Origin of the sequence: Algoriphagus sp. A40 (assembly GCF_002002735.1) — a bacterium.
Lineage (GTDB): Bacteria > Bacteroidota > Bacteroidia > Cytophagales > Cyclobacteriaceae > Algoriphagus.
Genome location: NZ_MUNY01000050.1, coordinates 1 through 57,671, shown reverse-complemented (window position 1 = coordinate 57,671; position 57,671 = coordinate 1). Strand labels below are relative to the sequence as shown.

Below are 57,671 nucleotides of genomic sequence, written 5' to 3'. Positions count from 1 at the left end.
GTGCCGAGCCCTGAAAAGGAAAAAATTCAAATCATTCATCACGGAATCGCCAACCGAAGTAGAAAAATTGAAAAAATGATTAACCTGATTGATCATTTGGATTTCCGTTTTGAATTAAAATTGATGCTGGTACCTTCAGATCCGGCTTATTTAAAGCAACTGAAGGAAATGGCCAAAGGCAAAAAGATTGAGTTTTTGGATCCAGTACCCACCCAGGAGATTTCGGCATTTATCAATCGATTCGATATCGGCTTATTCATTTTGGAGCCAGTCAATTTCAATTATGCAAATGCCCTGCCCAATAAATTTTTTGAGTTTATCCAAGCAAGACTGGCTATTGCCATTGGCCCATCTCCTGAAATGAAAAAAATTGTGGAAGCCGAAAAAAATGGAATCGTCACCCAATCCTTTGATGAGTTGGAAATGGCTCGAAATTTAAATGCGCTTTCTATAGAGGAAATTCAGGAAATGAAAGAAGTTTCACATCGAATAGCATGGAAATATTCCAACCATAGAAACGAAAAGGTCATGGAAAGCATGCTTCATGACTTAGGTCTTTTGCAAATCCAGGCTGCTGCTGAGTCAGTCAATTAATCGGTCTTGAAAAAGATCATTCTGGTATCTTTTTATTTTTCCCCCTGTACCCTTACGCCGGCACAGCGGATTACTTATTGGGCCCAAAACTTTCACCGATTTGGATTCTATCCTATCGTCGTCACCCGGGCTTGGAATAAGGACCTCAAGACTCATTTAGACACCAAAGTGCCATTTGGAAAGGAGATAGAAGTTCAAAAATTTCCCAATTTCGAGGTCCATTACCTGCCATTTCAGCCCGGAATCCTGGACTGGACTTACAGAAGATTTGGTGAAGGCAAACTTCGCCCCATTTTTTTGTTGACCAAGTTACTGGATGTATTGATGGCGCAATTCACCCTTGCTTTCACTTCCTATTCCAATTTTTTACCCCATCTCCATAAACTTACTCAAGAAGAAAATCCCGAGAAGATGTTGATTTCAGGGGAGCCTTTTTACCTGTTTCGATTAGGATATAAACTCCGTCGAAAATTTGGGATTTCTTGGATTGCGGATTACCGCGATGATTGGAGTACCAATGAACTTCAGATGGAAAAGGGTGGAAGCAGAATTCGGAAATGGGTGGCAAAATTAGAGTCCAACTATGAAAAAAAGTGGGTTGGAACAGCGGATTCGGTTATTTCCGTATCTCAAGCATACACTCGAAGAATTTGTGATTTTCTAAAGAAACCGGGAATCACGATTCAAAATGGATTTGAAGAATCGCTCCTTGACTTGCCAGAAGTGGGTTTGTATGACCAATTCACTGTCATGTACAGCGGAGTGCTTTACCCATCACAGGAAATCCGATTGATTTTGGAGATCTTGGAGATTTGTACCAAACAAAATCGTCCTTTTAATTTAATTTTCCTGGGTGCTGGATTTGATTTTAAAGAGAAAAAAAGGATTGAGGCCTTGGTTCCCAAACATCTTAGGTCTTTTGTGGAAGTAACAGACCGATTTCCACGCCAAGATGCAATTCAACTGCTCCAGAAAGCCCATGTTCTTTTGGGAATTGCATATGGAAATATGAAAGGAATCCCTTCATCCAAACTATACGAATATTTGGCTATTGGAAAGCCTGTTTTCCTCTGTCCAACTGACAATGACGTAATGGAGGGGATTTTAAAGGAGACAGAGTTAGGATTTTTTGCTAGGAATGCTGAGGAAGGAGTTGAGGTGATTTTGGCGTTGCAGGAACTTTATACGAAAAATGAAAAAGTACTTCAATTCAAGGAAAGTTCTCGTGGGAAAGTCAGAAAGTATTCAAGAATTCATCAGTTGGAAAAATTAGCCGATTATCTTGGAAAATAGTTCGCCACTGGCCGTTTGGGCACTACAGAAATTTTCAAAAGTAGGATTAACCCTTGTCCTGTTTTTGACAACATGTACCCAGCTGGTTAGTTTTCAATTGGACAAAGCCTTAATGACCCTTATGGTTGGGGTATTGTTGTTTCATTTTTTCTTTTTGGATAAGAAGGTTCCTGCAAATTCATTTTTCGTCCTGATAATGAGTTTTGGGTTGATTTTAATTTCCTATTTGCTAAATCTGCCCATGTCGTCCCTGATTGTTTTTTTTCCGATTATAGGATTGGCATTTGTGACCTTAGTCGGAGAGGAGGAAGGTTTTATTGATTTTATTTACTGGGCTTTATTTATTCATATTTTGCTGGGGATCATTTTTGTGATATCCAGTTATACCCTTGGGATGAATTCTTTTGTGCATCCCATGTACGACAAGGGCCTTCCTTTTCTTCATGCGGCGAAGGGTCTGACCACCACGGTGCAAGCTTTTGGAACCCTTATTATTGCTTGGTTTTTGATTTTTTATTGGAAAAAAGACGAGGCTAAATCCAAGTTTGTGGACAGGGTAGCCTATGTATTTGTCCTTTTTGGGTTATTGCTGACATTTAACAGAAATAGCTTTTTGATCTATTATGTAATTTTATTTTTCAAGCATAAAAGAATCTTTTGGCTAAGTGTATTGGCGGGCTTGGCGTTATTTATTTATTTCTTCGAGTTTATCAATAAGCTGATTTTCAACCTTACCACACTTACATCGAGAGCAGATTTACTTCAGGCATTTAGAATAGCATTTTTTGAACAGACAGATTGGTTGGGCTATTTGATTGGCCATGGCAATAATATTGTGGATGAAAGTATTTCTAAGGGGACTTACTATAGCACCGGTTATATTGAAAACGGGACCTCGGTTTTGCTGTTTACCTATGGGTTCTTAGGATACTTTGCCTATTTGGTTTCGGTCTTTGTCTTTGCTGTTTTGTTTTGGACAAAGGGAAAAGTCTTTTATGCGGCCATGTTTTTTTACATTTTCATCATTGCCCAACAGTTCACTCACGAGTTTTATTCGACCACAATTTATATTTTGTTGGCAGTTTTTCTGCTGATTTTCAACCAATACCCAAAATTTGAAGGAAAAGCTTATATTTTTCCACCTGTTAAATAATTACACAGGAAGCCCTCAGGTTTTGAGAAATACAATTCTCGCTGCCAAAGAAATGGGGAAAGAAGTACACCTTTATACCAGTTCCGGTGAAGGTTTTCTATCTGGTATATCCGGAATCCATTACCATTCTAACTATTACTTCAGATCCCGGTTTAGGATTCTGACTTTGTTCACTTTTTTTATAAGCCAATTGGTGTTGGCTTTCCGGCTTCTGAAGTATTGGAGAAATTCTAACGTATTCTATATCAATACTATTCTCCCATTTTCGGCAATTTGGATGGGTAAATTACTTGGGAAAAAGGTTTTTGTCCATGTGCATGAATTTGAAATCAGTCCAAAGTTGCTCAGTGATTTTCTTTTCTTGACAGTAAGACTTTGTGCCGATGAAATAATTGTAGTCTCAAAATTTCTTGCACAAAACCCCGCACTTGTCCCTAGAAAATCCAGAGTAATTTATAACTGTGTCAAAAAGGAAATCGAAGATCAGGCATTCACCAAAGAAGAGGTTCATGATGATTTTAGAGTCCTGATGTTGGCTTCCCTTCGCCCCTATAAAGGCATTTATGAGTTTTTGCAATTGGCCAGCGAATTACCGGGGATTGGATTTGACCTCATCTTAAGTGATTCGGAGGAGGAAGTTGACCGATGGAAATCCAGCCAAAAGGTGCCGGAAAATCTAACCATATATCCAGTGCAGCAGGATGTCATCCCTTTCTTTAAAAATTCCTCATTGGTATTGAATCTTGCCCACAAGGATAAATGGCTTGAAACATTTGGAATGACGATTTTGGAAGGTATGAATTTTGGACTTCCTGCCATAGTACCTACCGTTGGTGGCGTGACCGAACTTGTTAAAGATGGGGTAAATGGTTTTCTTGTTGATTATTCCGATATTTCGACCATCAAAGTTTTGATTGAAAAATTGCAATCAGATATTCCTTTTTGGAGGAAATTGAGCCTTAATGCATTGGAGCGATCAGCACTTTTTTCCACAAAGATTTTTTCTCAGGAAATTCAAATCCTTTTGAAATGAAGCTTTTTTTTAAAATTTTACTTCTGATTTTATTTTTTCCCCACTGCAATATTGCTCAGCAAGCAAAGATTTACAGCTTGCATAAGCTATTCGATCCCCAGCCCGCATCCGGAGATTTCATTGCCTGGAAAAACGAAGGGATATTAATTCCCATCCGTTTCGAATCCAATTCCATGAATCGAATCAAAGTCAGCTATTCGGGACCAAATGCGGATTTCCAGATATTCCAATTGCATGATATTTGGGCTGACTTTTCAGCTGGAAACTGTGGTGAGACGAAGACTAACGGGACTTTTGAAAAGATTCAAGTGCCTGATAGAGCAGAAAGGAAGCCTGACTTGACAATTGTTCCTACAGAAGAAAATCAATGGATTCTTGTTTTTCTGAAGTTCCAAGCTAGCACAGATGCAGGAAGCTTTCCCTTTGTTTTATCGTTTGATCAACAGGGAAAAAAGACTGAAGTAGCGGGTAGTATCACCGTAAAAGACAGAATCCTTAGGGATCTCTCAGATTTGGACTTTTACTCCGACTTCTGGCAATTTCCAATTTCTATGGCTGATTATTATAAAATCAAGCCTTGGTCTGAAAAGCACTGGGAGCATGTTGGGGAAATGTTCGAATTGCTTCGACAGATAAATCAGCACTCCATTACCACTTCAGTTTTTTGGGATTTGTATAATACCCGAATACGATCATTGGATGAAATGATGATCCAGGTGAAAAAATCGACCAATGGTTCTTTTAGCTACGACTATTCGATTTTTGACAAATACGTTGAATTGGCCCATTCCAAGGGGATTACTGGACAGATTTCAGTACATAACTTATTTCCTTGGAATGGTTTTTTGTTTTATTTCGATGAGGCAACTTCGAAAGTTCAGTCAGTTCAGACACAGCCTGGTACTCCGGAATATCAATCATTTTGGAGGCCGTTTCTTCTCGATTTTTCTGAACATTTGAAGAAGAAAGGATGGCATGATAAAGCAGTTTTGTTTGTGGATGAAAGAGATCCAAACATGACTCTTGATCTGGCAAAATGGGTAAAAAATGAATCTCCAGGCTTTAAAATGGGATTTTCAGGTGATTTTTATCCCTTTCTATCCGAGTGGATGGAGGATTATTCCATGCCGATGAATGTGGTAGTGGATGCCGGTGAAATGAGAAAAAGAATACTTTCATCCAAAAAAACATCTTTGTATACTTCCTGTTTTGAAAAGTCAAACCAGCCAAATTTGTTGCTTACTTCCGATTATCGGGATATCTATTTTCTTACGCTGCTTTCTAAAGCAAAGGGATACGATGGTATGCTTAGATGGGCACTTAACCTCTGGTCAACTGACATTATGAACTCGGCAATTTATTCTGATTTGCCTTCCGGGGATGCTCATCTCATCTACCCCGATGGTCAGGTATCAGTTAGATATCTGGTTTTGAAGGATGCGTTGGAGGAAATAAGCAAACTTGAAATGCATTCCAAAGTTCAAAGCCCAATTGAAATGTTGGATGCAACTAACCGTTATTTTCTGATAAACATTGAGGCAGACAGGTATCAAATGCTTCAATCAATGAAAAACTATTTGAATGATTAAGAAAAAACTTGCCATTCTCGGTATCGTGGGCGTCCCTGCAAATTATGGAGGCTTTGAAACGCTTGTCGATAACTTACTTGATCTTTTGCCGAATTTTTTTGAAGTCACGGTTTTTTGTGAAAGTAAATCATATCCTGAAAAACAGGAATTTTATAAAAGAGCAAAACTGACCTATATTAATAAAAGGGCCAATGGAGCCAAAAGTATAATTTACGATTCAGTATCTCTTTTAAAATCTTACAAAGATCAAGATTATATCCTCTTGTTGGGGGTCTCGGGTGCTATTATGATTCCATTCCTCAGGCCATTTACGAATGCCAAAATTGTGACTCATATCGATGGCTTGGAATGGAAAAGAGATAAGTGGGGCTGGTTTGCAAAGAAATTTCTAAAATTTTCAGAAAGACTGGCAGTCAACTATTCCCATGGGGTAATCTCGGATAACAAGCACATCCAAGATTATGTGGAAGAAGAATACGGCAAATCATCCTTTCTCATCGCTTATGGAGCTAACCATGTAAGTTACGTGGAACCTCAGCCGTATTTGAAGAAGTTTTCATTTTTAGGTTCACCTTATGTATTTACGGTGTGTAGAATTGAACCTGAAAACAACGTGGAAATGCAACTCAGGGCATTTAAAGAATGTGAGATTGGTATGCCCTATGTAGTAGTTGGCAACTGGAATGCCAATGATTATGGTATGAAATTGTACCATGAATACTCCAAGGTCAAAAACATCATTCTCTACAATCCGATTTATGAGATGGAAGAATTGAATGTGCTCCGGTCCAATTGCTTCTTTTACCTTCATGGACATAGTGCAGGGGGCACAAATCCATCATTAGTGGAGGCAATGTATTTAGGGCTTCCAGTTATCGCCTATGGAGTCAATTATAACAGAGAGACAACTTTTGGTAGAGCTTTGTTCTTCAACGATTTCAAGGAATTGAAAACTTTGCTCTTTCAAATCAGGGATTTGGACCGGCAAGAAATAATAAAAGACCTTTCCAAGCTCGCCAAGAAAAATTATTCCTGGAAGGCGATTACTAAAAAATATGTAAGTATGTTCCAATCTCTTTGATTGGGAACCTGGCCCCATGCGGAAATTCTCTTTCTTATTTTCCCTTTTTTTTTCCTTTGCATTTTCCCTGCTAGCCCAGACATTGCCGGTAGGATTTCCCGTATGGGAGGAGGCGGCTCGTAGGGCACAGTTGCTTGGTAAAGGATTTGAAAACTATTCTTTTACATCCCGGCCTTTGATCAGTAACGAGCTTTTTTCGGACTCCCTGTTGCGAGGATCAGATTTTCTGCCCAATGATTCCGCCCAACTTAAAAAGTCAAAGGTATTCGCCAAAATACTTCCGATTCTCAATACCAGCATTTACAACTCCAACCGTCCTTGGGGATGGGGAAACTATGGCTTGCAGAACGGTGCAGGATTTCAAACTATGGTTTCGACGGGTGCATTCTTCAAGTTTCATTTTTTGGAAGTACAGTTGAGGCCTGAATTCGTTTGGAGCCAAAACAAAGCCTACCAGGGGTTTTCAGACCATTTTTCAGACAATTCAATATTTGCACGCTTTAGGTATTGGAATTTTGGAGACCACCCGGAACGATTCGGAGGCGAATTCAACCAAATTGCCACATGGGGGCAATCCTACATTTCTTTGTCTTTCGGAAAAGCAGAGTTAGGATTCAGCACTCAAAACATTTGGTGGGGTCCCGGACAGTTTTCGGCATTGATTTTCAGTGACAATGCAAGAGGAATGAAGCATTTTTACATTAAAACAAAGTCCCCTGCCAATATAGGTATCGGATTTCTGGAGGGACAGATGATTTTTGGAAGGGCAGAAGACTCTGGCTTGGATCCAACCCAAAACGAGCAGCTTAACGGGCAATATTTCAGGCCTTTCAATGGCGACTGGCGGTACGTTAATGGGATTTCCTTAAGCTATCAACCTTCATTTATAAAGGGTTTCACAGTCGGATTTAATCGGACATTCCAACAATACAATGAAGATGTGAGTGAAACTGTTTCAGGACGGATTCCAGTATTTGAGGCCTTCCAGAAAGAAAAATTATTTGAGAATGGAAATTCGGTTATTTATGATCAGGAAGCTCAGGATCAGCTCGTTTCTGTGTTTTTTAGGTTCAAAAGTGTCAAAGGGAAGTTTGAGTTATACTCGGAGTTCGGAAAGCATGACCATAATTTCAACTGGAGAGAATTCATATTAAATCCCGAGCATGCCCGGGCGTATCTATTTGGTTTTCAGAAACTAATTGAATTGCCAACACCGGGTAAATTAATTCAAATCCGTGGTGAAATCATTCATCAGCAAGAATCTGTTAATCGTTACATCAGATATCCTCAATTGGGTGTTTTAAATACCAGTTGGTTGACTCACTATCAAGTAAGAGGTTTTACCAATTATGGAGAATCTATGGGTACCGGAATAGGAGTAGGAGCCAATGCCCAAATCCTGGAAGCTTCAGTGGTAAAAGGGATTTCCAAAATCGGTCTTTTGCTTCAAAGGATTGAAAATCACCAAGATTTTTATTACCAAATTCAACCTGAAATCCCCGATCAAAATCCATGGATTGATTTTTCTGCAGGAGTTTTGTGGGATTTCCAATGGAAAAATTTGGTAGTAAGTACTTCGAATCAATGGATTGCAGCTACCAATTATCAATGGCAAGGTGATCCTACTGGAACTGTGGATTTTAAAGCAGGAAACCAAAAGACTTCCTTTTCATCCACTCTTAAATTAATTTATAGTTTCAGGTAGAAAATATGGTTTTAGTCCCAAAAAGCCTTCCTCTTGGATTAAAAATGAGTAACTTTGGTACTCATTATTATTGCGCTAAAGGTGTTCGTTATTTCCCTTTTTCGAGTCTTGTTTTTTTTCTAAAGAAAATAAGGAAAGGCAAGTTTAGGGAAATTCCTTCGCTAAGTCATTTTTGTGACCGAAAGGGCGAAGCTCTCTTAGTTTAATTGTTTTTGAAATCAATTATTTAAAAATTAGTCATGTTGACACCAATTCAGGATTCTAAAATTGCAATCATCGGACTCGGCTATGTTGGACTTCCCCTGGCAGTGGAATTTGCTAAGAAATTTCCGGTTGTTGGCTTTGATATTGACAGGAAAAGAATTGCAGACCTTCATTCAGGCAAAGACCACACACTGGAAATCGAAGATGAACTCCTCCAGTCGGTAGTAACAGTAAATGCCCCAGAAAATGGCGAAAAAGGACTTTATCCCACTTTTGAGAGTGATTTCCTTTCCGATTGTCAAATATTTATTGTCACTGTTCCCACGCCCACTGATAAGTACAATCGACCGGTATTGACCCCGATGCTCAAGGCCTCTGAGAATATTGGGAAATACCTCAAAAAGGGCGATGTGGTCATTTATGAATCGACTGTTTACCCCGGTGTGACTGAGGATGAATGCGTGCCGGTACTGGAGAAAGTTTCCGGACTGAAGTTTAACCAAGACTTCTTTGCTGGGTATTCCCCAGAAAGGATCAACCCTGGAGATAAGGAGCATACTGTGTCCAAAATTCTGAAAGTTACCTCAGGAAGTACTCCGGAAGTAGCTGAATATGTGGACCAACTTTACCGCCAAGTGATCACCGCAGGTACTCACAAAGCCTCTTCAATAAAGGTGGCAGAAGCTGCCAAAGTGATCGAAAATTCCCAGCGTGATATCAACATCGCGTTTGTCAACGAACTGTCCAAAATCTTCAACCTGCTAGGGATCGATACGCATGAAGTATTGGAAGCTGCCGGCACCAAATGGAACTTCCTCAAGTTTAAGCCCGGATTGGTAGGAGGACATTGCATTGGTGTGGATCCCTTTTATCTAGCCCAAAAAGCCCAAGAAGTTGGCTACCACCCGGAAATTATTCTTGCCGGACGACGGCTAAATGACAGCATGGGCAAACATGTTGCCACTGAAGTGATTAAGCTCATGATGCGCAAAGACCTGAAAGTGATCGATTCCAAGGTTTTGATCCTTGGCTTTACATTCAAAGAAGATTGTCCTGATGTCAGAAATACCCGGGTGATTGATATTTACAATGAATTGAAATCCTACGATATGGATGTGGATGTGTATGATCCTTGGGCCAACCCCGCTGAAGTAAGCCATGAATATGGGATTGACATTAAATCAGGAGATCAAGCCCCTTCTTTAGAATCCTACTCAGCGGTAATCCTTGCAGTGGCTCACAAGCAATTTAAAACACTTCAAATCCAAAAATCACCAAAACAGGTAGTTTTTGATGTCAAGGGAATTTTGGATAAAACCAAAGTGGACTCCAGACTCTAAGTCAACCTATCTGAGTCATAAATAGCAGTTAATTTTCCTTTTAATTTCTATTTTTGGCGTGGTATCTTGTTTTTATCACCTAATTAATAATAAAGTTCTTCATTAATGAATAAACTGTTAAAGTTCTGCTTCTTGGGAATGGTAATTTCCTTTGGCCTTTTTTCCTGCGTTTCCAATAAAAAGCTGATCTACATGCAACAGTTGGAAGAATCTACGGGACCCCTGGTTGAAACAAGTGAAAAGTATCCCTATGTCACTGAGGAGTACCTCCTTCAAGTCAATGATATTGTAGAAATCAATATTAAAACCACTGACGCCACTCTAAATCTGGTATTTGGTGCAGTATCTAATGATACTCAGAATCAAGCCGCCATGAGTGGGGGACAGGGAGCAGGTGATGCTTTTTTTATGAATGGCTATACCATTGATGACGAAGGGATGGTAGAAATACCACTAATTGGAAAATTGAAACTTGATGGCATGACCACCGAGCAGGCAAAAATGGTGGTAGAAAAAGAGGTGCTTAAATATGTAAACCAGAATGAATTCTTTGTAAGAGTGAGACTCGGCGGAATTCGCTTTAGTGCTTTGGGCGAGTTTAACCGATCTGGAAAATACACCATCCTTCAAAACAGAGTCACCATTTTTGAGGCAATTGCATTTGCAGGCGATCTGAGCCGGGTGGCAAAAAGAGATGAAATTCTTCTGGTAAGACAATACCCTGACGGGTCCCAAATCCATAAAATAAACCTTTTGGACAGAGAATTATTGGGGTCTGAGTATTTCTTTTTGAAGCCCAACGACATGATCTATGCAGAACCAATGAAAGTAAGGGAGATCGGTGCCGGAAATACACTTGTGGAAACTCTCACCTTGTTGACCACTTCGATCACTGCAATTGCTCTTATCCTAACGTTAGTCCAAGACAACAATTAATCCAATTTTATGAGTCTAGATCAGGAAGATAAAGACCTTTTTCACGAGGAAGAGAGTAGTTTTGACTTTAAGGCAATCCTTCCCAAAATCATTAAGATTTGGCCTTGGATACTTTTGAGTTTAGCTATCTGTCTGGGAATTGCATTTTATGTTACCCAAACAAGCCCTCCATTTTATAGGGTTTCTTCCAAGTTCTTCATAAAGGAAAACGAACAGGCCTTGTCATTCTTTGAAAACCCTGGTGTAGGGCCGGAACAAGGAATGGGATTGACCAACGAGATGATCATTTTAAGATCTCGTCCTATTGCCCAGGCTACGCTTTCCAAACTTGATTTTCAGGTTGAGTATTACGAAAAGGGAACATTTATCAACAAAGAACTTTTTAAGCAAACGCCTATCGTGGTGGAGGTTGATTGGAAAGCTCCTCAATTGATGAACGGATTGGTTGAGGTCCATTGGCAAAGTATTGGTGAATTTAAGCTCGAATTTCCCCAAGAAAGTTACAGCCAATTGTTTCCCGATGGCAGTTACGGAACTGTCAGCAATTTAGAATCCAAAACTTTTAAGTTTGGAGAATGGGTGGAAACACCTCAATTCAAAATCAAGGTAAATAATACCTCTGGCCAAGAGTCAGGCACTTCAATGTTTCTCTTAAGGGACCAAAATTACTTGGTTAACACTTATTCCGTAGGACTAATTATAGAACTGGCAGAAAAAAACTCCTCAATTTTGAATCTTAGCTTAATGGTACAAAACAGGGCAAAAGGGGAAGCTTACCTAAATGCCCTGATGGAGACTTATCTGGAACTTGAGCTTTTTGAGAAAAACGAAATCGCCAACAGGACCATCAATTTTATTGACTCTCAGGTGGCGGGGGTTTCTGACTCCTTGACATATTTTGAAACCCAGCTCCAGGATTTCCGATCATCCAATCAGACTTTTAATCTGAGTAGTGAAAGTTCTACCATATTCAATCAGCTGACTGAAATAGAAACTCAATTGGCCAATGAAAACCTTAAGCGACGATATTATCAATCTCTAAAAGACTACTTAGTCCGTGAAAATTACAATGAAATTGTAGTTCCTTCTGGCTTGGGCATTGAAGACCCGTATTTGAATGGATTGATAGAAAACCTTCTGGCAGTGCAAGTAGATAGATCTAGGCTGATGGCAACCCAGACAGAACTTTCTCCCCAAGTAAAAGAGGCCAATAAGAAATTGTCGGATTTGAACAGGTCCATTTCCGAAATTTTGGATAATGTGGATTTGAATAACAAAATGTCCATCGAAGATCTGGAAAACAGAAAGGGACTTATCGAAGCCTCATTTCGATCCCTTCCACAGGCTGAACAAAACCTGATCAGAATTCAAAGACAGGCAACTTTAAATGAGAACATTTACAATTTCCTTTCCGAAAGAAGAGCAGAATCGGCAATCTCCAAAGCGTCAAACACTCCCGCCAATAAAATAATTGAATTTGCAAAGGCTGGTTCCCTGCAAGTAAGTCCTAAACCAGGTCAAAATTATCTCGCCGCAATTTTTGCCGGATTATTGATCCCCATACTATCCGTATTCGGAAGGGAATTTTTCCAGACCAAAATTGAAGAACCAAAATACTTGGAAAGAAAACTTAAAATCCCTGTTCTTTCCACTATCCTTCAAAACAAGGGAAAAGAAAATTTGGTGGTTTTTGACTCTGGAAAATCAGGAATTGCTGAAGGCTTCAGATCTTTAAGATCGAACATCAAGTTTCTGGTTCCAAAGGAGAAGCAGCTTACCTTCATGATTACCTCGACAATTTCTGGAGAGGGAAAGACTTTCTGTGCGATCAATCTCGCCTCTGTATATTCTTTAACCGGGAAAAAGACTATTCTGATAGGTTGCGATATGCGTAAGCCGAAGATTTTTGAGGACTTTGGATTGAAAAATGACATCGGACTATCCACATATCTAAGCGGTCAGGAGGATGATTTCAAAAAAATAGTTAAGTCGACTCAATATGAAAACCTGGACTTAATTCTTTCAGGGCCGATACCGCCAAATCCTTCTGAATTGCTCTTTTCACCAAATTTTGAAGTTCTTCTCAACTTGTTAAGAGGTGAATACGATGTAGTCATCTTGGATACTCCGCCTGTAGGCTTGGTATCTGAGACACTCGATTTGTTGACGATGGTTGATTTTACTCTTTTTGTGTTCAGACAAAACTATTCTGAAAAAGGGTTCATTGATGCAGTCAACGGTCTGAAAGATCAAAAAGGAGTGAAAAATATCTATGCGATTTTTAATGGACTGGACGCTAGTAAAGTTTCTTACGGAGGATATGGATATACCTATGGCTATGGTTATGGGTATTATGATGAAGAAATCAAAAAGAAAAAGCGCTTCCGTATTTAAAATCTCTTGAAAAATTTCCTACAAAAATACTTCAGGTACTTCTCATTTTTTTATGAGTACCTGGGATACAAAGTTATTCTCCTAGTCGTGTCCAGCCTTTTGGTTGGATTGCTTGACGGTTTTGGCTTGGCATTGTTCATTCCCGTATTCCAAATTGCCGCTGATGGGATATCCCAGGAAAACCGGGATTCCCTGGGAAACTTAGACTTTTTGTTGGACTGGATAGAGGCCTTGGGACTTGGGCTCAACCTAAATGTAATTTTGGGTGTGATGGTGGCTCTCTTTCTTCTCAAATCTGTTTTGAAGTTTTATGATGGGATTTTTAAGACCAAACTTCAAATGGAATTTGTCCGAAAACTCCGCTATGAAATGGTAGATGGCCTCGGAGGAATGAGTTATAAAAACTTTGTGAAACTGGATGCAGGAAAGGTGCAAAACACTCTTTCTGGAGAAGTTTTTAAAGTTACTTACAGCTTCCTTACCTACTTCAGTACCATTCAGTTTTTGGTATTGCTTCTGGTTTATATTGGCTTGGCTATGCTTTCCAATTTTGAGTTTGCAATTTTGGTTAGCATTGGAGGCTTTTTGTCCAATTTCATTTTCAAGGCAATCTTCAAATTTACCGAGAAAGCATCTGTGGGTGTGACTGCCTACAACCACGAATTTCAATCCTATCTGATTCAGGCAGTCCACAATTTTAAGTATCTAAAAGCGACTGACTATTTTTCGAAATATAAGCTCAAACTTAAAAGAATCATCGATTCTATCGAATCTCAGCAGAAGAAAATAGGAGTTTACAGTTCCTTTTTGGGAGCTACCCGCGAACCTATCGTTTTAATCGTGGTAGTCGCCGTGATTTTGATTCAAGTCAATTACCTGGGTGGCCAAATGGCGACTATTCTGGGGAGTTTGCTGTTTTTTTACCGCGCTTTGAATTATGTAATCAGTTTGCAAACCAGTTGGCAGGGCTTTGTTGCTCATTATGGTGGTGTCGTTGCTGCGATGGAGTTGATGGAAGATTTCAAGGTTATGAAGGAACCTGCAGAAAGCAAGATAGGCATCCCAAAAATTGAACAAATTGAAATTTCAAACCTGAACTTTGCCTACAATCCTCAAACCCCGGTTTTAAACCAGATCAACATTAAGATCGAAAACCTCCGAACCCTTGCTTTGGTGGGTGGTTCCGGAAGTGGAAAGACCACCATGGTTAACCTGATTATAGGTTTATTAGAGCCTACATCCGGTCAGATTCTTATCAATGGGAATGAAAGAGATTATTTTGATAAGGCGACTTACCGCAGGAGGTTTGGATATATAACTCAAGAGCCGGTCATATTTAATGACAACATTTTCAATAATGTTACTTTTTGGGATGAAAAAACTCCTGAAAATCAAGCAAGATTTCATGAGGCGATCCGTCTGGCCAATATTGAAAACTTCGTTGAATCTCTGCCCGAAAAGGAAGGAACTAAACTCGGAGATAACGGAATGCTGGTCAGCGGAGGCCAAAAGCAACGGATCTCCATCGCAAGGGAATTGTATAAGGAAGTTGATGTCTTGATTTTGGATGAGGCTACCTCAGCACTGGACAGTGAGACCGAACGATCCATTCAGGAAAACATCGAAAACCTCAGAGGGAAATACACTATTATCATTGTGGCTCACCGCTTGAGTACCGTGAAGAAAGCGGATAAAATCCTTGTTTTGAATAAGGGAATTGTAGCTGGAGAGGGTTCATTCGAGCATCTGGTTGACCAAAATACACTCTTCAAAAGAATGGTAGAACTCCAGGAGTTCTAATAATTTTAAATGGAGAGAATAAAAGTTCTAATCAGTGGATTTGGCCTGCCGCCACAGGTTTTGGGCAGTTGGTTGTATAGAATACATAGATTTCAATCGGAATTGGACTACTTCGATTTTGTTCTTTCTCCTACCCAAAAGGCTGACGAAAAATATGTGTTTTGCGAAAAGCAAGCTCCCAAAATTTGGCATAGATTTCTGAATCCCAACAGCCGCAATTCAAAAGCCGCATCTCAGTATGTGGCTTTTTGCAATAATATTAGCCAGAATGGTGTGCCTGTTCAAATTTTGGTAATGGACGATGTATCATTACTGCAGGGGATCACAAGTTTAAAAGGAGAACTCCCAATTGGTTCTGAGATTGTTTTTTCCTTCCATGGCCATTGGCTTTCTATTCCTCCCTCCATACTCGAGAAGGTTGATAAAGTGCTTTTTTTGACAAAAGAAGGTTATAGGAAAACACTAAGTTCTAATTCCCAGTTTACCCCGCAGGCGTTTATTGTCGGAAACGGGGTTGAAAATGAATTCTTTTACCCTTTAAATCCCAGCGAAAAGTCAAGCTTAAGAAAATCACTTGGTTTTGAGGAACACGATACAGTTTTGGTTTGGATGGCCAATTCAAGGAGGGTAAAAGGGCTACATCTGTTTAAGAAAGTAGCGTCCAAGATTCTTGAAAAATATCCTGACGTAAAAATTGTTTCAATCGGGCACACAAAAGACGCCGAAATTAACCATCCCAATTGGACCCAGGTTGGGGTACTTTCCCATAAACAACTTCCAGCCTATTTGCAGATTGGAGATGTTTATTTTTTCACCTCGCTTTGGCAGGAAGGATTTGGACTTTCTCTGGTGGAAGCGATCAAATGTGGAAATTGGGCCCTTGCCTCCGATGCTGGTGGGATACCAGAGGTTTTGTTCGGGGAATCAAGAGCTATTATTGTCAATGATCCCAACATTCTGGAGTCTTGGTTGGAGTCCTATGAGTTGGTTTTATCCAAGATCAAATCAGACAATACTCCATTCATTGAATTAAAGGAACGGTTGAGTGATTGGCAGACTTATGATACCTGGAAAACCAAGTTTCTTAACGCCTTGGAGAGTTAAATATGTGCGGGATTTCAGGAATTCTTTCCTATACATCTGATCTTAATTCAAAAGATCGAAGCCTTTTGGGGGAAACTCTTTCCCTTCAACATCACAGAGGGCCTGATGCCACAGGAATCTGGGTGAGCGGGAGGGTGGCTCTAGGGCATAATCGCCTATCAATCATAGACCTTTCCACGGCTGCAGATCAACCATTTGTCCGGGATGACTTGGGATTGCGGATTATCTTCAATGGCGAAATCTACAATTACAAAACACTGAAAAAGTCCCTTGAATCAAAGGGATATAAATTTTTTACTGATTCGGATACCGAAGTATTGGTGGTTGGATTTGCTGAATATGGCGAGTCTGTCTGTGAGCACTTAGTTGGAATGTTTGCTTTTTGTATTTGGGATGAGAGAAATGACCTTTTTTTCATGGCTCGCGACAGATTTGGGGAGAAACCCATTTTTTTTACGGAAATGGAAAACCGATTTCATTGGGCTTCTGAATTAAACGGTCTAAGAACACTCCGTGACTCCCCTTTGGAAATCAATCCGGACGCAGTGGTGGATATTTTGGAAAACGGATTTATCCATTTGCACCATACCATTTACAAAGAAGTCTTCGTATTTCCCCCTTCCCATCATCTCACTATTACCTCTTCCGGTGATAAAAAGTGGGTGAAGTACTATAGTTTCCCGACCGTAGTCCAAGATCCAATCCCTTTTGCAGACCTTAAAAAGGCCACCAAAGATTTGCTCTACAAGACAGTCGAGCGGGAGCTCAATTCGGATGTCCCGTTGGCCACTTTCCTGAGCGCAGGCGTGGATTCTGCTTTGATTACGGCCATTGCACATGATATCAAATCGGATATTTCAGCGGTCACGATCGGTACCAATGAACTTCTCACGGACGAAACCGAAGGTGCCAAGCAATTGGCCAGGAAACTAAATATCAACCATGAAATTGTTCCTGTAAGTACGGATTCCATTGGGGTATTGGAAACCATCCTGAAAGATATTCAGCCTCTGGCTGATGCTTCACTGATTCCAAGTTTTTTGGTGACAGAGCAAGTTAAAGCACGGTACAGAGTGATGCTCTCAGGTGACGGAGGAGATGAGATTTTTGGATCTTACAACAAGCCAAATCTGTATCTGAACCTGAACTCCAAAGGTATTCCTATGGGAGAAAAGCTTGTGGACTTCTGTTTAACCGTCAAAAATCCCAAGTTGGCGACGAGGCTTAATTCCAGGCTAAATGATGTCCAGCGGATGAAGCTGGCAGGCTGGGAGGGATTGTATTCTAAGAACAACCTGACTGGAGGTTTTTTTGATCAGGTTTTTCGGGAAGGAAAAAGACAAAAACATTCCAGAAAGCTATTGAAAGAATTGAAGCCTTTATTTGAGTCAAATCCGGAAAAACTATCCTTCGGCATGGACTTCAAGGGCAGGTTGCCTGGTGATTTCCTTTTCAAGGTGGATTCTTCCTCTATGCACTCCTCAGTAGAGGTCAGAGCTCCTTTTCTGGACCATGAGCTGGTAGATTTTTTGATGAAAGTGCCAACCCGTTCTCTGATGCCCAATTCCGTCGATAAGGAACTAAGTAAATCCCTCTTATCAGATTTTTCCGGTACTGACTGGTATGCACCTAAAAAGGGCTTCACCATTCCTTATTGGGAATATCTTCAGGGAGGTTGGGGTGCGCTATTGGAGAATTATCTCCGGGAAGGCTTATCAGAGACCTACCTTAATTTTAATCAAAGGGGGATCCTCTCCATTTTGGAAAAGCATCGTACTTCGCCTTCTATCGGTTATGCCAAAATTCTCTTCCCTGTGCTGGTCATGGAAATTTGGCTTAGAGTGTTTCACTTGAAAGGTAAGTTTGGAAAAAGGTAAATACGCATCGCTTCTAAGGATTTGGAGTAATCCCTTGGGAAATAACAACGAAACTTCAACAGGTAAAAAGGATTTATGAGCAAGGTAAAAGACCTTCTTAGAACTTGGATATACTCCCGCTATCGGGTATCTTTTTCAAAGTCAGGTGAGGACATTCAATTATTCAAACTTTTTAATAAACTTAATGGAGGATACCTCGATATTGGTTGTTTTGAGCCAATTACCTTTTCCAATACTTACTTTTTCTATCTCAGAGGTTGGAATGGATATGTCATCGATCCCAATCCGGATTTGATGTCAAAATTTGATAATGTAAGGCCAAAGGACAGGTTTATTAATAGAGGCATCTCTTCTTCCTCAGGTGTTTTGAAGTATTATATGCTTCCGCAAAAATTGTCCTCCATGAACACCTTTGATTTCAGTTTTTTGGAGAAAAACAACCTGGTGTCAAAAATTGAGCGGGAAATAGAGGTTCCACTTTCAAGCCTGGAGGAATTGGTTGAGGAATTTGGCCTTGGAAGCTCCATAGATTTCATGGATGTGGATGTTGAAGGCTTGGATTTTGAAGTTCTCCAGTCCAACAACTGGGAGAAATTCAGACCTTCAGTAGTAATGGTTGAAACAGACCTTTCATTTACTGAAGATTTGAGTTCGCCAATTTCCAAACTACTGGAAGATAAGGAATACAAGTTGCTGGCAAAGTTGGTACAGAATCCCAATGGTTCTGGCAACCTTATTTTTTGTAGAAAAGACTTTAAAATCTAACGCAATTATGCGAGTAGGTATCAATCCCTCCAAATTAGATCCCATAGTCCCCAAGGTTTTTTACCACAGGATTATTATTCCTGTCTTTATTCCCAATTTCAACGGGTATTTTCAGAAAATTCTTGAGGTATATAAAACTTGTCTGGAATCAGCAAGGGTTTCTCAGCATTCCCGGTCTGCGATTACCGTTGTGGATAATGGTTCTTGTACCGAAGTCAGAACTTGGCTTAGAGAGCTTCTGGATCAGGGGAAAATAGAAACATTGGTGACCCAATCCTCCAACATAGGAAAAGTGGATGCCATCCTGGGGATAGCCAGAAGCTGCAGAGAAGACCTCATTACAATTGCGGACAGTGATATTTTATTCAAAAATGGCTGGCAGGAAGCAGTGGAAGAGGTGTTTCTGAATTTTCCGGATGCGGGTTCAGTTGCACCATTCCCCATCTCCCGTCATATGTATTACTTTTCTTCTTCAGTCCAAAAAGCTGTTGTGCAGAGAAGGTTAAAGTTTGCTTTTGAAAAATCAGTTGAATTTCAGGGGATCAAGGATAATTATTCTTGTTACAATTGGAATTTCGATGAAAGCTATGATACGATTCTACCGGTATTAAAAAAAGGGAGTTCCAAGGCTGTGATGGGAAGTGGTCATCAGGTGATGACCATTAGAAGAGAGGCAATTTTTAAAATGCCCTTCCATCCTTGTTTTATTAAGATTTCTTCCAAAAGTGAAAACTTATGGATTGACATGCCGATCGACGACAGCGGCCTTTGGCGCCTGAGCACCCTGGACACTTGGGTTGACCACATGGGCAACGAACTCACTGATAAAAATCTGGATGTTTTTAGTAAACTGACAAAAAATCCAAAGCAGCCAGAAATGATCCAATTGCCTCAATTGAACGCGCGTCCTATCACTCTGTTTGAAAAGCGCTTTTACAGTAGGGTATTTAGATCAATTTATGAATCGCGACCTCCTGCTCCCAAGCTAAAGATCCACGCGGAACAAGACGGAGTACTCTAATTCTGTTTTGAAATATTTGCCACAATAAACAGTTTCTCGATTTAACTTTCTGAGCACTTGATCATCGCAGAAATCGCACAAGCACACGACGGAAGTCTCGGCACGGCGCATGCCTATATTGATGCCTTGGCAGAGACGGGAGTCGATGCAGTCAAATTCCAAACCCATATCTCAGCTGCCGAAAGCTCGGTGCATGAACCCTTTCGGGTGAAATTTTCCAGACAGGATGCCACAAGATTGGATTATTGGAAGCGAATGGAATTTTCGATTAATCAATGGAAGGACCTTAAAGCTCATTGTGACGAAAAAGGATTGGAATTTATTTCCTCTCCATTCAGCAATTTGGCGGTGGATTGGCTGGAAGAGGTTGGAGTCAAAAGGTATAAAATTGGCTCAGGTGAGGTCTCTAATTTTCTGCTTTTGGACAAAATTGCCAAAACAGGAAAGCCTGTGGTCCTGAGTTCAGGGATGAGTAGTTGGGAAGAATTGGATGCGGCAATCCATTTCCTTCAGGGATTTGGTAATGAATTGAGCATTTTGCAATGCACCACAGCTTATCCGACCCAACCCGAACAATGGGGTTTGAATGTAATTCAGGAGCTAAAGTCCAGGTACCGAATTCCGGTAGGATTCTCAGACCATAGCGGGAATATTCACGCCTGTCTTGCCGCAGCCGCTTTGGGTGCGGAAATTTTTGAGTTTCATGTCGTATTTGACAAGAGACAGTTTGGACCGGATACGCTGGCGAGTATCACGATTGACCAAACCAAGGAATTGGTAAATGGGATTCACCAAATCCAAAAATCCCTGACTTCCCCCATAGTAAAAAGCGATATAGGAGCTTTTGAAGGATTAAAACAGATTTTTGAAAAAAGCCTGGCGATCAACCAAACACTGAAAAAGGGCGAGATCCTATCGGTGGACAATTTGGAAGCAAAGAAACCAAAGGGATATGGCATTCCTGCCAAGGATTTTCAACAGGTACTTGGTAAACGACTGAAAAGAGATCTCAACCAGTGGGAATTCTTGAACTGGGAAGATTTGGAGCTGGAATAAAGCTATGGAAAAAAGAAAAATCGCTGTGGTGATCACAGCAAGGCCTTCCTACTCACGGATAAAAACTGCCTTAAAGGCTATCCAGGATCACCCTTCCCTGGAGCTTCAACTCGTGATAGCTGCTTCGGCCCTTTTGGACAGATATGGTTCTGCTGTCAATTACATCAAAAAGGATGGGTTTGATATAGCTGCTAAAGTGTTCAATGTTTTGGAAGGAGAAAACCTGACAGCCGCAGCGAAGACCACTGGTATCGGTATTCTGGAACTTTCCACCGTGTTTGATAATCTTGCTCCGGATATTGTAGTGACAGTGGCCGATCGTTTTGAAACCATGGCTACAGCCATTTCGGCAAGTTTTATGAATATTCCTTTGGCCCACGTCCAAGGCGGTGAAGTCACAGGCAACATCGATGAGAAAGTCCGACATTCTATTACCAAGCTTTCAGATTACCACTTTGTGGCCTCTCAAAGTGCCTACGACAGGGTGATCAGATTGGGAGAAAGCCCGGATTCGGTCTTTAACACCGGTTGCCCCAGCATTGATCTGGCTGCTGAAGTAGCCAGTTCCCCCGAATTTGATTTTGACATTTACCAAAAATACGGTGGAGTGGGTGCCTTCCCTGACCTGAGTTCGGGATATTGGGTAGTCATGCAGCATCCCGTGACCACGGAAGTTAAATCTTCAAGGAGTCAAATTGAGGAGACTTTGTTTGCCCTCAAAGAGGTGAATAAACCGGTTCTTTGGTTTTGGCCGAATGTAGATGCGGGAGCAGATGGTACAAGTACCGGGATCAGAGCATTTCGCGAGAAATATTCACTGGAGAACTTCCACTTTTTCAAAAACATGGAGCCTAACGATTTTCTGAGATTACTGATCAACAGCAAGGGTTTGATCGGTAACAGCAGTGTAGGAATCCGCGAATGTGCATTCCTGGGTGTACCGGTGATCAACATCGGAAGCCGTCAGAATTCCAGGGATCGCGGTGAAAATGTGTTAGATGTAGGATACGATAGAAATCAAATCATGGAAGCAATTGGAATCCATAATTCCCGTCCCCAACCTTCCTCATCAGGAGTCTATGGAGGTGGTGATGCTGGAAATCAAATTGCAGATCTATTGGCAACCCTTCCTTTGAAATTCCACAAGACCATCACCTATTGACAGGCAAAGCAAATCCACTGTTTGACCGAAATGACTTTGTTTGGCCTGATCTATCAGTTTCTGAAAAAAGATAACTGGAAAAGGAAATGAAGATTCTAGGTCTGATTCCTGCTCGGGGAGGTTCCAAAGGTATCCCTGGTAAAAACGTAAAATCACTGGCCGGCAAGCCCCTTTTGGCTTATACTTTTGATTCTGCCAGGGAATCCACTCTTCTCTCAAAGGTTATCCTTAGCTCTGATGACCCTGAAATTATTCGGGTTGCCAATCAAATCGGCCTGGAAACTCCATTTGTGAGACCTTCCGATTTGGCTTCGGATGTTTCCCCAACTTTGCCGGTAATTATTCATGCCTTACGATTTTTTGAGGAAAGGGGAGAGAAGTATGATGCAGTTTGTTTGTTGCAGGCGACCAACCCTTTTCGCAGAAAAGGATTGGTAGATGAGGCTATCCAAAAATTCATAGCCGCCGATGCCGATGCATTGATTTCTGTTCTTCCTGTACCTCACGAATTCAACCCCCATTGGATTTTTGAACCAAATTCCGAGGGACTTCTATCCATTGCCACCGGAGAGAAAACCATCATCCCCAGAAGACAGGATTTGCCTCCCGCCTATTTCAGAGATGGGGCGATTTATATTACCAAAACAAAGGTCCTGTTCGGGCAAAATTCCCTTTATGGTGAAAAATTGGCCTATATCGAGGGTGATGAGTCCAGATATGTCAATCTGGATACGATGAGAGATTGGGAAAAAGCGGAGGAACTGGTCAAAAAACTTCATTTCTGATATGTGTGGAATTGCAGGTATTGTAGGCCCTTTGGCATCTGATTTTAGGCTTGCCCAAATGCTGGAAACCCAAATCCACCGTGGACCGGACAATCTTGGAAAATGGGTCACCGAAGGTCAGATTGCCCTTGGTCATAATAGACTTTCCATTTTGGATCTGTCGGAAGCCGCCAATCAGCCATTTCAATCCACAGATGGCAGGTACCAGTTGGTATTCAACGGAGAGATCTACAATTACCTGGAGATCCGGAAAAAATTGGAGTCCAACTTTACGTTTAGAACCCAATCCGACACAGAAGTACTTCTATTTGCCTATATCCAATGGGGAGAAGCTTGCCTTCAGCAGTTTAACGGGATGTTTTCCTTTGCCATTTGGGATACTTTGGAAAAGAAACTTTTTGCAGCAAGGGACCGATTTGGTGTGAAGCCATTTCATTATGCCTTTTTTCAGGATTCCATCCTTTTTTCATCCGAGATCAATCCCCTTTGGAAAGCAGGAATTTCCAAAAAACCTAAAGACTCAGTATGGGCGGGATTTTTTGTAAAAGGGACATATGGTCAACCGGATGAAACCTTCTGGGAAGGGATTCACCAGCTTCCATCCGGTCATTTTCTGACATTCCAGGGATCAAACCTGCAAATCAAACCCTGGTATGATTTCATTGGAAACTTATCCAAACAACCAGAAGTAAATCCTTCCGAGATGGAGGAATTTATCCTGGATTTATTATTGGATTCGGTGAAACTTAGATTTAGAGCCGATGTGCCAGTAGGGTTTAATTTAAGTGGAGGCTTGGATTCAAGTACTTTGCTTGCCTTGGTTTCCGATCTTTTTCCAGGCAATGAGCAAATTGAAGCATTTACATTCTTCACCGGGGATGAGCGCTACGATGAGATATATTGGGTAAAGGAAATGCTGAAGGGCAGGCCTTATCCCCTGAATACCTGTCTGCTTCAGCCGAGCGAAGTTCCTGATCTCACCTCCCAAATCAGTCGCTTGCAAGCCGAACCTTTTGGAGGCATCCCAACATTAGCCTACAGTAAGGTTTTTAAATCTGCCCGGGAAAAAGGCATTCTGGTTTTGCTGGACGGACAAGGTTCGGATGAGGCTTGGGCCGGATATGATTATTATTTAAAAAACTCCGTAAGTCTGGTCCAGGGAGTAAACACCTCTCCAGTGATGCCACAGGCACTTGTGGAGGAATTTGCCGGTCAATTCGAAGGAAGTAGCTATCCGACTCCTTTTGCCGATTCACTGCTCAATCTTCAATATCGGGATCTTTTTTATACGAAAATTCCCAGGGCTTTACGTTTCAATGACAGGGTAAGTATGGCCTTCAGTACTGAGTTGAGAGAACCGTTTTTGGATTACAGATTGGTGGAGTATATTTTTTCCAGACCTGTTGAATTCAAAATAAAAGATGGGCAACAAAAATGGCTGTTGCGGAAGATTGCTTCCCGGTTTTTGGGTGACCAAATAGCCCTGGCACCGAAAAGACCCCTTCAGACTCCTCAGCGGGAATGGCTGGGAGCTGAATTAAGTGATTGGGTCGAGGCACAGCTTCAGTTGCTGACCTCCAAAACAAACTGGTTTGATTCTAAAAATGTCATGGCTATCTGGGACCGATACAAAAAAGGGGAACAGGACAACAGCTTCTACCTTTGGCAATGGGTCAACACCGCTGAACTATTGAAATGAGTAAAATTTGCTTTTTAATTCCTGACGGAGTTGGGATCCGCAACTATTTATATTCTGATCTCTTAAAGATTCTTCATCAGGAAGGCCACGAGGTAGTCATCTGGCATGCGTTGGATCAGAAAGTGGTCGAACTCGCTGCACAGATCAATGGATTTACTCCGCAGCAGTCAACGTTTACAGCCTACTCCGAAGATTTCATTGTTCAGCTTTTGCGGGAAAGTTCTACCTATGCCAGACTCAGGCATAATGTACAAATCACCGGGAATCCGACAATCATGCTCAACTGGCATGAAAAAAAGGGAAGTTTCGCCAGGAAAGCTTTGATTTGGCTTTCTGAAAAGGTCGGAAAACGGATCAAAGGATATCAAAGTCTTGTCGCTACAGAGGGTATTTACTTCGCCAGACTTCGAAAAACCGAGGCCTATCAGAAATACAAATCCCAATTGAAAGAAATCAACCCGGATGTGCTTTTTTGTACCCACCAGCGATATTCGGGGGCAGCCTATGCACTGGCAGCAGGTGATGATTTGGGGATTTCCACCATGACAGCCATTTTCTCCTGGGACAATCTTCCGAAAGCCAGACTTCCGATTCGCGCAAATTCCTACACGGTTTGGTCCAAGCACATGGCTGAAGAATTGCGGTTCTACTATCCCGAAATTCAGGAAAATCAGGTTTTGATTACGGGCACCCCCCAGTTTGATTTTTACCGAAATGCCCATTCCATCCTTTCCAGAGAAGATTTTGCGGCCCGTTTTGGATTGGATGTATCAAAGCATTGGGTTTGTTTCTCGGGATGTGATGTCAAAACCTCTCCTCATGATGCGGCCTATCTGGAAGATGTTGCCTGCGCATTGAAAGATCAGCAGGACATCCAATTGATTTTTAGGCAGGTTCCGGTGGAAAATGTAGATCGATACCAACAGGTACTGACCAATCATCCTGAAATCATTCATCTCAACCCTTTCTGGAACAAAGGAAAATTTTGGAATCAATTTTTCCCGCTTCCGGAGGATATTGCCCATTTAGTTAATCTCAGTTACCATTGCGCAACAGCTGTGAATATTGGAAGCACTATGGCACTTGATTTCAGTTGGTTTGACAGTCCGGGGTTATACCTGAATTATGATCATACACAGGGTCAAGAATGGACGGTGAATGACATTTACCGATTTCAGCACTTTAGGTCAATGGGAAATTGGGACGCGGTGGTTTGGGCAAACTCTCCTTCTGAAATTTTGGATCAAGTCAGAAAGATTCTAAATCAGCATGACTCGGTAGCTACCGATCGAAAGCTTTGGCTGCAGCGAATCATTGATCCTGATCCTCTTCGATCTGCTTCCGAAAAATTGGCGGAGGCCATTATTTCAACAAAAAAAGCAGTCCTGCCTGCCTAAGTAATGCACGTCTGTTTCCTTTCCCCTGAATTTCCCAGGAAAGGTGCTATCCATGGCGGAATTGGCTCCTTTCTCCTCACTTTCTCCAAAAAACTAATTGAAAATGGCCACCAAGTCACAGTAGTTGGTATCAACGGTAGCAGATTTGTAGATGAGCGGATAGACGGGGTAAGAGTGGTCACCTTTCCTGCCAGCAAAGCTAAATTGATTGGGTGGTGGAGGAATTTTTCAGTGATTTCAGATTTTATTGATGAGGCGCATGCCAAAAATGCCATTGATATTGTGGAAGGCTCAGAACTCTCTTTGGCTTTTATAAAGAAAAATCCCGCCATAAAATATATCATTCGGCTTCATGGCGGACATCATTTTTTTGCCGAAGGCGAAAAAAGAAGTGTCAATAAATGGAAGGGATTCCAGGAAAAAAAGTCATTTCTGAAAGCTGACGGCTTTGTGGCTGTTTCTGAATATGTCAAAACCCATACGGCATCATTTCTTTCTTACCATGGCAAGCCAATCGAAGTGATCAATAATCCGATTTCCTTCGATAAATTTTATCCTGCAGATCCCAAAAAAACCATCCCATTTCGTTTGGTATTCGCTGGGACAGTCTGTGAGAAAAAGGGAATCCGACAACTCATCCTTGCAATTCCCTTAGTGGCAAAGGAATATCCTGAGATCCATTTGGAGGTCTATGGCAGGGATTGGCTGTTTCCGGATGGGAAATCCTATAAAGGATTTTTGAAGGAAACAATTGATCCTGAAGTGCTCAATAGGGTACATTTTCATGGCCCTGTAAGCCATGACAGTTTGCCTAAATTCTATGAACAGGCAGAAATTTGCATTTTTCCCTCTCACGTTGAGACACAAGGTCTGGTAGCTCCCGAGGCAATGGCCATGGAAAAGCCTGTTATTTTTTCCGTATTAGGTCCCGGAACCGAAACGATCGACCATGGCGTCAATGGTTGGCTTTGCGATCCACATAATCCGGAAAGTATTGCATCCACGATTAAAGAAGCATTGCGTTGGAAGGAAAAGTTTGCTCAAATTGGAAAAGCCGCCAGAAAGAAGGCTCTGGAAAAATTTGATCTGGACCGGATGACCGAGACAAACGTGGCGTTTTACCAAATGATCCTGAAGGCTTAAATGCATCTATTGGTGATTGGACACGTCGTCCATAAGTGTCAGGATGGAAAGTTTTTTGCCTATGGTCCCTATGTCAGGGAAATGAACCTTTGGTTTAGGCACGTGGATGAGGTTACTGTATTATCCCCTTTGGACTCCTCCCTTAAACCAGACCCCATAGACCTTCCTTACGAACACAAGAACTTAAGGCTGGAGACAGTGCCAGAATTTAGCGTACTTTCCTTTCGGGAAATACTCGGCACTCTGCTTAAATTTCCTGTGCTTTGGGCAAAGACCTGGAGAGCTGTCGAAAAAGCAGACCATATCCATTTACGTTGTCCCGGAAACATGGGACTCTTGGGGGCAATGGTCCAAATCTTTTTTCCCAACAAAATCAAGTCTGCCAAGTATGCCGGTAACTGGGATCGAAAAAGTGCCCAGCCTTTAACCTACCGACTTCAGCAGAAAATCCTGAGTAATACCTTCTTGACCAAAAAGATGCAGGTTTTGGTCTACGGTGAATGGCCCAATGAAAGTCACAACGTCAGACCGTTTTTTACTGCTTCCTATTCGGAACTTGAAAAAGAGGATCTCATCCCGCGAATACTTGGTCCAAATGAAGAAATAAAATTGGTTTTTGTCGGCGGACTCAATTCCGGCAAGCAACCCATGATTTCCGCAGAAGTGGCCTTTCAGCTTAAGAAAGCAGGAAGAACTGTACGCTTGGATTTGTTCGGAGAGGGGCCGGAACGAAAATTCCTCGAATCGTTTGTGGAAGAAACAAACCTTCAGGATTCGGTTTTTCTTCACGGTAATGTGTCACCAGATGTGGTAAAAAAAGCTTTTCAGAAAGCACATTTTCTGATTTTTATTTCCCAAAGTGAAGGCTGGCCAAAAGTGGTGGCAGAGGCCATGTTTTGGGGATGCCTGCCTATAACAACTGCAGTGTCGTGTGTTCCACAAATGCTTGGTTTTGGTGAAAGAGGCGACTTGGTGCTGCCTGATCCCACTTTGGTGAAAAATCGGATTGAGGATTATCTTCAAAACCACTCAGCCTTTTATCAAAAATGCCAGAAAGGGGCGGAATGGTCGCGTCAGTTTACCTTGGAAAAATTTCAGGAAGAGATCAAATCAGTTTTAGTTGAACGCTGATACGCAAAACTTTCCTAGAATTGCCCAGCTAATCGATACGTTGGATACGGGTGGTGCAGAACGGATGGCGGTTAATTTGGCCAATGAATTTTCAGAGAGAAGTATTCCGAATGTCCTTTTGGTTTCCAGACACCTGGGTGGACTTAGCACCCATATTCAAGTGCCTCATTTGGTAAAACTTCTCAATAAGAACAGCACTTTTGACATTCAGGCATTCAAAAGGCTTTTACAAAATCTTGATGATTTTGGGGCACAAATACTTCATGCACATGGGACCTCGGTTTACTGGGGAGTGGCAGTCAAATGGTTTCGACCTTCTATTCGCCTGATTTGGCATGATCATTTGGGCATTTCCAAAGAAGTCATAGCCAATAACCCCCGAAGAGAAATATCTTTTTTATCACGCTGGATCGACAGGGTAATCACAGCGGATGAAAGCACCAGGGATTATTGGTTGGAGAAGGGATTCTGGAAATCCGGAAAAGTTATTTACCTCCCAAATTTCCCCAAGCTAATTTCCTGGCCAAAAAAGGCAAACAAGAAGTTTGTTTTTCTGCATCTAGCTAATTTCAGAAGCGAGAAAGGGCACTTTTACTTGATAAAGGCAGTAAAAACTCTGACTGAGAAATTCAGGGATTTTGAAGTTAGGATGGTAGGCAAAGCTGTTGATCCTCTTTGGAAAGTGGAAGTGATTAATAAAGTGAATCAGGAAGGTTTAGGCCCCTGGATTTCCGTGGAAATGGAATCTGATGACGTATCAAAGCTGATGTCGGAAGTGGATGCAGGTTTGGTAGTTTCGGATAGGGAGGGACTTCCGGTAGCACTGTTGGAATATGGTCTGGCTGGATTACCTGTGATTTCTTCAGATGTGGGCCAGTGCAAAGAAGTATTGAGCCCGGGAAATTTCGGTTTGATTTTTCCATCCGGAGATAGCCAGGCTCTGGCAGAAGCGATGGGTAAAATGCTTGATAACCCTGCCGAATTCAATTATTTGGGTCAAATCTATCAAAAACATATACTGGACAATTACAGTGGGGGGAAGTTCCTTTTCTTATATATGGACCTTATTTTTGGTTTAATTTCCAATCAACCAACGCATGATTAAAGCTTTATTGCTAAATAAGTATCCATGGGTTTGGATTGTGATACACATTCTACTAGGGTTTTCGGCAACTTTTTCGCCTATTCCGGTGATTGCTTGGTTTTATGTTGTAATTGTCACTTCGGTAAGCTATTTAATTAGAAAAAACCCTAGTCCAACAGTTCTTTTCGCAACATTACTCTATTTGATTTCTTTCGAGTTGTTGGCAAGAATGGCCCGAACTTCTCCGTTTATCCCCTATGAGCTGGGCAAATATTTGCTATGCGCTGGAATGATTTGGGCAATCATCCGGTACAAAACTTTGGGGAATTTGGGATGGGTGATGCTTCTTTGTCTAATTCCTGGACTACTGATTGATCTTTCTGGATTGGTTACTACCACAGATTTGGTATTTAACCTCTTGGGGCCAATCAATGTGGCTCTGGTATCCATTGTTTTCTACAGGCAAAGAATCAGTGAGCTCAATTTTTCCTCTCTCCTTAGACTTATGATTTATCCCATTCTGGGAGTATTGAGTTATACCTTTATTAAATCTCCGGATTTTAGCCAAACTGAATTTGCGCTGGGCTCCAATGTGGATTGGTCAGGGGGATTTGGTTCTAACCAGGTTTCAACGCTTTTTGGATTGGGTTCCCTGTTGATTTTCATCTTGATGATCAACAGATGGAAATTGTCTGGTTATTTGGTTTTGGATTCCCTCATCCTCTTTGCTTTTTCATTTCAGGGATTATTGACTTTTTCTCGTGGTGGTATTCTGGGAGCAGTTTTGGGGATTTTCATAATCCTTTTCTACCTACGAACGGCCGATTTCAAATCGAAAATCAAATACAAGCTTCCAAAGGTTGGGAAATATGTACTCCCAGCCCTATTCATGGGAGCTGCTGCTTATTTTATTGTGGATGAATTGACGGACGGCATGTTATCCCTGAGGTATGCAGGGGAAACCGAAGGAACTTTACAGGGTTCAAAAATCAAATCCTTTAATACGGTCACAACTGGCCGCTTGGATATCTTCGTAGGAGATGTTGACCTTTGGATGGATAATTTTCTGTTTGGGGTAGGGGCTGGTGCCTCCGGATTTTTAAGGCAAACTATGCATGGAGCTGCAGCACATGTTGAATTAAGCAGGCTCCTGGCCGAACATGGCTTTTTGGGATTTGTATATTTTATTTTGCTTAGTTATTTGGGATGGAAGCTGCTTAAGGGGCACCCAAACCCGATGATTAGAGGGATCCTAGTAGCCCTTTTTATCGTGGCAATTTATACCACATTTCATGCTGCGATGCGAACCTATGTGACTCCAGCCCTGATTGGCCTAAGTTTCCTTGGAGTACAATTGCCTAAAAGAAAGGCAAATCCGAGTGTTCAAAAGCCAATACCAGAGACAAAGATGTTCCTACCCACTAAATAAATTTGACTCAATCTTTATTGTGATACGGTCTGAATTTTTACTTGAAAAGTTTATACTTCCACTTACTGATGGGGTAAACAGTTCTCCTTTTTTTAAGAAACTGAAAGAATGGAGGCAAATCATTGCGCTAAAAAGAAAGGATTTGGATTCGCTTCAAAAAGAAAAACTAAAAGCAATCCTGACCTTTGCCTCCGAAAAATCCGAGTTTTACAGACTGCAGAATATTCCAGTGAGAACCAATCCGTATGAATGGTTGGCTTCCTTTCCGGTTCTCCACAAAAGGACGTTTCGTGATAATCTGGAGTATTTTCTGACAGTGCCTTTGGACAAGCGGGTGACTGCCATAACGTCCTCAGGTTCCTCGGGGCCTCCTTCCAAAGTTTTTTTTAACAAAAACGAATTGGCAAGTAATCGGGCATTACAGGTTTTGTGGTGGGAATGGGCCGGCTATAAGTTTGGAAATTCTATTCTGCAAACCGGTGTAAATATGAACCGGTCAAAGGAAAAGAAAATAAAGGATTATTTGCTTAATACGCGCTATATCAATGCTATGAGCCATTCTGAGGAAGAAATCCTGAAAGAGCTCAATCATCTGGAAAAAAATCCCCGAGACCATTTTGTTGCTTATGCATCAAGTCTTTACCTTTTTGCCAAGGTAGCATTGGAAAAAGAGATCACAGGCATCCGATTCAAATCCGTGATTTCTTTGGGAGAAAAACTGCTTCCAAATTTTAAAGAAGCCATTGAAAAGGCCTTTTCATGTCAGGTGTTCGACACCTATGGAGCATCTGAGGGTTTTTTGATAGCCAGCCAGTGTAAGGAGGGAAAATACCACATCATGACTCCCCACTTGGTTTTGGAACTTCTGGATGAAAATGGAAAAGAAGTCAAACCCGGAGAAATTGGCAGGGTGGTCTTGACAGGCTTGGACAATTTCACCACTCCCATGATCCGATATGAAGTCGGGGATTTGGCTGTCAAAGGAAAACCTGGGACTTGCTCCTGTGGGCTCGAATTGCCGGTTTTGCATGAGATCATTGGAAGGTTAACGGAGTTTTTGTATACACCTTCAGGGAAATTTATCACCGTCCAAACTGTGGTTCGGGTCTTGAAGCATTTCCCGGAAATTGAACAGTTTAAAGTAATCCAAATGGATTCTGATCTGTTTAAACTCGTTTACATTTCACCCAAAAATCAACTGGATGTGAGGGAAAATGGAGTTCGGGAAATGTTTGAGGAGGTTTTTGGTGAACCCCTTCGTTTTGAGTTTGAAAAAGTCAAAGTTCTCCCCAAAGCCAAGACTGGAAAGTTTCAATTGATTGAAAATCAGTATAAGCCGAATTAATGCTGAGGCAACTAAAAAAACTTAGATCCCAATCCATCGATTTGTTGTTGTTTTCTTTTCCTTCAAAAGAAAGAACTCAAAATGATTCCGGTGATTGGAAGATCGAGTTTGACAAGAAGGCAAATGAATACAGGATTCATGACGGAGATATTTTGGTTCATCGAAGCCGGGTTTTTCATAGCAGTCGCTTGCTGGGCAGCTTTCACATCAAAGGACCTTTGATCACAATTGGAGACTGTTTTACCGATAATCGGTATAGAGGTTTGGGTATTTATCCATTGGTCCTGCGCAAGATCGCAAATGAATATTGCGAGAAAACCCAAGTGTTTATTTTGGTAGCTCCCGATAACCTCTCCTCCATCAAAGGAATCGAAAAAGCCGGTTTCCAATTTATGGGAAGGCTTTCCTGCTTTCGATTTTTGATTTTTTATCTCAACAAAAGAATTACGATTAATAGAAAATGATCAAAGCCTGCAGGGCATCTTTTCTCCTTGAAGGAAAAACCCTTGACCTTCAGAATAAAATTGAATCCAAAGTAGAATGGTCAGAAGAGAATTTTTCCTTTAGGTTTGAAACAAAAGAGGCTATCACGATTACTGAGTTTTTTCTTGACATCGAACTTGAAGATTCCATTTCGCTTTGGAGATTCCTGGATTACACTTGGAAAAAACCTGGATCTGGGCTTTTGGTGGCAAATTCCCATAGCCCAAAGATTCTTAAACTTAAATCGGGACTTACAGTAGCCGCTGTAAACAACTCGGGATGTTGGGAATTTCAACCCGATTCAGGGGTACTGCGCTGGTACTTTTTCCATCCCATGCTAAGTCCTACTTTGGTTTTTGACCAGGCAGATCAAAAACATTTCCTAGGCAAACAGCAAATTCAGATCGGAACGGTCATCCAAAACGGCTTGATTGCTGGAAAGGGAAAAGTTGAAGAATGGGCCAGGACTCCTCTTGGGTTTGTACCTGCGCTTTGCATCACCGACCATTCTGATTTCGATACTTTAGCAAATCTGAGAGTTCAACGGGAATTTTTTAAAAATCTTGGAATTAGAATCACCAAAGGCTTTTTTCTTTTTGACTACACCCATAAGTCCGAAAATGCGAGTTTTGAGGAGCCTTTAGGCAAAAAAGAATTGCAGGCCTGGGACCAAGATGGCCATGAACTTGCCTACCATGCTCTAAGCCAAAGTTATCGTGGAGAAATCAGTGACCAGGAATTTGAGGCCTTTGAGACCCCGCTTGGAGTCCAACCGGTAGATACCTACATAGATCACGGTTTCCATCCCTATAATTACACCAAACAAAAATTGGCACATTGGTCGGAATGGTACATCCACATGTATAAAAAAGGAATCAGAAGAATCTGGACCTATGTGGATGTAGGAGATGCGAATTTTTTCAACCTCAACCAAATCAATCCCCTGGATTATACCTGGGATAAAATCCGTAAATCCTCAAAGCTCGATTCTAGATTTGGGGTAAAACAAAAAATAAGCAATGACCTGAGAAGTTACCTGAAACATAGAGTTTCAGACTCCATTTTCAGGCAAAGTTTAAATCTGGGAGGTAACCTGATGGGCTTAAAATCCCGGCCATCATTGCACGCCCTAAAGAAATCGGCTGCCTCAGGCTTCCGACTATTCTCGGAACTTTTAAGCCCAAAAAACCTCGGGAATATCTTGAGAAATTCAGGTCAGGTTTTTGAAATCAATCGGTTTGGGCCTTTGTTTTTTAATTCCCCTGACCAGTCCGAAACCCAAATCCAATCCTTTCAAACCTTAGCCGTCCGCGATTATGAAATTGCCTTTTCGGAGAATTCACTTAAGAAATTTTCCGCTGAGGCAGGTGTGGTAATAGCCCATACCTATCTGGCCTATACCGGGCAAAACCACCAGGGAAGATTGTTTGAGGATGATTCCTGGAGAATCAGGCCGGAAGCTCAGAAAGGCTTTGAACGAGTCGCAATGCTCATCCAAAACAAGCAACTTTGGAACCCTACATTGAGGGAAATGCACCTGTTTTACTCCGGGTTGGATAAAGTGGAATACGGCAGAAAAGGGGATGACTTAATTATTATCAACTATGATGGGATCGTCCGAAACATTGCCTGAGGAGCTCGGCTGGATCATTACCAAAACTCCCAAATGGTTGGAAAAGTGGGATAGGATTCAAAAATCCCATCCTTTGGGAATGTTTACCCAAACTTCCTCCTGGCTCAGTTCATATCAGGCTTACGGTTTTGATTTTGAGCTCCTGATTAAAGTGGATAAAGCTGGGGAAATCCTGTCAGGCTTTGGGAATTTGATTGTGAAAATTGGGCCTCTCAAAGCCTATGTTTGTCCTTGGGGTCCATTTGTATCAGAATCCGGCGACTTAAGGGAAGCATTGGATCATTTTTTGAATCGGGCAAAAAAACTTAATTGCTTTGCTGCTCAGTTCAATTTGGGAGGGTATGATACCCCATCTGATATTCCTGCAAGGATGGAAATGATCGGCTGGAAAAAAGGGAACATCCTGGGCAAAATTTATTCTCCAAAGAGTTTTAATATTATAAATCTTCCTTCTTTGGAGGAGGATTACAAGGGCATTCTCTTTGCCCATTTCGAAGGCAAGGCCAAAAGAAACATTAAAACTGGGCTGAAATTTCCTGTTGAAATTACATCGGCAAAGGACGAAAATGAGGTGAGGCAAGCCTATCAAATGTTTGAGGAAAATGCACAGCGGGAAAGCTATTCCATCCGATCCTGGAAAGACATTGGCCCTTCCATGACCGATTCAGTTTTGAAGGGCAATTCAGTCGTTTTTCTTGCAAAATTTGAAAATGAAGTAGTCGCTGCAATTTGGCTCGCAATAGGCGGAAATATGTTTACCTACATCATGGGCGGGAGCGACAAATCCCAGAAAAAACTAAACTTAGGCTTCTTGCTTCAATGGGCTGCTGTCTGTAAATCCGTTGAGATGGGATTTGATAGATACAACATTTCTACAGGGGGAAGCCCAGGAGTTATGGATTTTAAAATGAGCTTCAATCCCAAGGAAATTTATTCACCGGGCTCTTTCCTGAAAATAGTTAACCCCACCACATTTTGGATGTTTGAAAAGGGATATAGGATCGCCGAAAGGAATAAGTCTTTGGCGGCCAAAATTCTGAAATTGATTAAGTGAAAATTCTCTATTTCTATCAGTACTATGCCACTCCTAAAGGCTCCTGGGGTACCCGAGTCCATGAATTCGCACAGGAGTGGGTCAGGCAGGGACATCAAGTCCAAGTGGTGACCTCCATCTATTCCAAATCTGATCTCAAAGCCCAAAAGTTTATTGAGCATCAGCAATTCGAAGGGGTGGATGTAACCGTCATCAATGTCAGGATCGATAACAAGCAACCTTTTTTAAAGCGGATTTATACGTTCATCGTATATGCGGTTTGCTCCACCTGGTATGCACTGACTGCTCCGGCGGATGTAGTTATCGCCTCCTCTGGCCCCATCACTGTGGGAATCCCGGGTTTGATCGCCAGATATATCAGAGGGCGGAAGATTGTCTTTGAAGTGCGGGACCTTTGGCCTGAGGGCGCCATAGAAATGGGTTTGGTAAAAAGCCCGTTTTTGCAAAAAATCCTTTATGCCCTGGAAGGGAGATGTTACAAAGCATCCAGCTTGGTAGTGGCTCTTTCGATCGGAATGCGGCAGAATATTGAAAAACGATTCCCAAAAACAAGGGTCATTGATGTGACCAATGCCGCAAATATCCCCCTGTTTTCTACCCCTGTTCCCTTCGACGGACGGGGAGAATTGCAGCCAAAAAAATACTTGATATATACCGGAAATATCGGGGAAGTAAACAACTCCCTTTGGATACTCCATGCTGCCAAGAAACTCCGGGAATTGGGCGAAACGGAATATAAATTCCTCCTGGTAGGGGAGGGACAGCAAAGAGAATTCATTCAGTCTGAAATCGAAAAACACAGCTTGGATAATCTCCTGATATGGGGATTGATGCCTAAAAACCAACTTGTTGGCCTTATCCAACATGCTGCCGCATCTCTGGTTCCCCTAAAAGGTTCTCCCATTTGGGATACATCTTCTCCAAACAAATTCTTTGAATCCCTTGCAGCCGGAGTTCCGGTAGTTCAAACCACGCAGGGCTGGATGAAGGATTACCTTCACGAGCATCAGGTTGGCTTTACATTGGATCCAAATAACCCCGACTCCTTGGTGGATTTTGTGAGGTCTTTGAAAGACAGGGAAAAAGAACTCATTCAAATGGGCGAAAAAGCAAAAGAAATTGCAGCCAAAGAATTTGGTACAAAATACCTCGCCCAAAAGATGTTGGATGGTATAACCTCCATTTGACAGATAAAATCAATTACAATCAGATGAAAATATTGATTACCGGAGCGAATGGATTTTTGGGAAAGCTGATTTGGAAACAGCTTTGTGATTCCCATGAAATCCTAACTCTGGGAAGAAATTCAGACAACGACTTTTCAATTGATATTGCGAAAGGTGTACCGGAATTACCCGAAGTGGATATTCTGATCCATTCGGCTGGAAAGGCACATATTGTCCCAAAAACTGAAAAAGAACGGATGGCTTTTTTTGAGGTAAATGTCCAAGGTACTTCCAATCTCTTGAAGGGAATTACCTCTATGCCCAAGCTGTTTGTTTTTATCAGTTCTGTATCGGTTTATGGTCTCGAAACTGGCAGTGAAATAGATGAGGGTTTTCCCTTGAAGGGAGGAAGTCCTTATGCCGACAGTAAGATCGAGGCGGAAAAATTAGTAAAGGACTGGGGGCAAAATCACGGTGTTCAGGTGGTCATTCTAAGACTTCCTCTGATCGCTGGACCCAATCCTCCGGGAAACCTTGGCGCCATCATCAAGGCTATCCGTTCAGGATATTATGTACGGTTGGGCAAAGGAGAAGCTCGTAAATCAATGGTTTTGGCCGAGGATGTCGCCGCCCTGATTCCTTCCTTGTTGGGGAAGTCCGGGACCTTTAACCTCTGTGACGGTTATCATCCCAAGTTGTCCGAATTGGATCTGGAGATTGCGGGACAATTCGGGAAAAAGGTCCGCTCGGTTCCGGAAAAACTTCTGGCGCCATTGGCAAAATTGGGAGATCTTCTGCCTTTTTTTCCTTTGAATTCCTACCGCTTGGACAAGTTGTCCCACACCCTGACTTTTTCTGATCAAAAAGCAAGAAAGGAATTGGCCTGGAATCCCAGACAGATATTGGGACATTTAGAATTGAATTAATGCGGATTCTTTTTTTGGGAGAAACATATCGTGCTGATGCACAAACCTGGATCAGGGGAATTGAAAAAGTTTCCGGATATTCCATTGAGACCAAAGAAATCCCCCAAACCGGTGGAAGAATAAGCAGAATGCTCCTGGCCCTCAGATTCCTGGTAAATCTCGCTTTTTCAACAAGGCAGTATGACCTTGTCTTGGCAGAGCGGGCCACGAGTTATGGTTTTTTCAGTCTCTTGGTCAAGGCAAAAGTCAGGGTAGTGGCCCAACAGGGGATTTCAGACGTCTGGCCAGAAAACGGTTTTGCAGGTTGGTACAAAGGCATCCTCCAAAGTTCCATCTACCGAAAAGCCGATTTGATCCATGGGTGGGGCTACGTGATGACCTTTGCGATGATCAATTCTGGTGCTCCCCCTTCGAGGATTTTAGTCAGACCCAAGGGATTGTTTCTGGACAAATTCCAGTTTGCCGGACCTGAGCAAAAAGTAAAAAACCAGGCAATAGTCACCCGTAGTCTGTATCCCATCTATCATCATGCGGTGATTTTGGAAGCAATTTCGATTTTGAAAAAGAAAGGAATAGCCCTGAAATGTACCATGGTGGGTGAGGGATCGGAAAAAGAAAGTCTGATCCAGCAAACCCAAAGCCTCCATCTGGGGGAATCAGTGGACTGGAAAGGAAGAATCTCCAACCTCGAGCTTCCCGGATACCTCGCAAAAGCTTCCCTTTATCTGGCAGTACCCGAAACAGAAGGTGTTTCTGCTTCACTCTTTGAAGCTATGGCCTGCGGTTGTTTTCCGATCGTGACTGATCTGCCCGCCAACAGAGCCTTTATTCAGTCCGGTAAAAATGGCATCCTGGTCCCCATAGGAGATTCCGATGCTTTGGCCGAAGCTATTGCCAGATACTTACAGGATCCTGCTTCTTTTTCAGATGGAATCCGGCAAAACAGAAATTACATTGAAAGAAACTGCGATTTGTCGTTAAATATGACCTCCTTTTTTGAACGCTATTCTCAACTAGTAAACCGAAAATCATAAATGTGCGGAATTACCGGATTCTGGAATAAAAATAGAAATCCTGCTTCTCCCCAAATCCTCAGAGCTATGAGAGATTCCATGGTCCACAGAGGGCCCGATGCAGGAGGGGAATTTATTGAGAATGATGTGGCCTTAGGGCACAGGAGACTTTCCATCCTGGATCTTTCCGAAGGAGCCAATCAGCCTTTTCACTCCCCATGCGGAAGGTATCATTTGGCATTCAACGGAGAGATTTTCAATTACCAGGAATTTTACCCGGAACTCAAACTCAAGGGATTTGCTTTTCATACCACCTCGGATACAGAAGTTCTCCTATATTTATTGATGACCTATGGTCTTGATGCTTTGCCTCGTTTAAATGGGTTTTTTGCCTTCGCTCTTTGGGATAATCAGGAGAGAAAATTGGTTTTGGCAAAAGACAGATATGGGGTTAAGCCCTTGTTTTGGACCGAAACAGAAAATGGTTTAGCCTTCGGTTCCGAGCCTAAATCCCTATTTCCCTGGGGTTTATCCAAGACCCTGGATGAATCAAAACTGGACGAATTGTTTTTTTACAGGCATGTCAGCGGGGGAAATACCATTTTTGAAAACGTCAGGAGATTCCTTCCTGGCCACTACCAAGTTTGGAAAGATGGGGTGATCTTGGAGAAAGAAGTAAGATGGTATCATTTGGGTGAAGAAGCATCAAAATTTGGCCAAATCTCCGACCCTAAGGCATGGTATGAGGAGACTTTCTACGATTCTGTAAGGCTCAGGATGATTTCTGATGTACCAGTCGGAACGATGCTGAGTGGAGGATTGGACAGTAGTAGTATTTTGTTTGCTCAGCAGCATCTCGGATATGGGGATCTCAGTAGCTGGAATCTGAAATTTCCTGGATTTGAAAAAGACGAGTCAGCCCTGGCTCAGCGGTTGAGTGAACTCTATGGAGTTGAATACAATGGCTATGAATTCGTAGGTGATCAATTGGCCAATTTGCTGAAGGAAATCATTCTGGTGAGCGACGAGCCTTTGATGCATTTCACCGACAGCGTGCTATTGGGTCTTTCCAAACAAGCCAAGAAAAAAGTAACCGTCCTGTTGACAGGGGAAGGAGCCGATGAAATCATGGCAGGATATATCCGCCACAAAGTTTTTGGCAACAAAACCCGCTACCAGCTCCTGCAATTGCTCAGGTATATTCCCAGCCGCTACCTAAACCAGGAAAGGCTCAAAAAAATGAAGCGCTATTTAAGTGCACCAAATACGGACTTCCAACTGATGACAAATGCCAATGAGCTCTATCTGGGGGATATCAAAAAGTTGAACCTGGAGTTTATTGATGTGATGCCTGCCTATCGAGTTGAAATGCTGGAAGAGGCTAAAACGTATTTTCCGGGAGACCATTTAAGACAATTGCTATACCTGGAAATGCATACACACCTGTGCAGTCTGAACGATAAAAATGACAGAACCACCATGGGCGCTTCCATTGAATGCCGGGAGCCTTTTCTGGATTATCGTTTGGTGACAGGATTATTTAGCCTGGACACAAAATACTTCTCCACCTCCGGGAAAGGCAAATGGCTTTCCATGAATACCATCGGGAAAAAATTGCCTGATTTTATTCAAAATCATGAAAAAGTGGGTTTGGCAATTCCCTGGGGAAAATATTTCCTGGAAAACCCGGTATTTAGAGATCACCTGGAAACCATGGACCAAAACCCATTCTTCCAATCAGGGTGGATGAAATATCTGGACATCAAAAAGGCTGTAGCCGATTTTAAAACAGATCCAGTTTCCAATTATCCCTTGATGCGCTCGCTCTTTTTTAATTCCTATTGGTACAAAATCCAGTTTGAATCCTAATCATCGAGGTATTGGGACTGCACAATCAGTCCTTTGAATTGAAACTTGATAGGTGGATTTGAAACAAAATCTTTCAAGGAATGAGATTGGGGAGGTAAGAATATTGGATGCATTGGTTATAATTGCTTTGCTGTATTCGCCCCTGGGCGTTAAATGCCAATTTATCACTCGAATAAGGAATGCCGGATAGCGGGATTTGGGGTTCCGTTTTGGAGAGTGGAATTTAAACTTTGATATGCGATACTTAACAGTAACAGCCCATCCTGACGATGAAATATTGGGCTTTGGGGGAAGCACATATGTACTTACCGCAAAAGGTCATGTGGTGAATAACCTGATACTTTCAGGGGATGTGGAGGCCCGCCAACATCGGCCGGACGTGGAAACCCTAAAAAGTCAAACTCATCGTGCCCAGGAAATTGTGGGGGCACAGGCCCCAATCTTAGGTCCCTTCCCGAATATTAAATTTAACATGGTTCCCCATTTGGAATTGGTTCAATTCATCGAAAAATACATCGAAGAATTAGAGCCCGATGTGGTGATCACCCACCATCCATATGACCTGAACAACGACCATTACTTCACCAGTAAGGCATGTCAGGCAGCAGTAAGACTGTTTCAGCGTAAACCTGTGAAACCCTTAAAATCCTTCTATTTTATGGAAATCCCTTCCAGTACAGACTGGGCTTTTCCAGTGGATGGCCAAAATTTCCGACCGGATACATTCATAGAAATAGGAGAGGCTGGACTCGAAAAGAAAATTGAAGCCTTGTATGCCTATGAAGGGGTAATGCGGCCTTATCCCCACCCGCGCTCAGAAGAAGCGATTCGCGCTCTTGCAGTTTTGAGGGGTAGCCAGACTGGTCGTCACTATTGTGAAGGGTTACAAACAGCCATGCATATCATCGAATATTGACTATGTACGCTTTTGTCAAACGTATTTTGGATAGCTTATTGGCAATTTTTTTATTGGTGCTGCTGCTGCCAGTCTACCTGGTTATTGGCTTGATCATTTGGCTTCAAGACGGTGGACCTGCCATCTTCAAACAGAAAAGGATTGGAAGGAATGGGGATGAATTTTTGTTTTACAAGTTCAGAAGCATGCCAATCAATACGCCAAACGTTGAATCCCGCGAAACCAAAAAGCTTCAGGTCACCACTTTTGGTAAGTTTATCCGCCGGACCAATCTGGATGAGTTGCCACAGTTTTACAATGTCCTCAAAGGAGATATGAGTTTTATCGGCCCCAGACCGCCAATCCCTTCCCAGACTGAACTCATTGAACTCAGAAGATCCAATGGCGCCTTGGCTTTGCAGCCCGGTCTTACCGGCTGGGCCCAGGTAAATGCGTATGATGGAATGCCAACTGATAAAAAAGCTGCTTTTGACGGGGAATATGCACGGCGAATTTCGTTTTTCATGGATTTTTTGATCCTTCTGAAGACCGTGGTTTATTTCACCAAAAAACCACCTACCTATTGATTAGGGGATTGCTTCCTGATGAATCCTCTAAGTTTTCTCAAGTAGCCATAAAAAATCAATACTAAACATGAAAATAGCTTTCTGCACTTGCGTCCAAATCGGTCTTTCCTGCATCGAAGCCATTGTTGCTGACGGAGGACACTTTGACCTATTCCTGACCCTACACGATCACAAGGCTAAAAAGAAGTCTGGCAGGATTTATTTGGATGAAATTGCAAAGCAAACAAATACACCCCTCTACAAACTCAATCACATCAATGATTCCGATGTAGCAGAGGTCCTAAAAGAATACCAGATTGACTGGCTGTTTATTATTGGCTGGTCACAAATAGCTTCTCCTGAATTGCTTAAAATTCCATACAAGGGAATCATTGGTGCCCACCCTACACTGCTGCCCACAGGTCGTGGGCGTGCTGCTGTTCCATGGGCAATCCTCAAAGGTTTGGACAAAACTGGAGTAACCTTCTTCAAAATGGATGAGGGAGTTGACACCGGCCCAATTCTCGATCAGTTTGAAATCCCACTTTCTTCCACAGAAACAGCCACTATTTTATACCAAAAGGTAAACGACGCCCATGTTGGCCTTGTAAGACAAATTTGGCCCAAATTGCTGGCAGATAGCATCGTGGGCCGGACACAGGATGAAAGCAAAGCTTCCACTTGGGAAGGACGTACCCCTGCAGATGGTCAGCTTTTTGCCCACATGACTGTTGCAGAAGTCGATTGCATGGTCCGGGCAACCACCCATCCCTATCCCGGTGCTTTTCTGATGGAAGGGGATTCGAAATGCTTGATTTGGGCTGGAATTCCCGGGAAAACTGAGGGGAAAGTGCTGAATTTTTCAGACGGAGAATATACAGCTACAGAATTTAGTTATAGCTGAGTTCCCTGTTTTCCCTAAAATTAACAGGGACAAGAGTCTAAAATCTAGCATGAAAGACAATAATTCCACTTCTTCGGTCCCTTGTCCTGAGCCCGTCGAAGTATCTGTCTTCCAACCCAAAATCAACAGAATTTTCGCCAACTAGCAGATTAGCGGATAACCATCATTAGTAATCTGATTATCCGCTTTATTGCAACTAACCAAATACTGGCAAGTTTTGGGTCTTTTCAGAGCTGCTGTCGGCTGTGGTCTGTGGGCGATTTATCTGCGAGCAGGAAGTTCGAATAAGTTCCAATTGCAGATAAGCGAATAATCATAAATAGTAAAAAGTAAATCGACCGATGCAAGCGAACATTGAAATACTGAATATCCCCAATTTTTATTCTTCTTACTATTTGTTGGGCTTTTATAGGACTCACAAACTTGTCTATAAGCCAGAGTTGAAATTTGAAAAATTCAATAACAGGGGATTTATAGTTTTCCGATACGGTGGCAAAATCGGTGTAATTGATAACCATGATCCGGTAGGTGTCAATCAGGAACTCTACGATTATGCGGATTTGTACTTTGCGACAAACAAACTGCTTGACCAGAATTCTTACAACCAAAAGAAAGTCCGCCCGCTTTTCCCGCATTATCCTGTGAATATTATTCCCTTGTATTTGAGGTTATTTGGGTTTGATCTGATTCGAAAACTTACTCCCAAGGACCTGGCTAGGGAGATTTATGTGATGAGATCACGGCCTGTTTATACCAATGAGGGGGATAGGTATCAACATGGGAATTATGTTTTCTTCTCTGGAAGTACTTGGAAAAAAGAACCTTGGGCCAATCAGATCAGGGCTGAGTTTATCCGTGCCTGCAAACAACATCCGGGAATCGAGTTTGAAGGGGGATTTATTCCGAGATCCGATGGAAATAATTTTGGCTATGACGAAGAGCTCAATAAGGTAAAATACCCGCCCAAGAAATTTTCTGAATTGAGCGCCAAATCCCTGGTTTCCCTCAACAATCCTGCTGTCCTTGGGGCTGTAAGTTGGAGACTGGCTGAATATTGGAACTTCAGTGCATTTGTTCTCTCTTTTCCTTTTGCAATTGATCTTCCGGTTCTGCCGGAGGACAAAGAACAAATTCATTTTATTAGCGATTCTATTGAGTATACAACCGTTTTGAATAAAGCCTTGGAAAACCCTGATTACCATAAAAAAGTATCACTTGGTGGAAAAGCTTATTTCGACCAATTCTGTACTCCGGAAGCACAGGCAAAGTATGTCATAGAACTCCTGTCAAAGGAAGTTTGACAGGAAGGTTATAGCTTTTGCTTTTGGCCAATGCCTTTGATAATGGGCTTCCGAGAAATTGGGAGCCTTTTTTGTTTGAATAGGAATGTGGCTTTAGCCCATTCCTCCAAGAATTCCCCTTCATCACCGGGGCTTTAGCCCAAGGTTGAAAAATGACTCCGGAAAGCTATAGAATCTGGCTAATTCCATTTTTTCATGGCCTATATCTATTATCCAACCATTTGAATAGGAATGTGGCTTTAGCCCATTCCTTCAAAAATCCCCCTTAATCACCGGGGCTTTAGCCCAAGGTTGAAAAATGACTCCGGAAAGCTATAGAATCTGGCTAATTCCATTTTTTCATGTCCTACACCCATTATCCAATCAATTGAATTGGAATGTGGCTTTAACCCATTCCTACCGAGTTTAGAATTCATCCAATTGAATTGGAATGTGGCTTTAGCCCATTCCTTCAAAAATCCCCCTAAATCACCGGGGCTTTAGCCCAAGGTTGAAAAATGACTTCGGAAAGCTATAGGATCTGGCTAATTCCATTTTTTTCATGTCCTACACCCATTATCCAATCAATTGAATTGGAATGTGGCTTTAACCCATTCCTACCGAGTTTAGAATTCATCCAATTGAATTGGAATGTGGCTTTAGCCCATTCCTTCAAAAATCCCCCTAAATCACCGGGGCTTTAGCCCAAGGTTGAAAAATGACTCCGGAAACCAATAGGATCTGGCTAATTCCATTTTTTCATGTCCTGCACCCATTATCCAACCATTTGAATAGGAATGTGGCTTTAACCCATTCCTACCGAGTTTAGAATTCATCCAATTGAATTGGAATGTGGCTTTAGCCCATTCCTTCAAAAATCCCCCTAAATCACCCGGGCTTTAGCCCAAGATGGAAGAGGATCTGGCTATATCCCACACCGCAATTGCATGAATCTTTTTTCATACCCCCGATTGCAATCAGGGCAAATAGCTTCCGAACACAGAATATAATATTTGACCACTCTGCAGGTTCGTAGCTTGAAAGAAAAAAAGCCCCCGGAAACCGAGAGCCTTTTATTTGATTTAAAACTTAACACTTTCCAAAGATGAGGTATTTAAAACATCCAAAAAATACCCTATATAGGGTATTTTTTGGATGTTTTACTGGCTTAGTTGTGTTTTTGGAGCCATTTTATTTGAGAATTTCTTAAGTAAATGCAAACCCACAGGATATTTTTCAATTTCAAATTCTTGTAACAATTCCGTGTTTCAGTGTTTTTCCAGTTCTTTTTTTCGCTGGGATTACTTTTTAACCTTCACAATTAAAGAATTTTAACCTTTACATAAAATAACGGCACCGTTTAGGAACAAGGTTTGTCCTAAAGTGGGTAGTTTTTATTTACTTTGCACGCAAATTAATCGCCTCAATTCGGCAATCAGTAGTTACACTCTTAAAAACCTAATTTATTTAAAAGATGAAACAGTCCTTGTTCGCTTTTTCTCTCAGAAAAACCCTGTTCCTGGCACTTTTCGCCATGTTGGCAATGGGTGCCTGTAAAAGCAAAAAGAAAGCAGTACAACCTGCACCAACCCCTGCTCCACAGGAACAGGTAGTTCAACAAGCTCCTCCACAAGCTCCAGCCAGATCAGCTGAAGAAGTGGCTGCAGAAAAGCTTGAGAATTACTTCAACGCTGTCGCAGCCGCAGGTAATGCAAATTCAGCAAACCAGTCTATCCAGGAAACTCTTGGAATGTTCTCCAACCAGGAAACTCCGGTTTTGATCGTAATCCATGAGGAAAACGGAATCAAAGATTACGATGAGCCGACCACCATCAAGAAATACCTGGATTACCTGAAAGACACCAAGAAAAATCTCAACTACATCTCTGATATCAGAATGGATGCCAATGGCAAAGTGTCTGAATTGGAACTGAGAAGAAAGTAATTATCACCTCGCAAATCTTAATTCACATGAACAATAAATTTATTCTCTTCTTGGGATTGTTCCTTTCTGCTTCTGTAGCAGTAATGGCTCAGGATAATATCAGCCCTGCTCGCAAGCAGGCCATCGATTCCCTTGCTTTGGAAAAAGTAAAGGATCTTTCTAAATATGTTTCCATCATCGGCAGCAAAGAGACACAATTCTCCGAAGCTAACCGCGTTATGGATAGAGCTGAAGAGCTTTTCGCTCCGGGTGCTGAAATGGGAGTTTCCTCTATCAACACTCAGGAAATCGCTTACTACAAAGTAAGAAGATACTTTGAGCGTCTGATGGCCCTTAACTATGACCGTGTAAACATCACCTGGTACGATATCCAGTACATCTCTGATCTGGAAAGACAGCCTGATGGCCGATATGTGGGTGTGATTACTGTCTATCAGCGTTTTGAAGGTACATCCATCGAAACTGGCATGAACTATAAAGACACTACCAAAAAAGACATTACCATCTACGTGGAGAAAAAGCAAACTCAAATTGCCGGTCGTACGATCGAATTTTGGGACGTCATGCTAGGTGATGTAAGAGTGACTGAAACCTCAGCATGAGAAAAACCTTTCTGATTATTGCGTTTTTTTCCGCAATCATCTTCAATGTTCCGGGGCAGGGCTTAGGCGGCCCCGGAACTATTAAGGATGACGGCAGATTTGCAGCTTCAACCAAGCAACTCAACCAATTTTTTAGAAGATTCAATGGGGAAGAGTCCGTAGACGGAACAGTCCGCTTTTATCCCGAAGATTCGCTTTACAGAAATATTCCCCTTCGAAAAGGATTTTTGAATATCCTCTTCGACAATCAGACTTCTTCAGTTTCCCCAGACCTGAAAAATCAGTTTATCCAGACAACCTTATCGGAAGTTTACCCTCATTACCTCAATTTCCACAGAGAAGGCTGGTATGCGGAGGTGGAAACAGATTTCATTTTCAAAGGAAAAAGAGAAAAAGTAACCCTGATCATGAAAATTCAGGCTGAAGGACTCGGATATGAGTGGGTGATTGACAAGGTCATTTTCGAACCTTTTAAAACCCTCTTCAACAAGCCGGTTGGGGATCAAAAAGATTTTCTCCATCCCCTGAGCCACGAACTGGGTTTTATGAATCTCAGAAGAGCATTTCAGGATTCCAACCAGCCCGAATCTTTTACTGCCAATTCCTACAAACCGGATTATCTGGCAATCTTCTTGTATGAAATGAAGCAAAACAACCTTCGGTTTGAAACAGTCACAGGTTTGAAATTCCATTTCTTCCAAATCCAGGGCTGGTACTTCGAAGTCAATCAATTCAACCGCCCCGGATTCAACACAGGTTGGCTGATCGCTAATTTGGTCAGACTGGCTCCCGGAGACAAAGAGACAATTCTCAAGTACATTTATGATCAGGAGTAACTATTTACTGCTAACAGGCTTTTTTTTTCTTCTTAACCTTTCTCTTTCTGCCCAGACCATCAAGGGCTATTCCAAAGAACAGGTTCAGGAGTTTTCCGCAAAAGTAGAGGACCAGGTGAGATTTCTCGAATACTTGCTCAATACCGTGGGCAACGCCGAAACTTCCCCAAGAGATAAAGATGTCATCATTCGCGAAAGCTACCTGAAGATCTTCCGTGATGCCGAAGTCCAGGTCGAAGATGACCTTTTACTGGACCGTAAAGTCGTCACCAACAAGGATGTGACCGCATACCTCAAAGACATTGAATTCTTCTATAAAAACGTCGAATTCAAATTTAAAATCAGGGAAGTAAAGCCAGCCCAAAAAGAAAACGGGGAAGTCTTTTTCCTCGCTTCCCTAGACAGAACCATCAATGCTACCTCCATTTCAGGTGAGAAAATCACCAATACCAAACCTAGGTTTGTGGAAATCAACTTGGAGGAAAAATCCCAGGAACTGAAAATAGTCAGTGTCTATACGACTAAGGTCAGCCGGGATGAGGAACTTACCGCTTGGTGGGGAACGATGGATGGCCCCTGGAAATCCTATTTCAGAAACAGATTTGCACTGATAGAATCAGATTCGGCAGACTTGGACTGGCTCTATCGCTTTGTCAGTATCGACTCTCTTAATATTTCCGGCAACAGGGCCATCACCTCCCTTGGACCACTATCCGAACTCAGGGATCTTAAAGTCATTGATATTTCCAATACGGCCATTACAGATTTAGCACCTATTTCCAATGTTACTTTTTTAGAAAGCCTAAACCTGTCCAATACCCCGACCGTAGATATCCAGGTTATCAAATATTCAGACCGACTCAAGCACCTGGATATTTCCAATACTGGAATAGAGGATATTTCCCAATTGCTTAACCTCAAAAGCCTGGTTTCATTGAAAGCCGAAAAAACTCCGATTATGAGTTTTGCGGTGCTAAACGAATTCAAAAGTCTGATTAAACTCGATCTCCCTGAATCGGGATTCAATAACCTTGAAAATATCAAGGACCTCAATAAGCTTGAAAATTTGAGCCTTAGCGGTAATTACATGATCAACTTTACCGCCCTTTCCGGATTGATTTCCCTCAAGTCTCTGGATTTGTCCCAATCCAACCTTCAGGATCTCACCCCAATTTCTTCTTTGGCCAATTTGGAAACTTTGGATATTTCAGGAAGCCAGGTGGCAGATATTTCCCCTTTGGAATCCCTTCCAAACCTGAAAAAAGTTGATGCGGATCAAACCAAACTCTCTGCATTGGCCGCTGACTCTTTTGTGAGACGAAAGCCTACTGTCCTCCTCATTCACCACGTAAAAGACCTGGAAAGCTGGTGGTCCGGACTTTCCTCTGAATGGAAAGAAGCACTGAAAAAAAATAACCCCGCGATCACTACTGACAATCCGGGAATTGAAACCTTGACCCAGACGGTCACGCTCACCGAACTCAATCTCGATCAAGCCCAAATCAACAACCTGATCCCTATCACACGTTTTGTAAATCTTGCTGTTTTGGATTTCTCAAATAACCCAATCGAAGATCTTCTTCCTTTGAGCGAAGTGAAAACCCTGGTGAAGTTGACAGGTAAAAATACTCAGGTGGCCGACCTTGCCATACTGAAGGAAAATGAACTGTTGGAATTCATCGATGTAGAATCCAGCCCAGTCAAAAGTGTCAAAGAGGTGGCTACTTTGCCCAACCTGACTTACCTCAATGTCAACGGAGCCGATTTGATGACCGAAGAAGTCCCGGAAATAGTAATTCAAAAACCGGAAATCAATATTGTCTATAGAACCGAGGACCTCAATTCCTGGTGGGAAGAACTGGACTCCGAGTGGAAAGACCTATTCCGAAAACAATACTCCCTCAGTGAAAGCCCGGATACCGAAGCGCTCCATTCACTGACAGCTAGATCTGAATTGAAGTTTGATGGGGTAAGCATCCAGGATCTGAAGCCACTTACCGTGTTTATGAACCTGCGGACTTTGGAAGTGTTTGATGCCCCGATTTCTTCTGTTTCACCTCTTGGCGGAATGAGTTTGCTGACCAAACTCAAACTCTCCCAGGTGCCTGTAACCGACTTCCTGCCGCTCTCAGGACTTACTTTGCTGGAGGAACTTGACCTTTCCAATACCGGGATTGAGGCTTTGACCCCAATCAGTAATTTGATTCATTTGAAAAAACTGAATATTTCAGGTACAAACCTCAAGGCCCTCAAAGGTCTGGAACCACTCCTTGCACTCGAGGAACTCGATGTGGCAAGTACAAATCTCAGAAGCCTGAAACCCCTGGAAGGTTTGTCTAACCTCAAGAAACTGTCTTGCTTTAATACCAATCTAACGAGTAGGGCAGTAGACTCCTTCAAATCTTCCCATCCTGACTGTGAAGTAAGATTCTACTAAGACCAGTTTGACCCAAGTTGTGACCTTGCCTCAATCGTAAATACTTGGCAAAATCAAATAGGAAATTGATTTGGAGTTAAAAGGCCTTATAGAAACTGGTTTCAATAAGGCCTTTTCATTTCAGTCCTCGTCTAATCAAGAATCCGCTCACCACAGGACCAAACGACAACCAACCTCCTAACTTCAAATCTTCAATCTTTCAATCTTTCAATTTTTCAATCTTTCAATTCAAAAACCGGACACCCCGACAACACCGCTGGACACCGCCAATTTTTAAACTCTTCACTTTAAACTTTAAACTTCCAACCCCGCCAACACCGCTGGACTCCGCCAATTTTTAAACTCTTCACTTTAAACTTTAAACTTCCAACCCCGACAACACCGCTGGACTCCGCCAATTTTTAAACTCTTCACTTTAAACTTTAAACTTCCAACCCCGACAACCTTTGAGTAAAAAAAAGAAGTGTTATTCGGATTCCCGGATAACACTTCCCTTAACCAGAGGAATTTCCCCTGCCCAGATTTGCTCAGCTTCTCAAAAAATCTCAGGACACCTCCTGATTCGCTTAAAAAAAATACTCATCCCGCTTCAACTTGCGGAATTTTAAAGGGGTCCAAAAATGCTAAAAAAAGTCCCTTTGTTATTTTCTAGGAAAAATAATGAGAAAAGTTGCTTAATCACCCTTACCAAAATTACAAACCAGCCTATTCTTATATATACCCAGTACTGGGTATTTTTTGTTTTTCTATCCTAGAAGTTTTCCACAAAATGGTATTCTTTCATCATTGATTTTAATTTAAATAATAATCTGAATACTTCCGACAACCAAACAACCGGACAACCCGTCTTCCGTCCTTGGTCTTCCGTCTTCCCGCAACCCGACAACCCGACAACCCTTAACCCCTAACGTTTAACGCTTAACCCTTAACATCTCAAATCCATCACTTATACTGAGCCAGTCGAAGTATCCCAAATCCCATATCCGAAATCCGAAATCCGAAATAGCAAATCTCAAATCCGGACAACCCCGTCAACCCGTCTTCCGTCCTCGGTCTTCCGTCTTCCAGCCCCGATAACTGGACAACAGGACAACCTGACAACCGACTGTCACCCTGAGCGGAGTCGAAGGGCGACAACTGGACAACCCGTTAACCCGTCTTCTGTCCTCGGTCTTCCGTCTTCCAGCAACCCGACAACCCTTAACATCTCAAATCCATTACTTATACTGAGCCAGTCGAGGTATCCCAAATCCCATATCCGAAATCCGAAATCCGAAATAGCAAATCTCAAATCCAAACAACCCAACAATCGGACAACTGGACAACCCCGACAACCCGTCTTCCATCCTCGGTCTTCCGTCTTCCGTCTTCCGTCTTCCAGCCCCGATAACTGGACAACCCAACAACCGACTGTTACCCTGAGCGGAGTCGAAGGGCGACAACTGGACAACCCCGTCAACCCGTCTTCTGTCCTCGGTCTTCCGTCTTCCGTCTTCCAGCCCCGATAACTGGACAACCCCGACAACCCGTCTTCTGTCCTCGGTCTTCCGTCTTCCAGCAACCCGACAACCCTTAACATCTCAAATCCATCACTTATACTGAGCCAGTCGAAGTATCCCAAATCCCATATCCGAAATCCGAAATAGCAAATCTCAAATCCAAACAACCCAACAATCGGACAACTGGACAACCCAACATCCGACTGTCACCCTGAGCGGAGTCGAAGGGCGACAACTGGACAACACCGACAACCCGTCTTCTGTCCTCGGTCTTCCGTCTTCCGTCTTCCAGCCCCGATAACTGGACAACTCGACAACCGGATAACCGGATAACGCGCAGCAGACAACCCCGGTTGGTGAGCCGGTCGAACCACGACAACGGGACAACCTTTAACGATTAACAATTAACCCTTAACATCCAGCATCCCTCTTCTAGCATTCCCAATTCTTAATTCTCAATTCCTAATTTTCCATTTCTTATTTTCGGGTATGGTTAAAGTTTTGGCTAGCGCCACCTTAATATGCGTTTTAATGGTTCTTTTGGGGATCAACAGGGGATTTGATATTACTGACGAGGGCCTCTATGTTTTGCTTGCGGACCCTTTCCAACAAAACGTTGCCGGAATCTTCAATTATGACCTGTTCTTTAAATCCTTTTACCAACTTACCAATTACACGTTTTCCCTTGTCGAACTCCGATTCCTCCGGCTGATTTCATACCTGGCCGGGGCTTGGGCCCTGATGGGATTCTGGAAAAATGTAACTGGAGAAACAAAACCAAACCCCACGGTATTTTGGATTTCCTGCCTGGGAATTTTTGCAGGATATGGGTTTCTTCCTCCAACCATTTCTTATAATTCTATTACGGTAGTCTTGATCTGCTTTTGGTTGATGCTGGTCTCCAAACCTGAATTGACTTTTAAACATCTTGCTTTCCTCGGACTCCTTTTGGCCATTTTGGTTTATGCCAAAATTACCCTTGCCATTCTATTCTTCCCACTGACTTTTTCGATGTTGCTGGGCTTTCATAAGGTCCGAATTCCTATTTCTTTTTTCATTCTGCTCCCCATAATCCTATTTGAAACCATATTTTTTATCCTTTTCAAAGAAAGTGCCCTAACTCGGCTTGCCGAGGGAATTCCCCTGAATTCCCAAAGGTCCAGTTACCAATTAAAACAGATGCTTATCAGTATTGCCGTTGGAGGATTTTGGATAACAGTGCCGGGAACCCTGTTTTTTGGACTTGGGTACCTGAATAGAATAAAAAGTAAGTTTTTTCTATTGCTGCTTCCACTTCCCCTTTTGGTGATTTACTGGATTACTTCTTACACTCATATTACTCCCGAATGGAACCATCTGTTTCTGTTTTCTTCTGCAGCAATGTTTGGATTTTGCCTGGGATGGAAAGGGATAGCGCAGTCTTTTCCCCAATTCTGGGCAGTAGCATTGGTTTTTATGCCATTTGTCCTTCACTTTGGCAGCAATGTCTATTGGCTTAGGATCGGGATTCATTATTGGGTTTTTTGGTTATTGGCTTTCATCCTGGCTTGGGATGGATTGAATAGGAAACCAGCTGTTTTGATTTCAGTCTTTTCTGTTCTCTTGGTCTTTAACGGGATTTGGTGGCAACCTTTCGGACAGGATCAACCGCTCTGGGCTCAAAAGACCCACTGGAATGTTGGAGAAAAAGGAAATTTGTTTCTGGATCCCCAACTGGCTATTATTTCCCAAAAACTCCAGGAATCACTCTCGGAACCCGCACAAAAATCGGTTTTGGCGGCCTACCGGGTTCCAGGATTGATGTGGCTGGCCGGTAGGCAGATCCCCTTTTCTCCCGGCATTTGGGACAAACCCCAGCTAAAAGCCTTATTTGAAACCAAACCCCAAAAAATGATCTTCCACAATCTGGAATCACTTCCCCAAAACTGGTCATTTGTTCACCAAAAGGAAATGGGAGTGTTTCAGGGCGATACTCTTCGTTTATTATGGGATTGAAATCCAATGACCGCTTTCTGCTTTTTTGGTCCCTCCTAGGAGCGGTGGGTATGCTCACCATCTGGCATCTTCCCTGGAGGTTTCAGGTCAATGACGATGAGATCATGATGTGGCTCGTTTCGGGTGCTTACACCGGGAAGCCGGAGTCTTTTGCCGTATTTCTCCATCCGGTCTTGAGTTGGGGCTTTGCAAAACTCTACACGGTTGCTCCGGCTGTGAAATGGTATCCGGCTTGCTGGTTTTTGACGATGTTTTTGGGGTATCTGGGATATGAGCGCCTAATCTGGTCAAGAGCCATTGAGAATATGCAGGCACAGGTTTGGTCCTTATTTGCTCTTTGTATTCTCGTTCATTTCTTGTTTTTTCTTCAATTCTCGGCCGTTTCCGCTTTCGCTATTTCCGCCGGTTTGGCTAACCGGTTTGGAAGGGATTCGTCGGAAACTTTACAAGTCTTTAGATTCTACTTCACCGATCTTCTGTTGCTCATCGGATTTCTGATCAGACCGGAAATACTTTTTTTGTCTTTAGCGGCCTACTTGGTTTTGAGTCTGTTGGTGGTCAGGAATTCAGGAGCAATCAAGCGGCTTGTCATTCCTGCTTTGATCCTCGTCTTGGGTTATGGGGTTTCAAAATGGTATACCGAAAAGTACGATCTGGGAGAATTTCAACGAATCAATACCCTGCGTTCCCAAGTTTTTGATCATCCGATGTTACAGTTGTACAAGGATGAGTTTAAGAATGCTGACCCTGATCTTTACCATTTTGCCAATGGCCTGATGGATTTTGGAAGGGAAAGAGACCTCGTTGGCAAATTGGAGGTCTGGAAAAGTAATCTTGACGCTAGGAGAACTGAGAAATTCAGCGCAGAATTCCTGATCCATTCCCTTACATTTTATCTGTACCACGGGAGGTTTTTTGCCCTGCTGATGGCTGCCTTTCTCCTTTTTGCATTCGCTGCCAATCGGAAAAGGGGACTTCTGGCTTTGGTCTTGTTGATACTGGGCTTGCTGTTCCTGGCGCCGTTTTATTTAATTAAGGTTCAGATTTATGTACTTGTTTTTTTGGTCTATTTTTCTTTTTCGCTCATTCATTCGGATATGGAACTGAGGATCAAAGTTCCTCTAGTTACTGTATTTGTTTTTCTTTCAGGGCTACTTATGTATCATCTAAGCTCCTTTATGCAGAGTTTTCAAAACGTGATGCCCGGTGATCCTATTCGGAAAGAGCTGCGATCTCTTTATGAGAGGGGAACAAGGCCAGTTTATTTAATTGAACCGGGAAATGTGACCGGTAACCTTTATTTTGATAGACCATTGAATTTCAAAAAATTGGGATGGCCTACACTACTTGATGACCGGACCCCGGACTGGGAGAATCCCCTGGGAGCCTACTTGGTTGATTCAGCAACCTACTCTGGAAACCGGGAATATTTTGAATCGTTCGCCCAAAGACCTTCAATAGAAGGTTGGGTACTTCTAGTTCCAAAGAGATGAGCATTTTATCGAGACAGGCCAAGGCCTTATTACCTCATTTGCTCGTTGCGGGACTCTACCTTGTCACTCTTTTGCACTTGATCACCACTTATGGTGCGCTCGATATCAAGGATCACAATCAGTTGCTCCGCGAATACCTCGCCGCGGGATCTTTCCCAATTCCACCGGGATATTATTTCCTGATATTTTTAGTGGATTTGGTGGTTCGGGTCAAATATACCTTTGTCGCCAGTTCCGCTATTGTTCTGACGGTTTTTCAATGGTGGAAATTCAAATTGGTTTATTCGTCGATTGAGCGTCAAGGTTTTGGCTTAGAACCCCGATTCCTGTTCCCTATGGCATTTTCCTTCTTATTCCTGAGTCCCATCTATCTGCCGATGATCGACGGCGAGTTTTGGTATCTGGGAAAATTCACCCAAACCATCTGGCACAACTCTACCCTGATCTGCGTCTTTCCCTTTTGCATTCTTTTGGTATGGAAGACCTTTGACTGGTTCAGATCTGGCAAATTGAAAGATTTGGGGGGCATGTTTCTGCTTGGCTTTGTAATTGTTCTCATCAAACCCAGCTTCTTATTCTGCTACATTCCCGCATTGCCGATTTTCATTTTTATCCGGGATCGTGGGTTTTCCAAAGAGTTGTTTCAGGCAATTGGACTCGTCTTGGTTCTGTTTGTGGCATTGCTGGTGGAGAAGCATTTGATTTTCACATGGGACCCAGTGCTGGATAGTCTTTATACCCCCCAGGAAAAATCCCAAGTCGTCATCAATCCGCTAAGAGTATGGCTGAAATTTTCGCACGAACCCGTCTTTGACTTCCTCTCCAGCTTTCCTTTAATCATTGCCTTTTTGATCCTCTGGCGAAAAAGAGCATTTGAATCTACATTGTTTGCATTTTCTCTGTTGCTTCTCTTTTTTGCTTTGGTCGTCTACCTGCTCTTGGCAGAAACCGGCTTTAGAGAGTTTCACGGCAACTTCTATTGGCAAATTCCCATAGCGCTTTTTCTCTGCCACCTGGCTATCGTTCACACCGTACTCGGCCAATTTTTGAATGGAGAAAAAAAAATGCAGGCTAAATATTATGCTATCCTCTCAATTTACCTGATCCAAGTGGCACTGGGTATTTGTTATTGGCTCAGGATCTTCACTGGTTTCACCTTGAGTTGATTCGATTCTTCACATAGTACATGCGAAGGGGTTTGCATCTTCATGCTATAGTACTGTAAGATATACCGGATCGGTTCACTTTCGTTTGTCAGGATCGGAAGCGTTGTGACCGAATAATTTTTGAGCAAGACTGAGTCCATGGATACCAATGGAGAATCAAAGGTCTTGATCTCTTCTACCGTCTGAGCAGGAACATCCCGGACGTCTGGTTTGATCCGATAGTGTATAAGCGTCAGCTGAAGCGGAATCACCAGAAGAAAAGAAAGGAGGTTAACTGAAATAAGCACGGTGGTGGACACTCTTGACTCGGTTGAAGAAATCATCACCAGATTCAGAAAAAGCGTCATCGGAGTGTACATCCGGAGATCCACCCAGCTGTAATTCTTATAGAGAATCACATTGAATATTATCAGCGTCACGAGTATGACAATTCCAAATTGCGCCACCTTGTACTGTCGATACAGGAAGATCGAAAACAGTAGAGATCCCGCTATCCAAACCTTCTGAACCGTATAAAAATACCCCTCGGTATAGGTAAATGCGAAATAGGTATTTCGCTTGATATTATAGATAACGCCATCCATTCCCGCCCAAAACCCTTTTTTCTCTACCACTTCTCCCAAAGCCGAAAAGGTGTTGGGCACTTGCTCATGAAGAAAATGCTGATACAAAAACGGTAACACCAGACCAAGAAAGAGGTAGATCGACTTCCCAAAGCCTTTGATCGGACCCGGAATCACCATCAATCCGAAAAATGCAAAAAACCAGGTACTCCGGATCGAACCTAAGATCAAAATGTACACAACCAGGATCAGGAAATCTCTTCGGCTGATGCTGAGAAGATAGCGCTGAAAGAGCAGATATAACCCAATCGCACCGGCGATTTGAATCAGTTCCGGCAGATAGGTAATGGAGTAGAATAGCGTGATTGGACTTCCAATGACCAAAAGACATTGGAAATATTTGGTTTGCCGTGTCGTTTCCTTATTCCATACCAGAACCAACAGTGCCATGATCAATATCCCCCCGTTGACGATCGGAATTGTCAATCTTCCCCAACCCAAAACCTTGGCAATGGAGCCATAAATGAGCGGGTAGGCGGGGCCGTGGGCGTCTGCTCCAAAAACCCGTGCTCCATTTCCACTGTAAGTAAAAGAAGCCTTCAGGCTATTGGTGAGATAAAATACCTCTGAGTTTTTGTAGTAAAAATACTCGTCACCGTAATAGGGAGAATAATCAGATCCCAAATAAGATAAGAAGTAAACATAGACTGCGAGCACCCCTGCTAATAGAATTAACAAGCCATAGGCCTTACCCAATTTTCCGATCCTCATCTCAAAGCTGCTGATATCTGCATAAACGCCCCTTTTTTTTCGGATTGCCTTCGGCAAAATTGGGATTAATTGGATGACTTCCAATTTTCCGGCATGCGACATCCCTTTTTCCAACCCTTGCAAAATTCCCCAAACCACTTAAATTTGCTTACCGAGTAATTTTTTTACTCAACCAATAAGCCCATCTCCGGGACTGACCGGGCGAAGCTTTAGAATTTAAAATTTAAAATGGATAATTTATGTATCCACATCTTTCACCTAGCCAAAGAATTTAAAAGTTTGATGTCCCTTACCCGTTAAACGTTACCCTTTAAACTTTAAATTTCCCCTTTAAACTTTCCCTTTTAAACTTTAAACTTTCCCTTTTAAACTTTAAACTTTCCCTTTTAAACTTTAAACTTTCCCTTTTAAACTTTAAACTTTCCCTTTTAAACTTTAAACTTTCCCTTTTAAAC

Annotated in this window: 45 protein-coding genes (1 of these 45 running past the window's edge); 43 read left to right on the top strand and 2 right to left on the bottom strand. The window is 42.3% G+C overall.

Annotated features, from left to right (window positions below; genetic code table 11):
- The 40 genes from B0E43_RS30465 to B0E43_RS30270 all read left to right on the top strand — a co-directional run.
- A protein-coding gene (locus tag B0E43_RS30465; RefSeq protein ID WP_077349786.1) for a glycosyltransferase family 4 protein crosses the window boundary here: on the top strand, nt 1–594 show its 3' portion. It extends 537 nt beyond the left edge of the window; only the last 594 of its 1,131 coding nucleotides appear in the window; the start codon falls outside the window, past its left edge; it ends in the stop codon at nt 592–594.
- A gap of 6 nt (nt 595–600) precedes the next feature.
- Nucleotides 601–1,887 (top strand): hypothetical protein, encoded by a 1,287-nt coding sequence (locus B0E43_RS30460; protein ID WP_077349784.1) that lies wholly within the window; start codon nt 601–603, stop codon nt 1,885–1,887.
- 241 nt (nt 1,888–2,128) lie between these two features.
- The gene (locus B0E43_RS30455; protein ID WP_139352749.1) at nt 2,129–3,040 is read left to right on the top strand and encodes a hypothetical protein; all 912 of its coding nucleotides are present in this window, start codon (nt 2,129–2,131) and stop codon (nt 3,038–3,040) included.
- Nucleotides 3,003–4,073, top strand: a complete 1,071-nt coding sequence (locus B0E43_RS30450; protein ID WP_077349780.1) for a glycosyltransferase family 4 protein — start codon at nt 3,003–3,005, stop codon at nt 4,071–4,073. The genes B0E43_RS30455 and B0E43_RS30450 overlap by 38 nt, the downstream gene beginning before the upstream one ends.
- Nucleotides 4,070–5,662: a DUF4091 domain-containing protein gene (locus B0E43_RS30445; RefSeq protein WP_077349778.1), complete on the top strand. Its 1,593-nt coding sequence runs from the start codon at nt 4,070–4,072 to the stop codon at nt 5,660–5,662. Before B0E43_RS30450 ends, B0E43_RS30445 begins: the two co-directional genes overlap by 4 nt.
- Nucleotides 5,655–6,743 carry a DUF1972 domain-containing protein gene (locus B0E43_RS30440; protein ID WP_077349776.1) on the top strand — a complete coding sequence of 363 codons (1,089 nt, stop codon included), beginning with the start codon at nt 5,655–5,657 and terminating at the stop codon, nt 6,741–6,743. The genes B0E43_RS30445 and B0E43_RS30440 overlap by 8 nt, the downstream gene beginning before the upstream one ends.
- Before the next feature lie 16 nt (nt 6,744–6,759).
- Entirely contained in the window at nt 6,760–8,448 is a 1,689-nt protein-coding gene (locus tag B0E43_RS30435) for a capsule assembly Wzi family protein (protein ID WP_077349774.1), read from the top strand.
- A 239-nt stretch (nt 8,449–8,687) separates the two neighbouring features.
- The gene (locus B0E43_RS30430; RefSeq protein WP_077349772.1) at nt 8,688–9,992 is read left to right on the top strand and encodes a nucleotide sugar dehydrogenase; all 1,305 of its coding nucleotides are present in this window, start codon (nt 8,688–8,690) and stop codon (nt 9,990–9,992) included.
- Nucleotides 9,993–10,097: 105 nt separating this feature from the next.
- Nucleotides 10,098–10,928 carry a polysaccharide biosynthesis/export family protein gene (locus tag B0E43_RS30425; RefSeq protein WP_254423414.1) on the top strand — a complete coding sequence of 277 codons (831 nt, stop codon included), beginning with the start codon at nt 10,098–10,100 and terminating at the stop codon, nt 10,926–10,928.
- A gap of 9 nt (nt 10,929–10,937) precedes the next feature.
- Nucleotides 10,938–13,322: a tyrosine-protein kinase gene (locus B0E43_RS30420; protein ID WP_077349770.1), complete on the top strand. Its 2,385-nt coding sequence runs from the start codon at nt 10,938–10,940 to the stop codon at nt 13,320–13,322.
- Nucleotides 13,323–13,328: 6 nt separating this feature from the next.
- Nucleotides 13,329–15,122, top strand: coding sequence for an ABC transporter ATP-binding protein (locus tag B0E43_RS30415; protein ID WP_077349768.1), 1,794 nt, complete (start codon nt 13,329–13,331; stop codon nt 15,120–15,122).
- Nucleotides 15,123–15,131: 9 nt separating this feature from the next.
- The gene (locus B0E43_RS30410) at nt 15,132–16,226 is read left to right on the top strand and encodes a glycosyltransferase family 4 protein (protein WP_077349766.1); all 1,095 of its coding nucleotides are present in this window, start codon (nt 15,132–15,134) and stop codon (nt 16,224–16,226) included.
- Nucleotides 16,227–16,228: 2 nt separating this feature from the next.
- Nucleotides 16,229–18,103 carry an asparagine synthase (glutamine-hydrolyzing) gene (asnB, locus tag B0E43_RS30405; RefSeq protein ID WP_077349764.1) on the top strand — a complete coding sequence of 625 codons (1,875 nt, stop codon included), beginning with the start codon at nt 16,229–16,231 and terminating at the stop codon, nt 18,101–18,103.
- 75 nt (nt 18,104–18,178) lie between these two features.
- Nucleotides 18,179–18,868, top strand: coding sequence for an FkbM family methyltransferase (locus B0E43_RS30400; RefSeq protein ID WP_077349762.1), 690 nt, complete (start codon nt 18,179–18,181; stop codon nt 18,866–18,868).
- A gap of 7 nt (nt 18,869–18,875) precedes the next feature.
- Nucleotides 18,876–19,889 carry a glycosyltransferase family A protein gene (locus B0E43_RS30395; RefSeq protein WP_168171939.1) on the top strand — a complete coding sequence of 338 codons (1,014 nt, stop codon included), beginning with the start codon at nt 18,876–18,878 and terminating at the stop codon, nt 19,887–19,889.
- A 57-nt stretch (nt 19,890–19,946) separates the two neighbouring features.
- Nucleotides 19,947–20,945, top strand: coding sequence for an N-acetylneuraminate synthase family protein (locus B0E43_RS30390; RefSeq protein ID WP_077349758.1), 999 nt, complete (start codon nt 19,947–19,949; stop codon nt 20,943–20,945).
- A 4-nt stretch (nt 20,946–20,949) separates the two neighbouring features.
- On the top strand, nt 20,950–22,107 hold the full coding sequence (gene neuC, locus B0E43_RS30385) for a UDP-N-acetylglucosamine 2-epimerase (RefSeq protein WP_077349756.1): 1,158 nt from the start codon (nt 20,950–20,952) through the stop codon (nt 22,105–22,107).
- An 86-nt stretch (nt 22,108–22,193) separates the two neighbouring features.
- Nucleotides 22,194–22,892, top strand: a complete 699-nt coding sequence (locus B0E43_RS30380; protein WP_077349754.1) for a cytidylyltransferase domain-containing protein — start codon at nt 22,194–22,196, stop codon at nt 22,890–22,892.
- A gap of 1 nt (nt 22,893) precedes the next feature.
- Nucleotides 22,894–24,591, top strand: coding sequence for an asparagine synthase (glutamine-hydrolyzing) (asnB, locus tag B0E43_RS30375; protein WP_077349752.1), 1,698 nt, complete (start codon nt 22,894–22,896; stop codon nt 24,589–24,591).
- Nucleotides 24,588–25,988, top strand: a complete 1,401-nt coding sequence (locus B0E43_RS30370) for a hypothetical protein (RefSeq protein ID WP_077349750.1) — start codon at nt 24,588–24,590, stop codon at nt 25,986–25,988. Before asnB (B0E43_RS30375) ends, B0E43_RS30370 begins: the two co-directional genes overlap by 4 nt.
- 3 nt (nt 25,989–25,991) lie before the next feature.
- Nucleotides 25,992–27,131 carry a glycosyltransferase family 4 protein gene (locus B0E43_RS30365; protein ID WP_077349748.1) on the top strand — a complete coding sequence of 380 codons (1,140 nt, stop codon included), beginning with the start codon at nt 25,992–25,994 and terminating at the stop codon, nt 27,129–27,131.
- Nucleotides 27,132–28,262: a glycosyltransferase gene (locus B0E43_RS30360; RefSeq protein ID WP_077349746.1), complete on the top strand. Its 1,131-nt coding sequence runs from the start codon at nt 27,132–27,134 to the stop codon at nt 28,260–28,262.
- The gene (locus tag B0E43_RS30355) at nt 28,252–29,367 is read left to right on the top strand and encodes a glycosyltransferase family 4 protein (RefSeq protein ID WP_077349744.1); all 1,116 of its coding nucleotides are present in this window, start codon (nt 28,252–28,254) and stop codon (nt 29,365–29,367) included. Before B0E43_RS30360 ends, B0E43_RS30355 begins: the two co-directional genes overlap by 11 nt.
- Entirely contained in the window at nt 29,360–30,775 is a 1,416-nt protein-coding gene (locus B0E43_RS30350) for an O-antigen ligase (protein WP_077349742.1), read from the top strand. Before B0E43_RS30355 ends, B0E43_RS30350 begins: the two co-directional genes overlap by 8 nt.
- 19 nt (nt 30,776–30,794) lie before the next feature.
- The gene (locus B0E43_RS30345) at nt 30,795–32,120 is read left to right on the top strand and encodes a phenylacetate--CoA ligase family protein (protein WP_077349740.1); all 1,326 of its coding nucleotides are present in this window, start codon (nt 30,795–30,797) and stop codon (nt 32,118–32,120) included.
- Nucleotides 32,120–32,584, top strand: a complete 465-nt coding sequence (locus B0E43_RS30340) for a hypothetical protein (protein ID WP_077349738.1) — start codon at nt 32,120–32,122, stop codon at nt 32,582–32,584. The genes B0E43_RS30345 and B0E43_RS30340 overlap by 1 nt, the downstream gene beginning before the upstream one ends.
- Nucleotides 32,581–34,236: a hypothetical protein gene (locus B0E43_RS30335; protein WP_077349736.1), complete on the top strand. Its 1,656-nt coding sequence runs from the start codon at nt 32,581–32,583 to the stop codon at nt 34,234–34,236. The genes B0E43_RS30340 and B0E43_RS30335 overlap by 4 nt, the downstream gene beginning before the upstream one ends.
- Nucleotides 34,208–35,290: a peptidoglycan bridge formation glycyltransferase FemA/FemB family protein gene (locus tag B0E43_RS30330; RefSeq protein WP_077349734.1), complete on the top strand. Its 1,083-nt coding sequence runs from the start codon at nt 34,208–34,210 to the stop codon at nt 35,288–35,290. Before B0E43_RS30335 ends, B0E43_RS30330 begins: the two co-directional genes overlap by 29 nt.
- The gene (locus B0E43_RS30325) at nt 35,287–36,477 is read left to right on the top strand and encodes a glycosyltransferase family 4 protein (RefSeq protein ID WP_077349732.1); all 1,191 of its coding nucleotides are present in this window, start codon (nt 35,287–35,289) and stop codon (nt 36,475–36,477) included. Before B0E43_RS30330 ends, B0E43_RS30325 begins: the two co-directional genes overlap by 4 nt.
- A gap of 23 nt (nt 36,478–36,500) precedes the next feature.
- Entirely contained in the window at nt 36,501–37,382 is an 882-nt protein-coding gene (locus B0E43_RS30320) for an NAD(P)-dependent oxidoreductase (protein ID WP_077349730.1), read from the top strand.
- Entirely contained in the window at nt 37,382–38,416 is a 1,035-nt protein-coding gene (locus B0E43_RS30315; protein WP_077349728.1) for a glycosyltransferase, read from the top strand. Before B0E43_RS30320 ends, B0E43_RS30315 begins: the two co-directional genes overlap by 1 nt.
- On the top strand, nt 38,417–40,264 hold the full coding sequence (gene asnB / locus B0E43_RS30310; protein WP_077349726.1) for an asparagine synthase (glutamine-hydrolyzing): 1,848 nt from the start codon (nt 38,417–38,419) through the stop codon (nt 40,262–40,264).
- A 235-nt stretch (nt 40,265–40,499) separates the two neighbouring features.
- Nucleotides 40,500–41,180 (top strand): PIG-L deacetylase family protein, encoded by a 681-nt coding sequence (locus B0E43_RS30305; protein ID WP_077349724.1) that lies wholly within the window; start codon nt 40,500–40,502, stop codon nt 41,178–41,180.
- Between the two features lie 2 nt (nt 41,181–41,182).
- Nucleotides 41,183–41,746 carry a sugar transferase gene (locus B0E43_RS30300; RefSeq protein WP_077349722.1) on the top strand — a complete coding sequence of 188 codons (564 nt, stop codon included), beginning with the start codon at nt 41,183–41,185 and terminating at the stop codon, nt 41,744–41,746.
- A 67-nt stretch (nt 41,747–41,813) separates the two neighbouring features.
- Entirely contained in the window at nt 41,814–42,629 is an 816-nt protein-coding gene (locus B0E43_RS30295; RefSeq protein ID WP_077349720.1) for a formyltransferase family protein, read from the top strand.
- A gap of 341 nt (nt 42,630–42,970) precedes the next feature.
- Nucleotides 42,971–43,930: a hypothetical protein gene (locus B0E43_RS30290; protein WP_077349718.1), complete on the top strand. Its 960-nt coding sequence runs from the start codon at nt 42,971–42,973 to the stop codon at nt 43,928–43,930.
- A 1,453-nt stretch (nt 43,931–45,383) separates the two neighbouring features.
- Complete coding sequence (locus B0E43_RS30285) at nt 45,384–45,854, top strand: nucleoid-structuring protein H-NS (protein ID WP_077349714.1); 471 nt, start codon at nt 45,384–45,386, stop codon at nt 45,852–45,854.
- A gap of 26 nt (nt 45,855–45,880) precedes the next feature.
- Nucleotides 45,881–46,456 carry a hypothetical protein gene (locus B0E43_RS30280; RefSeq protein WP_077349712.1) on the top strand — a complete coding sequence of 192 codons (576 nt, stop codon included), beginning with the start codon at nt 45,881–45,883 and terminating at the stop codon, nt 46,454–46,456.
- On the top strand, nt 46,453–47,292 hold the full coding sequence (locus B0E43_RS30275; protein WP_077349710.1) for a hypothetical protein: 840 nt from the start codon (nt 46,453–46,455) through the stop codon (nt 47,290–47,292). The genes B0E43_RS30280 and B0E43_RS30275 overlap by 4 nt, the downstream gene beginning before the upstream one ends.
- The gene (locus tag B0E43_RS30270; protein ID WP_077349708.1) at nt 47,279–49,729 is read left to right on the top strand and encodes a leucine-rich repeat domain-containing protein; all 2,451 of its coding nucleotides are present in this window, start codon (nt 47,279–47,281) and stop codon (nt 49,727–49,729) included. The genes B0E43_RS30275 and B0E43_RS30270 overlap by 14 nt, the downstream gene beginning before the upstream one ends.
- A gap of 1,108 nt (nt 49,730–50,837) precedes the next feature.
- On the opposite strand, the gene B0E43_RS30265 is transcribed toward B0E43_RS30270, so the two are convergent.
- Nucleotides 50,838–51,419: a hypothetical protein gene (locus tag B0E43_RS30265; protein ID WP_139352747.1), complete on the bottom strand. Its 582-nt coding sequence runs from the start codon at nt 51,417–51,419 to the stop codon at nt 50,838–50,840.
- A 340-nt stretch (nt 51,420–51,759) separates the two neighbouring features.
- Between B0E43_RS30265 and B0E43_RS30260 the strand changes: the two genes are divergently transcribed.
- Genes B0E43_RS30260 through B0E43_RS30250 form a run of 3 tightly spaced genes read left to right on the top strand, consistent with a single transcriptional unit; the run spans nt 51,760 to nt 55,882 of the window.
- On the top strand, nt 51,760–53,223 hold the full coding sequence (locus B0E43_RS30260; RefSeq protein ID WP_077349704.1) for a hypothetical protein: 1,464 nt from the start codon (nt 51,760–51,762) through the stop codon (nt 53,221–53,223).
- On the top strand, nt 53,214–54,716 hold the full coding sequence (locus B0E43_RS30255) for a hypothetical protein (protein ID WP_077349702.1): 1,503 nt from the start codon (nt 53,214–53,216) through the stop codon (nt 54,714–54,716). Before B0E43_RS30260 ends, B0E43_RS30255 begins: the two co-directional genes overlap by 10 nt.
- Nucleotides 54,713–55,882: a hypothetical protein gene (locus B0E43_RS30250; RefSeq protein WP_139352746.1), complete on the top strand. Its 1,170-nt coding sequence runs from the start codon at nt 54,713–54,715 to the stop codon at nt 55,880–55,882. Before B0E43_RS30255 ends, B0E43_RS30250 begins: the two co-directional genes overlap by 4 nt.
- On the opposite strand, the gene B0E43_RS30245 is transcribed toward B0E43_RS30250, so the two are convergent.
- Nucleotides 55,843–57,330: a hypothetical protein gene (locus B0E43_RS30245; RefSeq protein WP_139352745.1), complete on the bottom strand. Its 1,488-nt coding sequence runs from the start codon at nt 57,328–57,330 to the stop codon at nt 55,843–55,845. The two genes, B0E43_RS30250 and B0E43_RS30245, sit on opposite strands and share 40 nt — an antisense overlap.
- Nucleotides 57,331–57,671 lie beyond the last annotated feature (341 nt).

What these genes read in the sequence shown, in the direction of transcription:
- B0E43_RS30455 (WP_139352749.1), top strand. Translation starts at nt 2,129, where the DNA reads ATGTCGTCCCTGATTGTTTTTTTTCCGATTATAGGATTGGCATTTGTG.
- B0E43_RS30445 (WP_077349778.1), top strand. Translation starts at nt 4,070, where the DNA reads ATGAAGCTTTTTTTTAAAATTTTACTTCTGATTTTATTTTTTCCCCAC.
- B0E43_RS30440 (WP_077349776.1), top strand. Translation starts at nt 5,655, where the DNA reads ATGATTAAGAAAAAACTTGCCATTCTCGGTATCGTGGGCGTCCCTGCA.
- B0E43_RS30435 (WP_077349774.1), top strand. Translation starts at nt 6,760, where the DNA reads ATGCGGAAATTCTCTTTCTTATTTTCCCTTTTTTTTTCCTTTGCATTT.
- B0E43_RS30430 (WP_077349772.1), top strand. Translation starts at nt 8,688, where the DNA reads ATGTTGACACCAATTCAGGATTCTAAAATTGCAATCATCGGACTCGGC.
- B0E43_RS30425 (WP_254423414.1), top strand. Translation starts at nt 10,098, where the DNA reads ATGAATAAACTGTTAAAGTTCTGCTTCTTGGGAATGGTAATTTCCTTT.
- B0E43_RS30420 (WP_077349770.1), top strand. Translation starts at nt 10,938, where the DNA reads ATGAGTCTAGATCAGGAAGATAAAGACCTTTTTCACGAGGAAGAGAGT.
- B0E43_RS30410 (WP_077349766.1), top strand. Translation starts at nt 15,132, where the DNA reads ATGGAGAGAATAAAAGTTCTAATCAGTGGATTTGGCCTGCCGCCACAG.
- asnB (WP_077349764.1), top strand. Translation starts at nt 16,229, where the DNA reads ATGTGCGGGATTTCAGGAATTCTTTCCTATACATCTGATCTTAATTCA.
- B0E43_RS30400 (WP_077349762.1), top strand. Translation starts at nt 18,179, where the DNA reads ATGAGCAAGGTAAAAGACCTTCTTAGAACTTGGATATACTCCCGCTAT.
- B0E43_RS30395 (WP_168171939.1), top strand. Translation starts at nt 18,876, where the DNA reads ATGCGAGTAGGTATCAATCCCTCCAAATTAGATCCCATAGTCCCCAAG.
- neuC (WP_077349756.1), top strand. Translation starts at nt 20,950, where the DNA reads ATGGAAAAAAGAAAAATCGCTGTGGTGATCACAGCAAGGCCTTCCTAC.
- B0E43_RS30380 (WP_077349754.1), top strand. Translation starts at nt 22,194, where the DNA reads ATGAAGATTCTAGGTCTGATTCCTGCTCGGGGAGGTTCCAAAGGTATC.
- asnB (WP_077349752.1), top strand. Translation starts at nt 22,894, where the DNA reads ATGTGTGGAATTGCAGGTATTGTAGGCCCTTTGGCATCTGATTTTAGG.
- B0E43_RS30370 (WP_077349750.1), top strand. Translation starts at nt 24,588, where the DNA reads ATGAGTAAAATTTGCTTTTTAATTCCTGACGGAGTTGGGATCCGCAAC.
- B0E43_RS30365 (WP_077349748.1), top strand. Translation starts at nt 25,992, where the DNA reads ATGCACGTCTGTTTCCTTTCCCCTGAATTTCCCAGGAAAGGTGCTATC.
- B0E43_RS30360 (WP_077349746.1), top strand. Translation starts at nt 27,132, where the DNA reads ATGCATCTATTGGTGATTGGACACGTCGTCCATAAGTGTCAGGATGGA.
- B0E43_RS30350 (WP_077349742.1), top strand. Translation starts at nt 29,360, where the DNA reads ATGATTAAAGCTTTATTGCTAAATAAGTATCCATGGGTTTGGATTGTG.
- B0E43_RS30340 (WP_077349738.1), top strand. Translation starts at nt 32,120, where the DNA reads ATGCTGAGGCAACTAAAAAAACTTAGATCCCAATCCATCGATTTGTTG.
- B0E43_RS30335 (WP_077349736.1), top strand. Translation starts at nt 32,581, where the DNA reads ATGATCAAAGCCTGCAGGGCATCTTTTCTCCTTGAAGGAAAAACCCTT.
- B0E43_RS30330 (WP_077349734.1), top strand. Translation starts at nt 34,208, where the DNA reads ATGATGGGATCGTCCGAAACATTGCCTGAGGAGCTCGGCTGGATCATT.
- B0E43_RS30320 (WP_077349730.1), top strand. Translation starts at nt 36,501, where the DNA reads ATGAAAATATTGATTACCGGAGCGAATGGATTTTTGGGAAAGCTGATT.
- B0E43_RS30315 (WP_077349728.1), top strand. Translation starts at nt 37,382, where the DNA reads ATGCGGATTCTTTTTTTGGGAGAAACATATCGTGCTGATGCACAAACC.
- asnB (WP_077349726.1), top strand. Translation starts at nt 38,417, where the DNA reads ATGTGCGGAATTACCGGATTCTGGAATAAAAATAGAAATCCTGCTTCT.
- B0E43_RS30305 (WP_077349724.1), top strand. Translation starts at nt 40,500, where the DNA reads ATGCGATACTTAACAGTAACAGCCCATCCTGACGATGAAATATTGGGC.
- B0E43_RS30300 (WP_077349722.1), top strand. Translation starts at nt 41,183, where the DNA reads ATGTACGCTTTTGTCAAACGTATTTTGGATAGCTTATTGGCAATTTTT.
- B0E43_RS30295 (WP_077349720.1), top strand. Translation starts at nt 41,814, where the DNA reads ATGAAAATAGCTTTCTGCACTTGCGTCCAAATCGGTCTTTCCTGCATC.
- B0E43_RS30290 (WP_077349718.1), top strand. Translation starts at nt 42,971, where the DNA reads ATGCAAGCGAACATTGAAATACTGAATATCCCCAATTTTTATTCTTCT.
- B0E43_RS30285 (WP_077349714.1), top strand. Translation starts at nt 45,384, where the DNA reads ATGAAACAGTCCTTGTTCGCTTTTTCTCTCAGAAAAACCCTGTTCCTG.
- B0E43_RS30280 (WP_077349712.1), top strand. Translation starts at nt 45,881, where the DNA reads ATGAACAATAAATTTATTCTCTTCTTGGGATTGTTCCTTTCTGCTTCT.
- B0E43_RS30275 (WP_077349710.1), top strand. Translation starts at nt 46,453, where the DNA reads ATGAGAAAAACCTTTCTGATTATTGCGTTTTTTTCCGCAATCATCTTC.
- B0E43_RS30270 (WP_077349708.1), top strand. Translation starts at nt 47,279, where the DNA reads ATGATCAGGAGTAACTATTTACTGCTAACAGGCTTTTTTTTTCTTCTT.
- B0E43_RS30260 (WP_077349704.1), top strand. Translation starts at nt 51,760, where the DNA reads ATGGTTCTTTTGGGGATCAACAGGGGATTTGATATTACTGACGAGGGC.
- B0E43_RS30255 (WP_077349702.1), top strand. Translation starts at nt 53,214, where the DNA reads ATGGGATTGAAATCCAATGACCGCTTTCTGCTTTTTTGGTCCCTCCTA.
- B0E43_RS30250 (WP_139352746.1), top strand. Translation starts at nt 54,713, where the DNA reads ATGAGCATTTTATCGAGACAGGCCAAGGCCTTATTACCTCATTTGCTC.